Below are 56,819 nucleotides of genomic sequence, written 5' to 3'. Positions count from 1 at the left end.
TATCCCAACAGGGCACGCCATTATCAACGTCGACGATGTCGGCGAAAATGCCATTGTCCTTTTACCGGGCGCCAATGCTGAAATCACCGAAGCGGCCATTGGCGCAGCCCTCAGCGAAGCTTCCCCCGGCGATACGCTTCTGATCCAAAACGAAACCAACAATCAGGCCTACGCCGCCCAAATGGCACGATCTTTGGGGCTGTTTGTTGCCTATGCGGCGGCCCCCTTTGACGCCGAAGCTGTGCAATCTGTTTTGCCCTATCTGGATTTTTTGATCCTGAACACGATTGAGGCCACGCAGTTTGAGCAGGCCACTGGCCAATCCCCAGAAGATCTGGACGAAAAGCAAGTGATTGTGACCCGAGGCAGTCAGGGTTGCACGCTTTATGAAAACAGAACGGAAAACATCCGGCATTTTCCGGCCTTGCCGGTGACGCCGGTTGACACAACGGGTGCTGGCGACACCTTCACCGGATATGTGCTGGCGGCTTTGGATCGCGGAATGCCGATGGCCCAGGCAATCGGGCTGGCCACGCGAGCGGCGGCGCTGATGGTCACGCGGCACGGCACGGCGGATGTCATTCCAGACCTCAAAGAGGTTCAGGACGCCTCTTTCTAAGAAAACGCCACTAATGCGCAAACGGTGCTGCTGAACCCCACAACGATTTGACTTTGGCGTCCCGCTTACAGGCTTTGCGATATCGCTTGTAGGCTTCGGATTGGCGCTTTGGCCCGAACCGCGTGATCACGATCTTGGTGCCCTTGTAATAGTCCTGATGGTAATCTTCGGCCTTATAGAACCGTGAAGACGGCAGGATGGGCGTTACAATCTTGCGCCCCAAATCGGCTTGCGCCTCAGACTTTGCTGTCTCTGCAGAGGCCTTTTGGGCCTTGTTAGAGACGAAAACCGCCGTGCGATAACTATCACCGCGATCACAAAACTGACCGCCAGCATCCGTTGGATCGACCGAGCGGAAGAACATGTGAAGCAATCGATCTGTGCTCACCACATTTGGGTCATAAGTAATCTTTACCGCTTCATAATGCCCGGTCCCGCCCTTGGTGACATCCTTATAGGTCGGGTTCTTGGTGGTTCCACCTGTGTATCCGGAGACGGCTGATTTCACCCCTTTGACGCTTTCAAAGTCGCTCTCGACACACCAAAAGCATCCGCCAGCCACCACAATTGACTCGGTTGCGGCCTGCGCGCGCGATCCATGCGCGAAAAGGCCAAAGGCGATCAGGGCGCCAAGAAGTACAGGTTTTGCTTTGATGAAAGAACGCATGTAAATCCTCCGATGTTGACCCACCCTGTCGCGCCCGTTTCCCAAGCACAATTGCCCGTAATCGAATGTCACAGCTTGGTGAGCATATTTTACCTCTTGGCGAGGACGCATTCGCCAACTAGCGTCCGTTTAATAAGCTGATTTGCCCAAGGGGATGACAATGAAAATCGCAATGTGGAGCGGACCGCGCAACCTGTCGACCGCGATGATGTATGCCTTTGGAAACCGTCCGGATTGCGCTGTGGTGGATGAACCTTTTTATGCGGCATATCTGTCTTTGACTGGCATTGACCACCCGTTGCGCGACGAGATTTTGGCCAGCCAATCACACGATCCTCAGGTTGTCGCGAAGGCATTATCAGGCTCTAATCCAGCCCAAAAGCTGCATTATTACCAGAAACATATGACCCAGCATATGATCGACGGCGTGCCGCGCGACTGGATGAAGGACGTCAAAAATGTCTTCCTGATCCGCCATCCCGCGCGGGTGATTGCCAGCTATGCCGCCAAACGCGAGAACCCAACGCTCGAGGATATCGGCTTTCCACAACAGGCGGAACTGTTCGACCTTGTGAAAAGCTGGGGCCAGACTCCGATCGTGATCGACAGCCACGATATCCGCGATGACCCCGAGGGCATGCTTCGCAAGCTTTGTGGTGCAGTGAATTTGGAATTTACCGACGACATGCTGCACTGGCCCAAAGGCGGCCACAAGGACGACGGCGTCTGGGCGTCCCACTGGTACGGCGCCGTCTGGCGCTCCACCGGATTTGCTGGCGCCGAAGGGCCATTGCCAGAGGTGACGGAAGAACTGGCACCCGTTCTAGAGGCTGCCTTGCCGATTTACGAGCAGATGAAAGCCGAGAAGATTTAGAGTTTGGGTTGGGGCTATCCCAACAACTGCCCCAGCTTCATCGCCACGCCCATATCGCCGGACACCTTAAGCTTGCCGGTCATCACGCCGGTCATCGGGTTCAATTTGCCAGTCAGCAGTTTTACCAGATTGTCCTCGGAAATTTTGATGGTGCAATCGGTGTCCTGGTCCACATCCGTCGCCGTGCCATTGGTCAGGACCACGACACCATCGTCGCCGCAATCGAATTTCAATGACCCGTCAAAGGTTCTGGTCTGAAGTTCTTTTTGCATCCGCTCGACGATCTGCTGAAGCATTTTTCTCTCCCAAAAAATAATGCGCCCCCGATCGGTACGGAGGCGCAATGGTTAAGGCAACGTTGACGTTACAGGAGCAAAATTTTTTGTACAAACCGGTCAAAGGGCCGAAAACTTTTGTACAAAACGGTTATTTGCCCGAATTCGCCACACGTTTGTTGCGCATCGCAATCAGCTTGAGACGCAGTGCATTCAGCTGGATAAATCCGGCGGCATCGGTCTGATCATATGCACCCATGTCATCCTCAAACGTCACGTGCTCTTCAGAATACAACGAGTGATCCGACGAGCGACCAACCGTACGAGCGAGACCTTTGTACAGCTTCATGCGTACTGTGCCGGTGACGTGATCCTGGCTCGCATCGATGGCGGCTTGTAGCATCTCACGTTCGGGGCTGAACCAGTAGCCGTTGTAAATCAGTTCTGCATACTTCGGCATCAGTTCGTCTTTGAGGTGCATCGCACCACGATCCATGGTGATCGATTCGATACCTCGGTGGGCGTCCAACAGGATGGTACCGCCCGGTGTTTCATAAACGCCACGTGACTTCATACCGATATAGCGGCCCTCAACAAGATCCAAGCGGCCAATGCCGTGCTTGCGGCCATATTCATTCAGCTCAGTCAGGACCGTAGCAGGGGACATTGCCACGCCATTGATCGAAACCGCGTCACCCTTTTCAAATCCAATTTCAATAAACTCTGGCGTATCCGGGGCGTCTTCCGGGCTGACGGTGCGTTGGAATACATAGTCAGGTGCGACTTCCGCCGGGTCTTCCAGAATTTTGCCTTCTGACGACGTGTGCAACAAATTGGCATCGACCGAGAACGGCGCCTCGCCGCGTTTGTCCTTGGCAACTGGAATTTGATGCTGTTCGGCAAACTCTAACAAACGTGTGCGTGACCCCAAGTCCCATTCACGCCAGGGCGCAATAACCTTGATATCAGGGTTCAACGCATAGGCCGCCAGCTCAAACCGAATCTGGTCGTTGCCCTTGCCTGTTGCTCCGTGGGAAACCGCGTCTGCATCATGTTCAGCAGCCAGTTCAACCAACCGCTTTGAAATCAGCGGGCGCGCAATCGACGTGCCCAAAAGGTAAAGCCCTTCGTAGACTGCATTGGCGCGGAACATCGGGAACACAAAGTCGCGCACAAATTCTTCGCGCAGGTCTTCGATATGGATGTTTTCTGGCTTGATGCCCAGCATTTCCGCTTTCTTGCGGGCTGGATCAAGCTCTTCGCCCTGACCAAGGTCAGCGGTGAAAGTGACCACTTCGCAACCGTATTCGGTTTGCAACCATTTCAGGATGATCGAAGTATCAAGGCCACCGGAGTAGGCCAGAACAACTTTTTTGGGCGCGGACATGTCGTGTTCCCTTTAAACGTATATCGCAGGCGCGATAGCTGGTTTTGATACGCAGGGCAAGATGCACACTGACGCGGCCCGGAAAAGCTATGGATTCGGGTCGGAAATTTTTTGCGCGCTTAGGACCTAATTGAGTAAATGACCTTACAAAACCAAGTTTTTCTGAAACTCTGTCTTGGACTGATCATAGATGTTCAGGATTTGGCCAATGTCGACTGCGCGCGCTGTGCCTTCCCCTGAGGCTGTTTCGCCAGCCTGACACAAAATGGAAAAGCCCCGAAACCCAAGGTTTAGGGCGCTGCCTTTGAGAAAGTGAAGATCTTCGCCCAGGGTGTCAAAATCCGGTGCATCGCGCAGCTTTCCAATCACTTGTTCCACCTCTTCAAGGAACAAATCCACAACTTCTGCAAAGTCATCGCGTCCGATTTCATCACGAAGCTCATTGACCCTATTCCAGTCGATCATGACGGCTCTCCCTGCTGCGATATCAAAACGAACATCGCAAGCTTGATGGCAAAAAGTTAAGAATCCTTTTGGGAGCTTTTGAGACATGGGACAATTTTTATTGTTTAGCGAATTTTAAGACAGGCGCGGTAGGGCGGAAGTGGTTGTTATTTAGTTTGGTTTGCAAAGGCTTGGTGTGCAAAAAGCGACTTCTGTTAATTCAAGAAAGGTACCGAAGGGTGCTGTGCGGCGGGTGCTGTTGGTTGATGACAGTCGCCTGCAGCGCCGGATTCTAAGCGCCTCTTTGGCGCGCGACGGATACGAAGTTCTGGAAGCAGAGACTGGAGATCAGGCATTGAAGATCTGCCGCGAGTCGCCGCCGGATTTGGTTCTCAGCGACCTGATTATGCCGGGAATGGACGGTCTCGAATTTTGTCAGGCTTTTCGTGCGCTGCCCGGGGATCAATATGGGTATTTCATCCTCCTCACTTCAAAAAGCGAAAAAGAGGAAATGGTACGGGGCCTTGAGGGCGGTGCCGATGACTTCGTATCCAAGCCTGTCAACGCCCACGAATTGCGTGCACGCATCAGTGCCGGAGAACGAATTCTGCGCATGCAGCGCGAACTGACGGATAAAAACCGGATGATCTCGGACACATTGGATGAACTTCAGCGCGTGTATGACTCGCTGGACAGAGATTTGATTGAAGCCAAAAAGCTGCAGCAATCTCTTGTTCGCGAACGGTATCTTGATTTTGGAACTGGCGCCGTGTCGTTGGAATTGCTTTCAAGCGGGCACGTGGGGGGCGATCTGGTTGGGCAGTATCGGGTGAACGATCATTGCGTTGGCCTGTTTTCAATTGATGTTTCGGGTCATGGTATTAGCTCGGCTTTGATGACAGCAAGGCTTGCCGGGTATTTGTCTTCATCATCGGTTGACCAGAACGTGGCCTTGCAAAAGGCAGCAGATGGCAGCCAGACCTATCTGCCTCCCCATGAGGTCATTGCCCGGCTGAACCATATCATCATGGATGAGCTTGAAACCGAGCTTTACTTCACGATGTTCCTCGCTGTGATAGACCTGCGTAGTGGGTCCGTTGAAATGGCTCAGGCCGGACATCCGCATCCGGTCGTGCTGAGGTCGGATGGGACCATTGAGCAAGACGGCCCGGGCGGCCTGCCTGTGGGATTAATCAGCGGCGCAGAATTCACACCATTTGAAACCACACTTGGGCCGGGTGATCGATTGTTGATCTTGTCTGATGGGGTCACCGAGTGTCCGAACGAAACGGGGGAAATGTTGGGCGAAGACGGGTTGGCAGATATGGTGTCTTCACTGGCAAGGCAAAGCGTTGATACCCTTTTGGAAGAGCTGATCTGGCGGCTCGGTGAATTCGCTGGGGGATCAGGGTTTCCCGACGATGTGTCTGGTGTGCTGTTTGAATTTCGTGGCCCGGAAACCTAGGGCAAGACTGAGCTTGCAAAATGCTGATCGCCAGTATTGGCCAGAACTGAGATCGCCTTGGGTGCGGACATCCAGACTGCGGTGTGGCCGGGCTCGGTCGGTGGGCCAAGGCGGGATGCCGGGTGCGCTGCATAAATAGTGCACAGCTTTTCCGCCCAAAGATCATACTCTGGCATAAATACAAACCGGCGAAATGCGCCAAGGCGAACCGGTTGTGCGATCGTCCAGCCGGTTTCTTCATAGACCTCGCGATGCAGTGCCATAAGCGGGGATTCACCGGGATCAATTCCACCACCAGGTAGCTGAAACTCGAAATCCGGCGCAGCCTGAAAGGTAATGAGCATTTGGTCTCCGCGGGTCAGAACGGCATAGGCGCCGGGGCGAAGCTTGTACTTTTTGTCATTGCGAGGTGGCTCTCCAAATCTGCGGATCACGGTATCTCCCCCTTTTTGTTCGGCTTGCTGCCCTTATATAGTCGCGGTATGGCAAGTGAAGGCCTTTAGGAAAACCTCATGACACTTGGTAATAAAATTGCCTGGGACGACACAGTAATGCCGTTTCAGCTCGATAAATCAGACATTCGCGGACGTATTGCGCGACTGGACGGCGTGCTGGATGGCGTGCTGAAACAACACAACTATCCGCCTGCAGTCGAGGCGCTGGTCGCTGAAATGGCGCTTTTGACGGCTTTGATTGGCCAGACGATTAAATTGCGTTGGAAGCTGTCCCTACAGGTTCAGTCGAACGGCCCTGTGCGCATGATTGCCACGGATTACTACGGTCCTACTGAAGAGGGTGAGCCTGCACGCGTTCGTGCCTATGCTAGCTTTGATGAAACTCGCCTGACTGATGGCACACCTTTTGACCAGGTTGGAGGCGGCTATTTGGCGGTTTTGATTGATCAGGGTGACGGTATGAAACCGTATCAGGGCATCACCGCGCTGTCAGGTGGATCGCTCAAAGCCTGCGCTGAGGCGTATTTCGCACAATCCGAACAGCTGGCGACGCGATTTGCCCTGCGATTTGGCAAATCGATGGAGCCCGGCGTGGCGGAGCATTGGCGGGCAGGGGGTATCATGTTGCAACATATGCCCAAGGCATCGCCGCATGTCTCTGAAGAAGGCGGGAGCGGTGGAGACGGCCATCTATTGGCACAGGATGTGTTGAACGAAGAGGAAGGCGAAAACTGGAACCGCGTGAACATTCTGCTGGATACAGTTGAAGAACTTGAAGTGATCGGGCCATCTGTGGCGCCCACGGATCTTTTGGTCCGGCTGTTCCACGAAGAAAGCCCTCGCGTTTTTGAAACTCAGCCCATCTCCTTTGGCTGTACGTGCTCGGAGGACCGTGTGCGAAACAGCCTGTCTATCTATTCGGCCAAAGACATCCAGACGATGACGACACCCGAAGGTCGCGTGACAGCCGATTGTCAGTTTTGCAGTGCGCACTATGATCTGGACCCTGCCACGGTAGGCAAGGACGCCGGGACCGCCAAATGAGGGGTGATCCAATCACCCCCATATTGAACGCGCTGGGCCGTGTCGGCGCGGTGTCGTCTGATTTTGATCTGAACCCGGATGTGGTGCTGCCTGAAAACCGCAAACTCCGTCCCGCAGGTGTGTTGGTGCCGCTTGAACAACGCGCGGGCGGATTGCATGTGATCCTGACCAAGAGGGCATCTCATCTAAAGCACCATCCGGGTCAGATTGCCTTTCCGGGCGGCAAGCAAGATGACGTCGACGCAGATGTCGAGGCCGCCGCATTGCGCGAAGCACATGAGGAAATCGGTCTGCCTCCATCACATGTGGATGTTCTGGGGGCGTTGCCAACGCATGAAACAGTGACGAGCTTTACCGTGACTCCTATTCTTGGCCTGATCACAGACAAGTTTGAGATTGTGCCAGAGCCCGGTGAAGTGGATGAGGTGTTTTCGGTTCCATTGTCTGATGTGACAGACCCTGCGCGGTTCTCAATCCAATCGCGCCGTTGGATGGGACAGAAACGATCCTACTTTACGGTACCTGTTGGACCCTATTACATCTGGGGGGCAACGGCGCGAATTTTGCGCGGGCTGGCCGAAAGGATGAACTCATGACCCGCATTTCTGGCGCCTGGCTGGACAATTCGCACACTCAAGACGTCTGTGCGATGCTGACAGGTGCTGGGTTTCAGGCGTTGTTCGTGGGTGGATGTGTACGTAACGCGCTGTTTGGTGTGGACGTGAACGATATTGATCTTTCGACAGATGCCCTGCCAAACATTGTTATTGAGCTGGCTTCTGCTGCAGGTTTCCACGCCATTCCGACTGGTGTGGAACACGGCACGGTCACTGTGATGGCAGGTGGGATTCCCCACGAGATTACGACCTTCCGCAAGGATATCGAAACAGACGGGCGTCGGGCCGTGGTCGCGTTTTCCACAGATGTAAGCGACGATGCACGCAGGCGCGATTTCACAATGAATGCGCTATACGCGTTGCCGGATGGCACCATTATCGATCCACTGGGCGGGATGGACGATCTTGAACAGCGTCGCGTACGGTTCATCGATGATGCCGAGGCACGCATTCAGGAAGACTATCTACGCATTCTGCGCTACTTTCGATTTCAGGCTTGGTATGGCGATCCAGCGCTGGGCATGGATTCCGAGGCCTTGGCCGCAATTTCTGCAAATTCAGCTGGAATAGAGACGCTTTCCAAAGAGAGACTTGGCGTTGAAATGCTTAAATTGCTTGCCGCAGATGACCCGGCACCAGCCGTTGCGTCCATGCGGCAAAGTGGGGCGCTTGCCCAGGTTGTCATAGGAGCAGACGACCGTGCTTTGGCGCCGCTTGTGCATCTGGAGCAGGCCTTTGGTGCGTCACACGATCCAATCCGTCGTCTGGCGGTCCTTGGTGGACAGAACGTGTCCGACGCTTTGCGGCTTTCCAAAAAGAACACCCGGTTGTTGGCTTTGCTCCGTCAAGGAGTTGAGAGCATTGAGTCCGCCGCGTCGCTGGCATATCGGCAAGGGGCCGATATTGCGCTCTCGATCCTCCTACTGAGGTCCGCGATGTTGGAGATTCCTATGTCCGCCGGGGTGTTCGATGAGATCGAAAAAGGTGAGCTGGCCACATTTCCAGTCAATGCCACCGATCTGATGCCCACCTATATCGGCGCGCATTTGGGGGATGAGTTAAAGCGACTTGAAAGGCTATGGATTCAGTCCGGGTTTTCTTTGACTAAAACGGACCTTTTGGGCAGAGATAGTGACTAATTTGAGCGTGATTGCCCAGGTTGATCCGCTATATCTCTTTGTCTTTTTTGGGCTGTTCACTCCGGGTCCGAATGTCATCCTTTTGACCGCGTCAGGAGCCCGCTATGGGTTTCGCCGCACAGTGCCTCACCTAATGGGCGTGGTGATCGGAGTTGGCATCACCTCTGGATTAACGGCTTTGGGGATTGGGGCCTTATTGCTGAAATGGCCGGTTTTGGAATGGGGCCTTAAACTGGTTTCGGCGGCATGGATGATGTGGATGGCCTTTGGCCTTTGGACATCAAGACCTGACGGCGGTGGAGCGCGGGATCGACCGTTTACTGTGATCGAAGCCGCCTTGTTTCAGTGGGTCAACCCCAAGGTTTGGGCTGTCGCGTTGGCGGCCTCTTCTGCCTATGCATCTGATTTGCCACCTCAGCTTGAGGCTTTGAGGCTCGCTTCTGCCTTTTCGGGGCTCAACTTATTTGTCTGTCTATTCTGGTCAGGCATGGGCGCACTATTGGCATTTCTTTTGACGACGCCGTTTGCCTGGAAGGTGTTTAGCCGCGCGATGGCATTGGCATTGGGCATGTTCTCTTTTCTTGTTCTGATCTGAGGTTGGTTGACAGGCGCTGTCACTCTGGACCACATTGGTCGAACACCACGAACAAGGAGGGTGCAAAATGTATCGAGGGATCTGGCACACCTGAGCCACATCTGACCTCATGTCGGTTTGCCAACTGGTTTTACCGGTCCATTTTGTATTTCCAGTTCTGGATTATCCCCCATGTTTAAGTTTTTTGAAAACCTCGTTGATCCCTATTGCGACTATCCCGAATTGGATACGCCGCCTCGCAAGTTGTGGCCTTTCATGGCTGAGTACGCCCGCCCGTTCAAAAAGATCTTTGCGCTGGCGGCTGTGATGTCGGTCGTTGTGGCGGCAATTGAGATCTTCCTGATCGGCTATATGGGCCGCATTGTAGATTTGCTGGCCGGTGAACCAGCCCAAGTCTGGGCCACCTATGGCACCGAATTGATCCTGATGGCGTTGTTTATTTTGTTTGTGCGTCCCGCGGTTCAGGCTCTGGATGTTTTGCTGCTGAACAATGCGTTGCTGCCAAATTTTGGCACTTTGATCCGGTATCGGGCCCACAAACATGTTCTGCGCCAGTCCGTGGGTTGGTTTGAAAATGACTTTGCCGGGCGCATTGCCAACCGGATTATGCAGACCCCACCCGCAGCGGGCGAGGCGATGTTTCAGGTGTTTGATGCGATGACGTTCTCGATTGCCTACCTTATTGGTGCGGCCTTTCTGTTGTCGGAAAGTGATCCGCGACTTGTGTTGCCCATGCTGGGGTGGGTTGTGCTGTATGGGCTGTTGGTCCGCTGGACGACGCGGCGTGTTGGGCCCGCTTCGCAAAAGGCTTCCGACGCGCGATCGCAGGTGACGGGCCGCGTAGTGGATGCCTATACCAACATCCATTCGGTTAAGCTGTTTGCGCATGATGATCGCGAGATGGACTATGCCAAGGGCTCTATCGAATACTCGCGTCAGACGTTTCAGGAAGAAATGCGCATCTATTCGATTATGGACGTGGTTCTTGTCATGCTGAACGGGGTGTTGATTGTCGCCGTAGTGGGCTGGGCATTTTGGTTGTGGATGCAGGGTATGGCCAGTGTTGGGGTTGTGGCTGCGGCAACTGCGCTGACGTTGCGGCTGAATTCCATGACTGGGTGGATCATGTGGGCGCTGACTTCGTTTTTTCGCCAGCTCGGTGTGGTGGCTGAAGGCATGGAGACGATTGCTCAGCCAATTTCCTTGGTGGATGATCCAATGGCCCCGGAACTTAACCTGACTTCTGGCGCTGTCGAGTTGAAGTCTTTGTCTCACCATTATGGGCGCGGGGCAGGCGGGCTTGATGCCATATCAATAACCATTCAACCGGGTGAGAAAATCGGTTTGGTTGGACGCTCGGGTGCGGGTAAGTCGACATTGGTTAAGTTACTGTTGCGGTTCTATGACCCAGAGGGCGGGCACATTCTGATTGATGGACAGGACATTGTTCGTGTTCGCCAAGACAGCCTGCGTGATAAAATCGGCATGGTTCAGCAGGACAGCTCGCTTTTGCACCGGTCTGTTCGTGAGAATATTCTTTATGGCAAGCCAGACGCCACTGAAGCCGAGATGATTGCCTCTGCGAAAAAGGCCGAGGCGCATGAGTTCATTCTTGATTTGCAGGATTCTGAAGGCCGCTCTGGCTATGATGCGCGGGTTGGTGAGCGCGGCGTAAAACTGTCGGGCGGTCAGCGTCAACGGATCACATTGGCGCGCGTCATTCTCAAAGATGCGCCAATCCTGTTGCTGGACGAGGCCACGAGTGCGCTGGACTCGGAGGTTGAAGCCGTCATTCAGGAAACTCTGTACGGGATGATGAAGGGCAAGACGGTAATTGCGATCGCGCACCGCTTATCGACCATTGCGCAAATGGATCGCATTTTGGTGCTGGATGGTGGCCATGTTGTCGAAGAAGGTACCCACGCTGAGCTTTTGGCGCTGGGCGGGCAATATGCCGGTTTCTGGGAGCGTCAATCTGGTGGTTTCTTGAATGCGGATGAAGCTGCGGAATAGAAGGGCTGTTCCATCGCTCTGCGACGGGTTATTGGCTGCGTATGAGTGAATTTTTGATAGAACGCCTTGGGCATCATGGGGACGGTATTGCAGCTGGCCCTGTGTTTGTGCCTTTGACGCTGCCCGGTGAAACCGTCAGCGGAACCCTGGATGGCAACCGCCTGAATGACATGCGGATTGAACGCCCCAGTGAAAACCGGGTCAAACCGCCTTGTCGGCATTTCAAAACTTGCGGCGGGTGTCAGCTGCAGCACGCTGACGATGCCTTTGTGGCGGATTGGAAGCTGGATGTCGTGCGCACCGCGCTTGCGGCGCAAGGAATTGAGAGCGAGATTCGTCCGATTGTAACGTCGCCTGCGCAATCGCGACGCCGGGCCGTGCTGTCAGTGCGGCGCACAAAAAAGGGCGCTATGGCAGGGTTTCATATGCGTGCCAGTGACGTGATTTGCGAGATTCCGGATTGTCAGCTGTTGCACCCGGACCTGATGCCCGCCCTACAAATCGCCGAGACCCTCGCAATGGTTGGCGGGAGCCGCAAAGGCGAGCTTAGCGTCAACGCAAATTTGTCGCCGGCAGGTTTGGATATTGCGGTCACAGGGGGCAAACCACTGGACGGAGCCTTGCAAAGCCATCTCGCCCAGGAAAGCGAGCGTCTGAAGCTGGCGCGGTTGTCGTGGGACGACGAGGTTGTGTCCACAAGAACTCCACCGTCGCATCGGTTCGGCAAGGCTGATGTTGTGCCACCGCCCGGCGCGTTTTTGCAGGCCACAATCGAAGGCGAATCAGCGCTGTTGCAGGCTGTAGAGGAGGCGGTTGGAGCAGATGGAAAGAAAGGTCTCGATCTGTTTGCCGGATCAGGGACATTCACATTACCGTTGGCCGAACGCTTTGAAATGCATGGCGTGGAATTCGATGCAGCAATGTTGGCAGCGATGGATGCTGGTTGGCGAAAGGCGGAGGGTTTGAAAAAAGTCAGCACTGAGACGCGCGACCTATTTCGCAATCCGTTGATCCCGCAGGACCTGAATTATGATTTTGCGGTGATTGACCCGCCTCGCGCCGGTGCCGAGGCACAGGTGGTCGAACTTGCCGCGTCGTCGATCCCCGTGATTGCCTTTGTGTCCTGTAATCCTGTTACCTTTGCGCGGGACGCAGCGGTATTGTTAGCGTCGGGATACAAGCTGGACTGGGTGCAAACGGTAGATCAATTCCGCTGGTCGTCACATATCGAGGTCGCAGCGCGCTTTTCCGCCACCTGACGCGATCACGATTGCGCGACCGGGCCCTGAGCGCTATCCGATTTGCCAAAGGCGCGGTAACATCGGGCCTAACAGGTACGAGGAAACATCAATGCGGTGGATTGGAATAGCGCTTGTGGCGGTCATGCTGACGGGGTTGGCGGGCTGTTCATCCAAGTTCAAAACCTATGACGGCCCGGAAGTAACCCGCGTTCTGATCTATAAAGAAAACCGCAAGATGTACCTCATGCACAATGAAGAGGTGCTCAAAGCTTACGATGTGGGGCTTGGATTTGCACCAGAGGGTGACAAAACTGTGCGTGGCGACGGGCGGACCCCCGAGGGCGATTATCGTGTCGACCGCCGTAATCCCAATAGCGAGTTTCACCTGTCTATCGGAATTGACTATCCCAATGCCGAGGACCGTGCCTATGCTCGTTCAATCGGCAAAGATCCCGGCGGAGACATCTTTATTCACGGGCGCCCGTGGAAGTACCGCAAGGGCGGCGAAGACTGGACGGCTGGTTGTGTGGCCGTGACGAACAGCGAAATCGAAGATGTGTATTCGATGATTAAGGTGGGGACGCTGGTGTCGATCTATCGGTAATTAGCCTTGGACCTGAGGCCCGGCTGTTGGGCTGCCAGTCACTAGCGTCCACCAGATTTTCCCGCTTTTCTCCTGGAACCAGGCGATACCCATTTCCTGGGCCTCCGGGTCCATCAGAACACGCTTTGTGTCTTCCTGGGCCAGCCATGCTTCCAGTGTTTGCATTTCGGTTTCATAGGTTTCCGAAATGGCCTCTCCCAGAAAACGGCCCTGATAACCTACCCTTTGAACCCGCTGGATAGGTGAAGAGCCATCCGATCCAAAGTGCCATGGGCGGTTTTGAATCGACATGTCGCGCGCATGTGTGGCCGCAGCGGCATTCAGTTGCGCATTCATCTGTAATGGCACTGCCCCCGAAGCCTGTCGCAGCGCATTCACAGAATCAAGAACCCGATACTGGATTTTCGACGTGCTATGCGACGAGATTCGATATTGTTTGCCGCCGGTCGCGCCGCCAGTGCTTGTGGTGTCGCAGCCAGCTACCACCAAAGTGGCTGCCAGAATAAGTGCAAGAAATCGCGCCATCGCCCGTCCAGTCAATTAACCTTGGCGTTCCGTCTACCCCAGAGCTAGTTGCCTTGAAAACCCACATCAGCGTGAGATTGCCAAATGACAAGTGTTTGATTTGCGACTGAGGCATTCTCGCAATAATAGTATTGCCAACACGAATTTGTTCAGACCCTGAGGATAATCATGGCCGATAACCAGAGTAACCGTTTCGGACGTCGCGCCTTTTTGGCGTCGGGTGCTGCCTTTTTAAGCACACCAGCGTTGGCCCAAACCGAATCTACGACCACTGAAGTTGAACGCGACCTTGATGAACGTGTTGTGCGCAACATCTCGAGCTTCCGTGCTCTGGATTGGCGGCCATATTTCTCAAACACCAAGAACGGTGCGATTCTGGTCGATGTGACTTCACGGGCCTTGCATTATTGGTCTGACGATCAGTCCGTATATAAACTGTATCCATCGTCGGTGCCTTTGACCGAAGACCTGACACGGCGTGGCCGCACTAAGATTGTTCGCAAAGTTGAAGGTCCGAGCTGGACACCGACCCCGGCAATGAAAAAACGCAACCCCGAATGGCCGGATCACGTTCCGCCCGGTCCGGAAAATCCGCTTGGGACTCATGCGCTTTATCTAAGCTGGACCTATTACCGCATCCACGGCACACACGACACACGCAAAATTGGCCGCCGATCGTCGAATGGGTGCATCGGTCTTTACAACGAACATATCTCGGAATTGTTCGGGTTGGCCAAAGTGGGCACTCAAGTGTTGCTTATTTGACGACATTTTAGAATTCGCACCTCGGTCGCGACAATCTTGGGTTTGCAATCGGCCCACTTTGTTGTTTAGACAGTACTACGAGGTAAGTCTTGGGAGCTTTTCGTCGTTCTCAACCGCGACGACAGGCTAAATTTCTGGAGGATACTATGAAAAAACTCGTTCTTGCTGCTGCACTGACCGCCGCTGCTTCGACCGCATTTGCTGGTTCGATGGCTGACCCGGTTGTAGAACCTGAAATCGTTGAAACCGCTGCAAGCTCTTCGAGCTCTGCTATTTGGGTTCCACTGCTTCTGCTGGTTATCGTAGCTGCAGCTGCGTCGTAATCTTTTTTGATTACTTGAATAAGAAAAGGCGGAGCCATTGGCTTCGCCTTTTCACTTTCTAAAACACACTGAAAATCGGTCTCGCGGTTATTTTTGTTAACCTAACCCAACCATCCTTTCAGGTTATTTTTGATGATGTTTGACAGCGCTAAGATATGTGCGTCATCATCGTTCAGGCATGGAATGTAAGTGAATTCTTCGCCACCTGCGTCTTCAAAGCTTTCTTTGATTTCTTCGTTTATCTCTTCAAGCGTTTCGATGCAGTCCGCCGAAAAAGCCGGCGCAATCACCGCGATCCGCTTTTTGCCATCTTCGCGCGCCAGTCTAGCAACCTCTTCCACAGTATAAGGCTGCAGCCACTCTTCTGGTCCGAATTGCGATTGAAACGTTGTGATAATTTGGGTGTCATCCCATCCCATCCGCTCTTTCAGCAATCGTGTGTTTTTCTGACAATGGCAATGATAGGGGTCGCCCTCTTCCAGATACCGGACAGGCATTCCATGATACGAAACCACCAGAATTTCAGGTTTGGCTTCCAAGGCGCCATAGGCCTGCTCGATCGACTGGGCAAGCGCCTCGATGTATCCCGCATCGTCGTAGTAGGCAGGTACAGTTCGCACAGCAGGCTGCCATTTTTCCTTCATCATGGCGCGGAAAAACTCGTCGTTGGCGGTGGCTGTCGTGGCTCCGCCGTACTGCGGATAAAGCGGGAAAAATAAAACCCGCTCGCAGCCAGCCGCGACCATGGCCCGAACTTTGGATTCGGTTGAAGGATTCCCGTAACGCATGCAAAAATCCACCATAATCTGATCGCCAAAAGCCTCATTCATAGTGTCGGCTATTTTTGCAGTCTGATTCTTTGTGATGGTCAGTAAGGGGCTTTCGCCAATGTCATGGTTCCAAATCGATTCGTAGGCTTTACCAGAGCTGAAAGGGCGCTTGGACAAGATGATACCCTGCAAAATGGGCTGCCATTTCCACGACGGGTAATCGATTACCCGTTTGTCGGACAAAAACTGGCTTAGATAGCGTCGCATCGGCCAATAAGTGTAGGCGTCTGGTGTGCCAAGATTGGCCAGCAAAACCCCGGTTTTTCCACGTGCCACCTTGGGGTGGTTTGCGGGTTGGTGATCAGAGTGGGTGGCGTTGGCGTCCGGCATCGGCTTCCTCACAATACGAATGGTTGTCCGTGACCTAGCGCACGGGGTATTCCTGTCAATCCTTGAGCGGCGTTTCGTCAGCGCCTAAGGCATCTGCCAGACGCGTCGTGGCCGATCCTGGGCGAAGTGGTTGCGGTTGGCTCGAATCGGGGGCCCAGCCACTGAGAAAGATCAGCTCAAAAGTCGCTGGGATTCTGCCATCTTCCATAAAGGCATCGATGTAGACATCGACAGCGCGCATCAATAACTGACGGCCGGTTGGGCGGCGCAATCGTCCGGCAAGTGCGTTTGCTTCGCCCATGGAGCGCAAGTCGCGCATCAAGTGCCAAGGGGTTTCATAAGTCACTTTTAGGGGCGCGGCGTCAGCCACTGGGAGCGCCAGACCTGCCCGTTGCAGAATCGCGCCCAGATCGCGGATTTCACCCATTGGAGCAACGCGGGGCGACAGCCCACCCGTAATCTTGGCTTCGGCTTCGGCCAATGACGCCCGCAATTCATGTAGGGTTTGCCCACCAAAGCTGACGCTTAGAAAGAAGCCGTCGGCTTTCAATGCGCGGCGACATTGGATGATTTGCCCGACCGGATCATTGGCCCAATGCAGGCACATTGCGTGCACGACAAGATCATATGTGCCCTGCGCAAGTTCCAGAACGTCCTCGTCGGAAATAATGTCAGCCTGAGGAGCAAGCCGCCTCCAAAGATCAGGAAAGGCGCTGACGATCGCAACTTTTGTAAACGCCTTGTTAACCAAAGTTAGGCGATCCTGAACTTCTTCAAGAGCGGCCTCTTGAAGGAACATGCCTTTGTCATGATCTGCACGGGTGCGATTGCGTATCAGGGCCCTGCGGTCAGTCATTTGAGGGGTGTTTTTCATGCGGTGGACCATAGGGTGGTGAAAGAGAAGATTCAAACGGCCATACGGCTTGTTTTTCCGGCACGCTGCATCAGCTGTGGGGATCTGGTCGAAAGCGATTTTGGCCTGTGTGGTCCGTGTTGGCGAGACACCCCAATGATCGGCGGCTTGGTGTGTGATTCCTGCGGTGTTCCTCTGCCTGGGCCATACGACGGACAGGCTGTTGAGTGTGATGATTGCATGCAAACGCCGCGTCCATGGGGGCAGGGTCGGGCGGCGTTGATTTACAAAGACAATGCACGCCGTTTGGTGCTTGGCCTAAAACACGGGGATCGGCAGGATTTGGTTTCGCCTGCAGCGAAGTGGTTAGCGTTGGCGGCAAAACCTTTGCTGCGGCCCAACATGATCGTAGCACCCATTCCCCTGCACCGGTTGCGGCTTTTACGGCGGCGATACAATCAGGCGGCGCTTTTGGCACAGGCTCTGGCGCGGCATTTGAATCTGGATTTTTGTCCTGACCTTTTGGTGCGCCCACATCAACGCGGAAGCATGGATGGGCTGACGCAAGAAGAAAGGTTCGAAAAAATGGAAAATGCTATTCGGCCCCATACGTCACGCATGCACAAGATGGCTGCGAGGCCGGTTCTTTTGGTGGATGATGTGATGACGTCGGGTGCGACTTTTGCGGCAGCGACCGAAGCCTGTTTCAAGGCGCGCGCCAGAGAAGTGAACGTTCTGGCACTGGCGCGCGTTGCAAAGGATGCCTAAATCCCCCACAAACAGACTGAACTTTTTGGGGAACGCGCCATGCAACCGGTCGAAATTTACTCCAGCCCGCTTTGTGGCTTTTGTCACGCCGCCAAACGGCTTTTGAATCAAAAGGGTGTTGAGTTTACAGAAATCAACGTTCTGACCAACCCGGGCCGCAAACCCGAGATGATCGAGCGCGCCAATGGTGGGCGTACAGTGCCTCAGATTTTCATCGGCGAAACCCATGTGGGTGGATGTGATGAGCTTTATGCCCTGGAGCGCGCGGGCAAGCTTGACCCTTTGCTAGAGGCCTGAAGGATGCTTGCAGCTCTGTTGCAAATCACGTCTTCGGATGATCCGGTTGAGAATCTTGCAACCGTACAAGTGATGGTGCGCGAAGCGGCAGCAAATGGTGCAGAGTTTGTTTTGACCCCAGAGGTGACAAACTGCGTATCAACCAGCCGCAGCCATCAAAATGCAGTGCTGAATCTGGAAGAAAACGATCCAACGCTACAAGCGTTACAGGCAGAAGCCAAAGCGCTGGGCATTTGGCTGCTGATCGGCTCCTTGGCGCTGAAAACTGGTGACGAAGATGAGCGGTTTGCCAACCGATCCTTTTTGATCGACCCAAGTGGTGAGGTCATCGCGCGATACGATAAGATTCACATGTTTGACGTGCAGGTCACACCGGAAGAGACCTATCGGGAATCTGATGGATACCGGCCTGGACGCCGGGCTGTGGTGGCCGAAACGCCGTTTGGCACATTGGGTATGACAATTTGCTATGACGTGCGGTTTCCGCACCTTTACCGGGCTCTGGGTCACGCGGGCGCAGATATTCTGACCATCCCAGCCGCATTTTCGCCCGTAACTGGTGATGCCCATTGGGAAGTTTTGTTACGATCGCGGGCCATTGAAACAGGCTGTTATGTTTTGGCGCCGGCCCAGACCGGTTCACACCAGACAACCCGTGGGAAATCACGTCGAACCCATGGTCACACGATGGTAATTGCCCCTTGGGGCGAGGTTTTGGCAGATGCCGGAACAGCCTGCGGCATCACATATGTTGATCTTGACCTTGATGAAGTGGCAAAAGCACGGGGTAAGGTGTCATCCTTGACCCATGATCGAAAGTTTGACGGACCCTGATGAGCGACAATAATGCATTGGCGATTTCCCTGTTTGGGGAGATTCTTATGGCCGACCAACTGGCCCGCGCCCGGCTGACCAAAGCTCTGCCCAAGGGTATGGAGTTGTCGCATTTTTCCGTGTTGAACCACCTTGCGCCTGCCGGAGCGGAACGCAGCCCTGCACAATTGGCCAAGACGTTTCATGTGACACGTGGCGCCATGACCAACACGCTGCACAAACTGGAATCGGCCGGATACATTCACATTCGCCCCGATTGGGACGACGCCCGTCGCAAGATAGTCGGGATCAGCCCGGCAGGACGATCTGCCCGGGATCAGGCGCTGCAATCCATCGCGCCAATGATCACCGAAGTCGTCGAAGATCTGGGCGAAGCGCGTGTGCGTGCAGCGCTGCCGATTTTGCGCGAGCTCAGAGTAAAGCTGGATGAAGCCTAGGCGGGCTTAGTGCTGGCGGTGACATAGTTCACACTCAGGTCCCGATCCGAGAGGGACCATTGCCAGGTGATTGGGTTGAACACGAACCCTTTACGGTCGACAGGCGTGACACCGGATTGCTCCAGCAAAGCGAAAAGCTCGTCCGGGGTAATGAATTTGTGCCATTCATGCGTGCCTTTGGGCAACCATCTCATCACGTACTCAGCGCCGACAATGGCGGCAGCAAAGCTTTTGGGATTGCGATTGATCGTTGAGCAAAGATGAAGACCGCCGGGCTTTAGCAATTCGCGGCATACCGTAAGAAAGGACAGAGGGTCGGCTACGTGTTCGACCACTTCCATATTCAAAACGATATCGAACTGCTCACCGGCTTCGGCCATCGCTTCGGCAGTGGTGTGGCGATAGTCGATATCGAGGCCCGATTGATCCGCGTGAACTTGCGCCACAGGAATGTTCCCGGCAGCAGCGTCTGCGCCGATCACCGTTGCGCCAAGCCTGGCCATGGGTTCGCTGAGCAATCCGCCACCACAACCGATATCCAGCAGACGCAGGCCTTGAAAAGGGCGTGGTGTGCTGAGGTCACGGCTAAATTCCGCTGCAATCTGAGAGGTGATGTAGTCCAGCCGGCACGGGTTAAGCATATGAAGTGGCTTGAATTTCCCCTTGGGATCCCACCATTCGGCGGCCATGGCCTCAAATTTTGCGACTTCAGAAGGGTCGACAGTGCTGTGAGGGGCTTGCATTGTGTTCTCCATATGCTCAATTGGGCCGCCTGAACTTATATAGGTCGGACATGGACAAAAACTCGGGCCAAAAGCGCGCAGTGCAATATCTTTACCCTCCGGTCGAGCCATTTGACCAGAGGATGTTGGACGTGGGCGATGGTCATCGCGCTTATGTTGAGCAATCCGGGCGGCCCGACGGTTTGCCTGTTGTTGTCGTGCACGGCGGGCCCGGCGGTGGATGCAGCCCTGCGATGCGCCGTTACTTTGACCCACGTATATATCGGGTGATTTTGTTTGATCAGCGTGGTTGCGGACGATCGACGCCGCATGCGTCAGTGGAGGCGAATACCACCTGGCATCTTGTCGCCGATATGGAGATGATTCGAGAGGTGCTGGATATTGATGAGTGGATTGTGTTTGGCGGCAGCTGGGGTGCGACGCTGTCCCTGATCTATGCGCAGGCCCACCCAACCCGTGTTGCGTTTCTGGTTCTTCGCGGCGTTTTCTTGATGATGCAACGCGAATTGAAGTGGTTTTATGGCGGCGGTGCCGGGCAATTCTGGCCAGAACAATGGGACCGCTTTGCCGGCCTTGTTCCTCATGATGAGCGCCACGATCTGATCGCAGCATATCATAAGCGATTATTCTCTGGTGATCGTGCGACAGAGGTTCGATTTGCACGGGCCTGGGCTGCTTGGGAAAACGCTTTGGCGTCGATCAGCTCAACCGGCGCAGCCGGAGATCCGCCCGCTGAGTATGCACGGGCATTTTCGAGGTTGGAAAACCACTATTTCAGCCATGCGGGATTTCTGGAGTTCGATGGTCAGATTCTGGACCGGGTCGATCGTCTTGCAGATATTCCAGGCGTAATCGTACAGGGTCGCTATGACATGATTTGCCCACCACGTTCAGCATACGACTTGTCTGAAAAGTGGGAAAAAGGGCGAATGCAGATCGTTCAAAACGCCGGACACGCACTGTCAGAGCCCGGAATTAGCGCGGAACTTGTACGAATTATGGACCAACTTGCCGAGAAATAGTTCCAGTTCTAGATGCGGGATAGGGTCAAATTCTTGGGATATCCCTTAAAAACAAACCAAAATTAACCGAAAACGAAATGACGGTATAAGTTTTGCATTTATAGGGTTTACAGACTTACTTGGCCCGCTAACTTGAAAACAATCAAAAAATATACATCAGGTGAGGGCACTTGGCCTCAATATTCAGAATTATTGCGCAGCGTCTGGCGCTAGGTGTCTTGACGCTGCTCGTCGTCTCAATTGTGATTTTCACTGCAGTCAACATGCTGCCAGGGGATTTCGCGGAACTGATTTTGGGACAGGGTGCAACTCCGGAAGCCGTGGAGGCCATCCGAAAAGATCTTGGACTTAATGAGCCTCCTATTCAGCGATACTTGCAATGGCTGGCGGCCGCGCTTCAAGGTGATCTTGGTAATAGTTTCGCGCAGGCAAACTTTGCGAGCTTTGCTGGGACAGATACGGGCTCAGGACTTGAGTCGGTTGCGACCCAGATTGCTCCGCGCTTTAAGAACACTGTCTTCCTAGCAGGCGTGACGGCCATGATCGCGGTTCCGATCGCCATCACTTTGGGTATTCTGGCCGCGCTTTACAGAAACTCAGTTTTCGACCGGGCCGCAAACATTTTGACCTTGTCGTCAATCTCGTCGCCTGAGTTCTTCATGGCCTACGTGCTGATCCTGTTCCTTGCGGTGCTCAACCCAATCCTGCCTTCGTTGTCTAACATTTATGATGGCATGGATCTGAGTGAGCGGTTTACGAAATCCCTGCTGCCCGCCTTGACTCTCACGCTGGTCGTGACCGCGCATATGATGCGCATGACACGTGCAGCGATCATAAACTTGCTGGCCTCTCCATATATCGAGATGGCGCGGCTTAAGGGGCTTTCGCCAATGCGAGTGATTGTGAAGCATGCGCTTCCAAATGCTCTTGCGCCGATCATCAACGTGATTGCTCTGAACCTGGCCTACCTGGTGACAGGTGTGGTGGTGGTCGAGGTGGTGTTCGTCTATCCGGGCATCGGCCAGTTGTTCGTGGACAGTGTAAAAATTCGCGACATCCCGGTGGTTCAGGCCTGCTGCCTGATTTTCGCAGCAGCCTACATTTTGCTGAACCTGACGGCTGACGTCCTGTCCATTATTTCCAACCCACGTCTGAGGCATCCTAAATGAATATTTGGCTGCAACTAATTCTCGTCATCGCTGCCATTGCTGCAGGTGGTTGGGTTTTCCGTTTTGCTGGTCAGCAACTGACCAAAAACGCTCCGTTTTACCGTGATATGTCTTACGGTGTTGCCTTTGGGTATGTTCTGGGTGCGGCGCTGCTGCTTTGGATTGCTTCAATCTATTACACCGCACGCACAGCTGAGCCCGCAATCGCGAACAAGTACTTCTTCTTACGGGTTGCCATCGAAGCCTTCGTGGGTTTTGGCATCATTGCCTACTATTTTCGCCTGGCGGGAGTCTACATTGGCTCCGAAGGCAGTCGAAAACTATTCCGCGCGATGCCTCTCACGGCGGCCTTTGGTATCGTGACAATCGTCTTCTATGCATTTTTGGCCGTTTTTGCCGGACAGATCGCATCAACCACGATTATTGTCTTGGCTGCACTGGGCGTACCTTTGTGTATCTATGCGCAGGTTAATTTCCGCGCGGACGCAGCGAAATCCATCATTGCGATCGTTGGAGCGACTTTGCTCGTTTTCACAGTCATGTTTTTTGTCGGTCCTTTGGCGCCATATGGGCAGGAAGAGATTTTCTCGGCGGCCAATGTTGTACCCGGCGGTGATCCCGCCATGGGCGGTAATCCGGACTTTCCGCTTGGCACAGATCAGATTGGCCGGGATATCTTGAGCCGATTGATTTACGGCGCCCAAAACACAGTTGGTATCGCCTTTGCCACAACGATGCTGGCATTCCTGATTGGTGCGACGCTGGGCTTTTTGGCGGCCACAATCGGTGGCTGGCTGGACCAAGGCATTTCACGTGCGGTTGACGTTTTGATGGCAATACCGTCACTGATTTTTGCCTTGTTGCTGATGACAATCGCCAGTGCGTGGGCAGGATCAGAAAAAGGTCTGCTGACAGTTTATATGGTGGTCATCATTGCGGTGATCGATTCGACCCGTGTGTTCCGTCTGGCACGTGCTGTGGGTCTTAACATCGTTGTGATGGACTATATCGAAGCCGCAAAACTACGTGGCGAAGGTATGGGGTATCTGATCTTCCGTGAAATCCTTCCAAATGCGACGGCGCCTTTGCTGGCCGAATTCGGGTTGCGGTTCTGCTTTGTGTTCCTGACGATTGCCTCGCTCAGCTTCCTGGGTGTCGGTATTCAGCCACCGCTCGCGGATTGGGGAACAATGGTGAAAGACCTGTCACAGTTCATCAACTTTGCAGCCTTTGCACCACAAGTTGCTGCAGCACCCTTGCTTGCCGCGAGTGCGATTGCTTTACTGACCGTGGCTGTAAACTTTGTCGTGGACTGGATGCTTCACAAGTCCTCTGGCCTAAAAGAATAAGGAGACGCAAATGTCAGATAGTGACCTGCTTCTGAAAGTACGCGACCTCCAGATCGAAGGCCGCAGTGACGAAACCTGGAACCCGATTATCAACGGCGCTAGCTTTGATCTGAAAAAGGGGGAAGTTCTGGGCCTGATAGGAGAATCCGGTGCCGGCAAGTCGACAATGGGTCTGGCTGCGATGGGATTTACCCGCGATGGATGTCGGATTTCTGCCGGTACTGTTGAGTTTGACGGTGTCGACCTAGTGAATGCTTCGGCAGCTGTTAAACGGGGTTTGCTGGGTAAGCGAATTGCCTATGTGGCTCAGTCTGCTGCAGCAAGTTTCAATCCGGCGCACCGTCTGATTGACCAGCACTCCGAAGCGCCTACCCAACACAATGTTATGTCCAAAGCAGAGAGCGAGGCCGACGGTCGCGAGCTCTATGAAAAGCTTCGCTTACCAAACCCAGACGAAATTGGTTTTCGTTATCCACACCAGGTTTCCGGTGGTCAGTTACAGCGTGCAATGACGGCTATGGCGATGGCCTGCCGTCCGGACCTGATCATCTTTGATGAGCCGACAACGGCGTTGGATGTGACCACTCAGATTGAAGTTCTGGCTTCGATTCGCGAGATTGTGGAAGAGTTCGACACCGCTGCGATCTACATTACGCATGACCTCGCTGTGGTTGCGCAAATGGCCGACAAGATCAAAGTCATGCTAAAGGGCGATGAGGTCGAAGAGGCCGACACGCGCACCATGCTGTCGGATCCCCAGGAAGAATATACCAAGTCTTTGTGGGCTGTTCGAAGCTTTCAACGCCCGCAAAAGCCTGCGGTTCAAACCAGCGCAACGCCGATTATTTCGGTGCAGAACGTGACTGCAGCCTATGGTAAAATTCCGGTCTTGCATGATGTCAGTTTTGACATGCATGAAGGTCGCACAGTGGCTGTTGTGGGCGAATCCGGCTCGGGAAAATCAACAGTTGCGCGTTGCATTACGGGGTTGTTGCCGCCAAAGTCGGGACATATTGAGTATAATGGTGAAGCCTTGCCATTGGACTATCGCAAGCGAAGCAAGATGCAGCTACGTCAGACCCAGATGATTTATCAGATGGCCGACACGGCTCTGAATCCACGCAAAACCATTGGTGAGCTTATTGGCCGTCCGGTGCAGTTCTATATGGGTCTTACCGGCAAAGCCAAACGTCGTCGCGTGGACCATCTTCTGGAAGAAATCGAACTTGAACCGGATACTTACTACAGCCGCCTGCCTTCCGAACTTTCTGGTGGTCAGAAACAGCGAATCGGCATTGCGCGTGCCTTGGCGGCTGAACCAAAGTTCATCATCTGTGACGAAGTTACATCAGCGCTGGACCAACTGGTCGCAGAAGGCATTCTGAGACTGTTGGCCAAGCTTCAGGACGAGCTGGGCTTGTCCTATATGTTTATTACGCATGACCTCGCGACAGTGAAATCTATCGCAGACGAGGTTGTGGTGATGAAAGAAGGTAAAGTGATCGAGCAGGGCCCGAAGGACGAAATGTTCACTCCGCCCCACCATGCTTACACGGACCTTCTTCTTAGTTCGGTGCCTGAAATGGATCCGGACTGGCTTACAAATCTTCTCAATGAACGCGGAGTTGATAACATCGGTGACGCTGCAATTGGTAAGATGTGAAACGAATCGCTTTTAGAAAATATAGCGACAAAGGTCCCGGCTATTGCCGGACTACTAAAACTGGGAGAAAAAGTATGACGAATATCAGTAGACGTGGTTTACTAAAAACTGGCGCAGCTGCCGGTGTTTTGGCGGCAACAGGTATGCCTCTGCGCGCGGCACCAAAACGTGGCGGTACGCTACGTCTAGGTATTGCTGGCGCGAACAGCTCGGATAGCTGGGACAGCCGGACACACTCGGACACTTACATGATCCTGACATCGCATGGTGCGGTTTTTGATACGCTGACTCAAGTTGCAGCGAATGGTGAACTAATTGGTGAGCTGGCCGAAAGCTGGGAAGCCAGCGCGGATGCGAAAACATGGACTTTCAACCTGCGCAAAGGTGTGACTTTCCACAATGGCAAAGCCTTTGGTGCGGACGACGTGATTGAGTCCTTGCAAATGCACACTGCTGAAGGCGCAAAATCGGCAGCAAAGCCGATTGTTGAGCCGATCACTGAGATGAAGAAAATGGGTGAGCACCAGGTTCAAATGACTTTGGCCAACGGCAACGCTGACTTCCCATTCCTGATGTCGGACTATCACCTTTGTATTTACCCTGCTGGTCAGGTGGAAGAAGCTATTGCCAAAGGTATCGGTACTGGCCTTTACAAGGTTGACTCATTCGACCCTGGTGTGCGCACAACCCTGTCGCGCGTAGATAGCCATTACAAAGACGGCAAAGAAGGTTGGTTTGATGCGGTTGAAGTAATCGCGATCAACGACAGTTCTGCCCGCATGAACGCACTGATGACCGGCCAGATCGACGCCCTGAACCGGGTTGATTATAAGACTGAGCCACTCATGCGCGCCAATCCAATGGTCGAAATCTTTGAGGTGACTGGCAACCAGCAGTACACCTTCCCGATGCTGACAAATCTCGCACCGCACGATGACATCAATGTCCGTAAGGCGCTGAAGCACGGTGTGAATCGTCAGGAAATGGTCGATAAGATCCTTCAGGGTCACGGCGCGGTTTCTTATGACAACCCGATTGGACCTGCGAACCAGTACTTCGACAAAAACCTGACTCCGATCGATTATGATCCAGACAAGTCCAAGCACTATTTGAAGAAAGCTGGCATGGACAGCCTGACACTCGACTTGTCGGCATCGAACGCGGGCTTCCCGGGCGCGGTGGATGCGGCTCAGCTGTATCAAGCATCTGCAAAAGCCGGCGGTATCAACATCAATGTGGTCCAAGAGCCTGATGATGGCTATTGGTCCAACGTTTGGCTGAAGAAGCCATGGTGTGCCTGCTACTGGTCCGGTCGTGCGACTGAGGATTGGATGTTCTCAGTGAACTACGAACTGGGCGCGCCTTGGAACGACACCCATTGGGACAACGCTCGCTTCCAAGAACTGCTGGTTGTTGCTCGTGCCGAGCTGGACACCAACAAGCGCCGAGCGATGTATCACGAGATGCAGTCGCTGGTTTCGCAAGAAGGTGGCACAGTCATTCCGATGTATGCGAACTCGGTTGACGCGAATAGCACTAAGCTGGCCAACTCGGGCAACATCGGCAACGTGTTCCAGTTGGATAACGCGCGCTTTATCGAGCGTTGGTGGTTCGCCTAAGGGCCAACCAACACGATAGATAGTCTGAAACGCCCTGCATTTTGCGGGGCGTTTTACTATTTTGCTTTTCGGTTGTCCAACCCCCTACATGGGGAGGCCTGCTTCGAACAAAGTGTCTAAACAAGGGTTGGAAACTGCCAATATACTCCCATATGTCAATCACTTAAGCAGGAGAGATGGCATGGGCGCGAAAGCTGGATTTTGGAACTTTTTGGCAAAACGCTATGCCCGGATGTCCATTAGCGACATGGACTCATACGAATTCAAACTCGAAAAAACCCGCGAATATTTCAATAGCGAGTCAGAGGTGTTCGAATTTGGATGTGGAACAGGCTCAACAGCTATTTTGCATTCGCCTTTTGTCCAAAGCATTCTGGCAGTTGATTTTTCCCCGAAGATGATCGAGATCGCCCACAGCAAGCTTTCAGAGCATCAGGTGTCCAATGTTACTTTTGAACAAACGGATATCGATAGCTTGCCCGATGGTCATGGCCCTTTTGATGTTGTGATGGGGATGAGCATTCTGCATCTTTTAGATGACAAGGACGCCGTTTTGGCACGGGTGACTGACCTCCTCAAACCCGGAGGGGTATTTATCTCAAGTACGGCCTGCATTGGCGGTGCCGGTGGTTTGTTGCGCGGCTCTTTGAAAACTGGTGGCGCACTTCGGTTGCTGCCCCACATAGATTTCTTCACATTGGACGAGTTATTGCAAAGCATGCGTGATGCCGGTTTGGAAGTTGAGTATCAGTGGCAGCCAAATGACAAAGCCGCAGCCTTCATTGTCGCCAGAAAGCCTGTCTGAGGTTAGTTTTCCTTTAGACCTTGCAGACTCAGGGCATCGGGCGTATATGGCTTTCAACAGCGGTGCGCTGGGGTCCAAACCCAACGCTCCATCGAAGTATTCGACGGGCCGCGCGCCCGTTTTTTTGTGCCCGGAGGCACGCACTATGAGTGACATGATTGCCAAAGCTGCGATGGACCGCAAACTGGCCGACATCATCACCCCTGTCATTGAGGACATGGGGTTTGAACTCGTGCGTTTGCGCTTGATGGGCGGTAATACCAAGACGTTGCAGATCATGGCGGAACGTCCCGATGGCGGCATCGAAGTCGATGAATGCGCGCAGATTTCAAATGCGGTCAGTGCGGTTCTGGATGTCGAAGATCCGTTGGCCGATTCATATACTCTGGAAGTTGGCAGCCCGGGCATTGACCGCCCGCTGACCCGGCTCAAGGACTTTGTGACCTTTGAAGGTTATGACGCGAAACTGGAGACCTCCGATCTGATCGACGGGCGCAAACGCTTTCGCGGCGTGTTGGCCGGGGTCGAAGGCGAAGACGTTCTGATCAACATCGACGAAGGCACAGTGGGTCTTCAGTTTGAATGGCTGGCAGATGCCAAGTTGATGCTGACCGATGATCTGATCAAGGAAATGCTGCGCCAGCGCAAATCTGCGGGCACACTTAACGAAGACGATTTTGACGAGATCGAGACCGAAGGGTCCGAGGAGGACAAGTAAATGGCAATTACCTCTGCAAACCAGCTTGAGCTGCTTCAAACAGCCGAGGCCGTGGCCCGCGAGAAGATGATCGACCCTGTGCTGGTTGTCGAAGCGATGGAAGAATCGCTCGCCCGTGCAGCCAAGTCGCGCTACGGCAGCGAAATGGACATCCGCGTTCACATCGACCGCAAAACCGGCAAAGCCACCTTTACCCGTGTGCGTACCGTGGTCGAAGAAGAAGAGCTGGAAAACTACCAAGCCGAGTTTACCGTCGAGCAAGCCAAGCAATATATGGAAGCTCCGGAAGTTGGCGCGCAGTACATTGAAGAAATCCCACCAGTGGAAATGGGCCGTATTGCTGCTCAGTCCGCCAAACAGGTGATTTTGCAGAAGGTTCGTGAAGCCGAGCGTGATCGTCAGTTCGAAGAATTCAAAGACCGCGCAGGCACCATCATCAACGGTGTTGTCAAACGCGAAGAATACGGCAACGTTATTGTTGATGTGGGCCGTGGCGAAGCCATCCTGCGTCGCAACGAAAAAATCGGTCGCGAAAGCTATCGCCCGAATGATCGCGTGCGTTGCTACATCAAAGATGTGCGTCGCGAGACTCGTGGCCCACAAATCTTCCTGTCACGTACGGCGCCTGAATTCATGGCCGAGCTGTTCAAAATGGAAGTTCCGGAAATTTATGACGGCATCATCGACATCAAGGCCGTGGCTCGTGACCCCGGTTCGCGCGCTAAGATCGCTGTGATCTCGTATGATGGATCGATTGATCCCGTGGGTGCCTGCGTTGGTATGCGCGGTAGCCGTGTTCAGGCTGTGGTTAACGAACTGCAGGGCGAAAAGATCGACATCATTCCATGGAATGAAGATCAACCAACCTTCCTCGTGAACGCGCTGCAACCAGCCGAAGTGACCAAAGTGGTTCTGGACGAAGAAGCTGGCAAGATCGAAGTGGTTGTGCCGGACGAGCAGCTATCGTTGGCAATTGGCCGCCGTGGTCAGAATGTGCGCCTTGCGTCACAGCTGACCGCACTGGACATCGACATCATGACCGAAGCCGAAGAATCGGAACGTCGCCAGAAAGAATTCGAAGAGCGCACCGGTCTGTTCATGGAAAACCTCGATCTCGACGAGTTTTTCGCTCAGCTTCTGGTGTCCGAAGGCTTTACCAACCTCGAAGAGGTGGCCTATGTCGAGTTGGATGAGCTGCTGGTTATTGATGGTGTCGACGAAGATACTGCCAAGGAACTGCAAGCCCGTGCCCGCGATGTGATTGAAGCCAAGAACAAAGCGGCGATGGATGCTGCTCGCGAATTGGGCGTTCAGGACAGCTTGGTTGCATTTGAAGGCCTGACAGCCCAGATGATTGAAGCACTTGCCAAAGATGGCGTGCTGAGCCTCGAAGATTTCGCCACCTGTGCCGATTGGGAATTGGCTGGCGGCTGGACCACTGTTGAAGGTGAACGCGTCAAAGATGACGGTATCCTAGAGCCATTTGGCATGACGCTGGAAGAAGCACAGGACATGGTGATGACTGCACGTATCCTTTTGGGTTGGGTAGATCCTGACGATCTTGTGACGGATGCCGAAGAAGCTGACGCGGCAGACGCCGAAGAGGAGGCCGAGGCCTGATCGCAGGCCTCGGGGTCTGACGATGGGGCGCGGTGGGCGAACCAATGACCGAGAGAACGGTCCTGAACGCAAGTGCATTGCCACGGGTGAAGTGCGGCCAAAGCACGAGCTGATCCGCATGGTTGTGGGCCCAGACGATCAGATTTTTCCTGATATTCTGGGCAAATTGCCGGGACGTGGCATATGGGTGTCTGCGGATCGCCAAGCGGTGCAGAAGGCAGCGACCAAAGGGTTGTTTGCCCGGGCGGCAAAGCAACCCGTCAAGGTGCCGGACGACTTGATTGAAGAAGTCGATCGCCAGCTCGCACGGCGGGTTGTGGATTTGATAAGCTTGGCCCGCAAATCTGGCGAGGCCGTGACAGGGTATGAAAAAGTCAAAGATTGGCTTTCGAAAGAGTATGCAGAAGTCCTGATCCAGGCTTCAGATGGTTCGGGACGCGGCAAAGCGAAACTAAGCACGCCGCATTTTGGTCATTACATCGGTTGGTTGACAGCCGAGGAATTGGGTTTGGCTTTTGGGCGACAAACTGTGATACATGGGGCGCTTGCGTCTGGCGGACTCACGCAACGTGTTGTAGAGGAAGCCCAACGGTTAAAAGGCGTACGCGAAATTGGGGCGGCAGGGGCCGCTCAGAAGGGTAAGACAGCTAGATGAGCGATAACGACGGTAAAAAGACTTTGGGCCTGCGCGGAGCAGGTGGTCGTCCGGGCAATGTGAAGCAAAGCTTTAGCCATGGGCGGACCAAGAACGTCGTGGTGGAGACCAAACGCAAACGCGTTGTGGTTCCCAAGCCGGGCGCAGCCAAGCCAACTGGGGGCGCTTCTGCTAAGGCAGGGGGCGATCCTTCACGCCGTCCGGCTGGCATTTCGGATGCGGAACTTGAACGCAGGATGAGGGCTCTGAAAGCAGCCAAAGCCCGCGAAGTGGAAGAAGCCGCTGAGCGTGCCGCTGCTGAGAAAGCCCGCGAAGAAGAACGCAATCGTCGCCGTGCCGAGCAAGAAGCCAAAGAGCAAGAGCAGCGCGAGGCCGAAGAAAAGGCCCGTGCCAAAGCTGACGAAGAAGATCGCAAGAAGCGCGAGACAGAAGAGGCGGCCAAACGCGCCGCTGCTGACGCTGCCGCTGCGGTCGCCGCTCCTAAAACCGAGGCGCCTGCACGTGCACAGGCGAACAAACCGGCTCCTGCAGCAACGCCTCGCAAGAACGAGCGTGATCAACGTCAGAACCGCAGCAAAGCGCGTGATGACGGCCGCCGTTCGGGCAAGCTAACTCTGAACCAAGCCCTTTCAGGCGACGGGCGCCGTCAAAAGTCGATGGCTGCGATGAAGCGGAAACAGGAACGTGCCCGGCAAAAGGCCATGGGTGGTTCTGTTGAGCGCGAAAAGGTCATCCGTGACGTTCAGTTGCCGGAAACAATCGTTGTGTCAGAGCTGGCCAACCGTATGGCAGAACGTGTGGCCGATGTTGTCAAATCGCTCATGAATATGGGTATGATGGTGACACAAAACCAAGCACTCGATGCAGATACCGCCGAGTTGATCATTGAAGAGTTTGGTCACAAAGTTGTACGGGTCTCGGACGCTGATGTTGAAGATGTGATCGCCGATAACGACGAAGATGATGGTGATCTGGTATCACGACCTCCGGTCATTACAATCATGGGTCACGTAGACCACGGTAAGACGTCGCTTTTGGATGCCATTCGTGACGCCAAAGTCGTCTCCGGTGAAGCTGGCGGTATCACGCAGCATATCGGGGCCTATCAGGTCACCACCGATGATGGTGTGACGCTCAGCTTCCTGGACACTCCGGGCCACGCGGCCTTTACCTCGATGCGCTCGCGTGGTGCACAGGTGACGGATATTGTGGTTCTGGTAGTTGCTGCTGACGACTCGGTCATGCCTCAGACAATTGAAGCGATCAATCACGCCAAGGCCGCTAAAGTGCCGATGATCGTGGCGATCAACAAAATCGACCGGCCTGCAGCTGATCCGAACAAAGTGCGCGCGGAACTTCTGCAACACGAAGTCATCGTTGAGGCGATGTCGGGTGAAGTGCAGGACGTCGAAGTGTCGGCCATCACCGGTCAGGGACTTGATGAACTGTTGGAAGCCATCGCGCTTCAGTCGGAAATCTTGGAACTGAAAGCTAACCCCGAACGCGCGGCCCAAGGTGCCGTGATTGAGGCTCAGCTTGACGTCGGACGTGGTCCTGTTGCCACCGTTCTGATTCAGAAAGGAACGCTGAAACAAGGCGATATCTTTGTTGTCGGTGAGCAGTACGGTAAGGTTCGTGCGCTGATTAACGACAAGGGTGAACGCGTCAACGAAGCCGGACCATCGGTTCCTGTTGAGGTTCTTGGTCTGAACGGCACACCCGAAGCGGGTGACGTTCTGAACGTGACCGAAACCGAGGCACAGGCACGTGAAATTGCTGAGTATCGCGAGCAAGCGGCCAAAGACAAACGCGCTGCTGCAGGTGCTGCGACCACCCTTGAGCAATTGATGCAAAAGGCCAAGGACGATAAGAACGTCGCTGAAATGCCAATCCTGGTAAAAGCTGACGTGCAGGGTTCTGCCGAAGCCATCGTTCAGGCGATGGAAAAGATCGGCAACGACGAAGTGCGTGTACGGGTTCTGCATTCGGGTGTCGGCGCGATCAGCGAAAGCGACATCGGGCTGGCCGAAGCATCCGGCGCACCTGTCATGGGCTTTAACGTGCGTGCCAATGCGTCGGCGCGTAGCACCGCTAACCAAAAGGGCGTTGAGATCCGGTATTACTCGGTCATTTACGATCTTGTGGATGATGTGAAGGCCGCCGCATCGGGACTGTTGTCTGCAGAAATTCGCGAGAACTTTATCGGTTATGCCGAGATCAAAGAGGTCTTTAAGGTATCGAACGTCGGTAAGGTTGCTGGCTGTATCGTCACCGAAGGTGTTGCCCGTCGTTCGGCTGGCGTGCGCTTGCTGCGTGACAACGTAGTAATTCACGAAGGTACGCTGAAAACACTCAAGCGCTTTAAGGACGAAGTTCCTGAGGTTCAGTCGGGCCAGGAATGCGGTATGGCGTTTGAGAACTATGATGACGTCCGCCCGAAAGATGTCATCGAGATCTTTGAGCGTGAAGAAGTGACCCGTACACTCGCGTAGTTAAACGTAAGTCACTGAAATAGAAGCGGGGCTGTCGATATTATCGGCAGCCCCGCTTTCGTGAGTGGTCGTTTCTGTCAGCTTGAAGGCGTAACCGGATTTCCAGAAAATGTGGAATTTCCAACTCTTACTGTAATGCGCCCGTCAGGCAAAGTGCGCACAAATGTTCCTTGTATGAAAACGCATGTGCCCACAGTTATTGTCCTCAACATATCCAAATCTCCCCATTGATCTGACGTGGTTGATAATGACGTATGAATGTTCGCAACGGGCTAACTTCCCGTCACGTAGGTTCACGTTAACGTAACGCATTCCATTTTTCTATGTTTTTTGGACACCGAACAACTACACCTAGTGTTCAGCAATCTGATTTCAACAAGTTACAAGAGCCAATCTCGTAAAATTGGGATCAACGGAATATCTGCAGGGGGCATTGGGTAATCGCGCAGATCCCTGGCACGCACCCATTTCAATGCCTGGCCTTCATTCGACGTTGGTGTGCCTTCCCATTTGCGACAGGCAAACAATGGCATCAAAAGATGAAAGTCATCGTAGGTATGCGAGGCAAAGGTCAACGGCGCAAGGCAGCTGGACCATGTATTGATGCCCAATTCTTCCTTTAGCTCGCGGATGAGTGCCTGTTCAGGTGTTTCACCTGGTTCGATTTTGCCGCCGGGGAATTCCCATAGGCCTGCCAGTGACTTACCTTCGGGGCGTTGTGCCAAAAGCACACGACCATCGACATCTATCAAGGCAACTGCGGAGACGAGCAAAACCTTCATCAGGAACGATAGTCTGCGTTGATGGTGATGTACCCATGGGTTAGATCGCACGTCCAGACTGTGGCTTTGCCGGTTCTCAAACCCAGATCAACGTTGATGGTCAGATCTTGATTCTTCATATGGGCAGCTCCGTCTTCTTCGCGATAATTCGGAGAAACCCACCCGTTTTCGGCCACCAGAACATCTCCAAAACGGATCGACAAAAGATCACGGTCAGCCTTAGCGCCCGATTTTCCGATCGCCATCACAACGCGACCCCAGTTCGGGTCTTCGCCCGCAACCGCCGTCTTAACCAACGGAGAGTTTGCGATTGAAAGCGCGTGCGTTTTTGCATCTGCGTCGTTCATGGCTCCGGTGACACATATCTCAACGAATTTAGTTGCGCCTTCGCCATCGCGAACCACTTGATGGGCCAAATCCAGCATGACTTTGTGCAGCGCATCCCGAAACGGGCCCTGTCCACTGTGGATGACAGCGCCGCTTGCGCCAGTGGCAGCCAGCAAAAGCGTGTCTGAAGTCGAGGTGTCGCTGTCTACTGTGATGTTGTTGAACGTGACATCTGTAAGCTCGGAGAGCATGGATTGCAGCAAGTCGCGCTCGACTTTGGCGTCTGTGAAAACATAAACCAACATCGTCGCCATATCTGGCGCGATCATGCCAGAACCTTTGGCGATACCTGCGATTTTCACCGGAGTCCCATCGATTAGAACCTCAGTGGCGGCCGCCTTGGCAAATGTATCGGTTGTGCGGATGGCTTCAGCGGCGTCCACAAGAGATCCCGCCGAAAGCTTGCTGCGCAACTCGTTTATCTTGGACGTAATGCGGTCATATGGCAGCGGTTCACCAATGACCCCGGTTGAAGATGAGAACACCCGTGTTTCGGGCAAACTCAGACAATCGGCCACCGCATGTGTGACTGCCTTGGTCGCTTTCACACCATTTCGCCCGGTAAAAGCGTTTGAGTTGCCTGCATTCACGATGATCGCGGCGCCTGCATCACTGTCGGTCAGAATTTTGTCCTGACAGTCGAGAACAGGGGCCGATCGAGTGGCCGATCGCGTAAAGACGCCTGCGATGGTTGAGCCGGGTGCCAGTCGCGCCAGCATGACGTCTTTGCGTCCCTGATACTTTACCCCGGCTTCGACGGCGGAAAACTCGGCGCCCCCTATTTCGGGAAGGTCGGGAAAGGACTTGGGCGCCAAAGGCGATACTTGCGTGATTTCAGCCATCGTTATTCTCCGACAGGGGCATCCAATAGGTCAGTTTGCTTCAGAACGGCAGGGTTCATCGCCTCTGCGGCACTGCGGTCAATTTTGGCGTTTTCTGTCAGTCTTGCAATCTCGGCGTCAACCAGCGATTGCTGCAGAGCATCCAGCAGTTCTTTACGCACCTCTTCCAGCCGGGGCGCCGCTTGGACTCGGGTTTCATTCAGCTTGATAATGTGCCAGCCAAAATTGGTTGGAGTGGGTTCCGAAATGTCTCCAGCTTTCATACCGACAACCGCCTGTTCAAAGGCCGGAACCATGGCCCCCGGGCCAAACCAACCCAGCGAACCACCCGAAGGCCCAGATGGACCGGTTGATTTCTCTTTGGCGGTTTCTGCAAAATTCGCTCCTGCCAAAAGTGTTTCTCGTACCGCTTCGGCTTCTTCTTGGGAGTCGACCAGAATATGCGCGGCGTTATATTCCATCGGGCCGGAATAATCGGCGCCGTATTTGGCGTCATAGGCCTTTTGGATATCTTCGTCGGTCATGCCTTTTTCGATGATCCGGGTAATGGCCTCTCCTGCGGACATTAGACGGCGCTGGTTCTCTATAGAAAGCTCGATACGGTGGGTCAGGTCCCCGTTCAGAGACTGCGACAACACCGCTTGCTGTATGATTTGATCCAGAATTCCGTTGAACAACAGATCGTCAGGCAGGGATCTGTATTGGTCTGTCAGGGCCTCGCGGACCATCATCATATGGCCAAGGGTAATCTCTTCTCCGTTGACCGTGGCAACCACGGAATCCAGATTGATCGTCTCTTCGGCCATGACCGGACTACAGAGCAACATGGCAACAGTAAATGAGCGGAGAATCCTGAGGTGTTTCGACATCGAATGGTCCTTGGCTGGTGCCGCGCGGGTTGGCGGCGTTGACACTGTTACATAGGGCCCTTACATCGCTTGCAGCGCAGGTGGAATGGCCGTTTCCCTGTTTGTATGAGCAGGGCGCGGAACGAGCAAGCAGATGCCTCGCACGATTGTGTCAATGAAGGACAATATTACATGCTGGGTATCGGAAAACTTGCCAAGAAAGTGTTCGGAACGCCGAATGACCGGACGATCAAGGCAACCCGCCCACTCGTTGAAAAAATCAACGCGCTCGAGCCTGATTTCCAGAAGCTTTCTGACGACGAAATTAAAGCCAAGACAGTGGAATTGTCTGAGCGTGCCAAAGGCGGCGAAAGTCTCGATGATCTGTTGCCCGAAGCCTTTGCCAATTGCCGCGAAGCTGCCCTTCGGGCGCTGGGACTGCGAGCCTTTGATACTCAGCTGATGGGCGGTATTTTTCTGCATCAGGGCAATATCTCGGAAATGAAAACTGGTGAAGGTAAAACACTTGTGGCGACCTTTCCGGCCTATTTGAATGCTTTGACTGGAAAAGGCGTGCACATAGTTACGGTGAACGACTATCTGGCGCGTCGTGACGCGGAATGGATGGGCAAAGTCTATGGTGCGCTAGGCATGACAACCGGGGTGATCTACCCACAGCAGCCAGACCAGGAAAAGCGTCAGGCCTATGCCAGCGATGTGACCTATGCAACCAACAACGAACTGGGTTTTGATTATCTACGTGACAACATGAAGGGTGACCTTCGCGAGATGTCGCAGCGCGCGCATAACTTTGCGATTGTTGATGAAGTGGATTCGATTCTGATTGACGAGGCGCGTACGCCTTTGATCATTTCGGGTCCCTCTCAGGACCGCTCCGACATGTATCTGTCAATTGATGTTCTGATCCCCGATCTGCTGGAAGACCATTACACCATCGACGAAAAAACCCGTCAGGTGACCTTTACCGATGACGGTAACGATTTTCTTGAGGCGCAGCTTTTGGCTCGCGGCATTTTGCCCGAAGGCCAGTCGCTGTACGACCCTGAAAGCACGACGATTGTTCACCACGTCAATCAGGGTTTGCGTGCCCACAAGCTGTTCACAAAAGACAAAGACTATATCGTGCGCGATGGCTCGATCGTGTTGATTGATGAATTTACCGGCCGTATGATGTCAGGTCGCCGCCTGTCCGAAGGCCTGCATCAGGCCATCGAGGCCAAAGAAGGCTGTGAAATTCAACCAGAGAACGTCACACTGGCTCAGGTCACCTTCCAGAACTATTTCCGTCTGTATAACAAACTCTCGGGCATGACGGGTACGGCGGCGACCGAAGCTGAGGAATTTGCCGAAATCTACGGCCTTGGTGTTGTCGAAGTGCCAACCAATCGTCCGATTGATCGTAAAGATGATGACGATGCCGTTTATCGCACCGGGGCCGAGAAGTTTGAGGCGGTGGTTGAAACCATCAAAGAAGCCAATGCCAAAGGCCAGCCCATTCTGGTGGGGACCACGTCAATCGAAAAGTCCGAGTTTCTGAGCGAAATGCTGACCAAGGCGGATGTCAAACACAATGTTCTGAACGCGCGTCAACACGAACAGGAAGCACAAATTGTGGCCGATGCCGGAAAATTGGCTGCGGTGACGATTGCGACCAACATGGCGGGTCGCGGAACGGATATTAAATTGGGCGGCAACGTCGAGTTCAAAATTCTCGAAGCCATTGCGGCGGATCCCGATGGCGACCACGCTGCAATTCGCGCTCAGATGGAAGAAGCTCACAAGGCTGATGAAGAGGCCGTGATCAAGGCCGGTGGTCTTTTCGTTCTGGCCACTGAACGTCATGAAAGCCGACGTATCGACAACCAGCTTCGCGGTCGTTCGGGCCGTCAGGGTGATCCGGGCCGTTCGTCATTCTTCCTAAGCCTTGAAGATGATTTGATGCGTATCTTTGGTTCCGAGCGCCTGGACAAAGTGCTGTCGAGCCTTGGCATGAAAGAGGGCGAAGCTATTGTGCATCCTTGGGTGAACAAATCACTGGAGCGGGCGCAGGCCAAAGTCGAAGGTCGGAACTTTGATATTCGCAAACAGCTTTTGAAATTCGACGATGTGATGAACGATCAGCGTAAGGTGATCTTTAACCAGCGTCGCGAGATCATGGAAGCAGAAGACCTGTCATCCATTGCGCAGGACATGCGTCACGAAGTGATCGGCGATCTGGTGGACGAATACATGCCACCCAAGACCTATGCCGATCAGTGGGACACAGAGGGCCTTTATGCCGCTGCAATCGAACGTTTAGGTGTGGATGCGCCTGTTATCGACTGGGCCAAAGAAGAAGGCGTGGACGACGAGGAAATCATTGAGCGCCTGGAAAAAGCTGCAGATGAGATGATGGCGCAAAAGGCCACGAGCTTTGGTCCGGATGCAATGCGGATGATCGAAAAGCAGGTGCTTTTGCAGACCATCGATACCAAGTGGCGCGAGCACCTTTTGACGCTTGAGCATTTGCGCTCGGTGGTTGGGTTCCGTGGCTATGCGCAGCGCGATCCGCTGAATGAGTATAAAAACGAGTCATTCCAGTTGTTCGAAAGCATGCTGGATGGGCTGCGTGAAGATGTGACCAAGACACTGGCCAACATCCGCCCGATGACCGAAGAAGAGCAGCGTCAGGTTGCGGTGGAAATGTCCGAGCAACAAGAACAGTTGGAGCAGGCTTCGGCGGATCAGACACCTAAGGCGCTTGCAGGCGAAGCCCGCGAAGGCTTTGATGAAAATGACCGTGAAACCTGGGGAAATCCTGGCCGAAACGAGGCCTGCCCTTGTGGATCCGGGAAGAAGTTCAAGCACTGCCACGGACGCCTGAACTAAGATAAATCGTCAGACAATCTCCAAAAGGGCGCCATATGAGCGCCCTTTTTTGATGACATCTATTCTCGCGGGGCAGAGTGAGTTTGGAGTCATAGATGTCGGAAGAAAACATTAACGTATATCGTCGGTACGCACTTGCCGGAGCGACTTTTTCGGTGGCTATCTCCATTGGTTTTCTCATGCAGACCAGTGAACCAAGTTATGCCGCCCACCGGTTACCGAAAGCAAAAACTCCGGTGGCGACCAGTGATGCGACGCAAGCCAGCCTGTCGGGAACGACTGAAATCCAACCCGATCAAAACTACGTTCCCTCTGCTATCCCGGTGCCTCCACAAGACGCAGTTGCACACCAGGCGTTGCCTGCGCAGCCTGTTGTTCTTTTGGTGTCACGAGATAAGCCGGTTGGTGTTTTGCCTCAGGAGGAAAGCACACCGTTTTTGAATTGCAAGCCGTCCCTCACAGCCGAGTCTGGGGCCGCAGCAATGGTGAATTTAACATTGTTGGCACCCTGCCTTTCCGGTGATCGGGTGACAATTCACCATAGTGGCCTGAAGTTCACCGAAATTGTTGGGGTTGATGGAGATCTGAACGTCGCGGTTCCTGCCCTATCTGAAAAGGCTGTATTTGTCGTGGCCTTTACGAACGGTGATGGTGCAGTGGCGCAGACGACAGTGGATTCTCTGACATTTTATGATCGCGTGGCGGTGCAATGGAAGGGGCAGACAGGACTTGAGCTTCATGCCCGTGAATATGGTGCAGCCTACGGAACGACAGGTCATGTCTGGCGTGGTGGACCGCGTGATGTTTCTGCGGTCGCAGGTGGTGAGGGCGGGTTCCTGGCACAATTGGGAAATCCCGAAACCGCCGACGCACTGATTGCCGAAGTTTATACATTTCCATCCGGAACTGCACAAAACGAAGGTACAGTGATGCTTAGCCTTGAAGCTGAGGTCACCGCATCAAATTGCAACAACCACGTAAGCGCTCAGACTATCGAAGTTCAGCCTGATGGCGACCTGCGAACGCATGAAATGGAGCTAAGTTTGCCAGATTGCGAGGCGACAGGTGAATTTCTAGTGTTGAAAAACTTGCTCGAAGACCTGACAATCGCTTCCAACTAGAAGTGATTGCAGGATTTGATTGATGCGACACCTTTGTGCGGCGTTTAGCGCCGCACTTTTCCTTTTTCTCGGGCTTTCTACGGCAAGTGCACAAGATGTTACGCTAACGTCTCAGGACGGTTCGGTAGAAATTTCAGGCACGCTTCTAGGATTTGACGGCGAGTTTTATCGTGTGCAAACCGTTTATGGAGAGCTGACGGTCGATGGCACCGGGGTGAACTGCGAAGGGCCAGCCTGCCCGAGTCTCGTAAATTTTGTTGCCGAAGTGTCTATCTCAGGTGCGGCGACAATGGGCGATGTGTTGATGCCCGCGCTGATTGAGGCCTTTGCTTTGCGCAACGGATATAAAGTGGCTCGTTTGACTTCGGATTTGTCGCAGTTTGAATACCAGCTTTTCAATCCGGACAATGACGCGCTTTTGGCACGGTTTCAGTTTCACGCCACAAATTCAGATGAAGGTTTTGCTGATCTTTTGGCAGATGAAGCGGACATTGCCATGTCTTTGCGCGAAATTCGCGAACCCGAAGCGCGTCTTGGGTATGATGCTGGTCTCGGCGATATGACGGGCAGTAACCGTAGTCGGGTACTGGCTTTGGACGGCATGGTGGCTGTGGTGTCCCCCGGCAACCCGGTCAGAGCGTTGTCACCCCTGCAACTGGCGCAAGTGTTTGCCGGCCAAATCGATAACTGGGCCAAGTTAGGTGGGCCCAATGCACCGATTGCGTTGAATTTGATGGTTGCGAGCTCGGGAATGGCGCAGGCTGTTGAGGATCAACTGATGAAGCCGGTGGGCCGTGTGGCGGCAGACAGTGTGTTGCGCCATGATCGCAACATCTCGTTGGTGTCCTCTGTGATGCGCGATCCTTTTGCGATTGGTATTGCGAGCTATGCCGAAACCGGAAACACGCAACCCTTAGCGTTGACAGGAGACTGTGGGTTTTCGATGGCTGCGTCCAGACGCACGATCAAAACCGAAGACTATCCTCTGACTGCGCCCATGTTCTTGTATTTCCCAGCGCGTCGCCTGCCCAAGATTGCACGAGAATTTCTGGCCTATACGCGCAGCCCGTCAGCCCAGATCGTTATTCGCCGGGCTGGGTTTGTGGATCAGTCTCCGGAAGAAGTGGCGATTAACCTTCAGGGTGCCCGGTTTGCCAATGCGATTGCAGCATCGGGCGCAGATGTCCCGCTTGAGGAGCTACAGCGGATGGTGGCCCGGCTTGCCACAATGAAACGTCTGACAACGTCGTTTCGGTTTCAGGCGGGCTCAACACGGTTGGATGCACAGTCACGGTCAAACGTCCAACAGCTGGCCCGATCGCTTGAGGCCGGAAGCTATGACGCCCGCAAGCTGGTATTTGTTGGCTTTAGCGATGGCGATGGACCTGCCAGCGGCAACCGCAAGATTGCTTTGAAACGGGCAGAGACAGTGCGTCAAGCGGTGAAGGATGCGGCAGAAACCGCAAATTTTGACCACCTGTCCCTTGAGGTCGAAGCCTTTGGCGAAGCCATGCCCATGGCTTGCGACGATAGCGCTTGGGGCCGTCAGGTAAATCGACGTGTCGAGGTTTGGGTGCGCTAGAGATAACCTTCGGATCGAAAGCTAAGCTCGCGGGACTTTCCAATCACCAAATGATCGTGCAGCGTTATGCTCAAAGCCTCAGCTGCTTGTTGAATATGCTGAGTCATGGTGATGTCAGAATCGGATGGCGTAGGGTCGCCCGAAGGGTGGTTGTGAACCAGTATCAGGGCGCTGGCGTTGATCTCTAACGCGCGCTTCACAACCTCACGGGGATAAACGGGAACATGGTCAACTGTTCCCTGAGCCTGCTCTTCGTCTGCGATCAGTACGTTTTTTCGATCAAGGTAAAGCACGCGAAACTGTTCGGTCTCACGGTGCGCCATTGTTGTGTGGCAGTAGTCGATCAATGCGTCCCACCCGGACAGCACCTGGCGCTGCAGAACGCGCGACCGAGCGAGCCGCTGCGCCGCTGCCTCAACAATCTTAAGCTCTGTAGTAACAGCTTGTCCCACACCTTTGACTTCACCCAAACGGGCCACGGAGGCGGAAAGTACGCGATTAAAATCTCCAAAAGTCTCAAGCAGAAGGTGGGCTAGAGGTTTTACGTCCTGACGTGGTACCGCCCGAAACAAAACAAGCTCTAACATTTCATAGTCCGGGAGCGCGTCTGCGCCACCTTCAATAAACCGTTCTCGAAGACGTTTGCGGTGATTTGAAATGTATGAGGGAAGTTTTCCCTTGGATAATGGTAAGGGCAGAGCTTCATCCGACTCAAAAAGCGGTAAAGGCATTTCAGAAAAGGCAGGCGTGTCAGACATGCCCAAATCGTGACTGAACAAGGTGAATGAAGCGTTAAGCTCGGTCACCCGACCGGCCTGAGGTTGATGGAAATGCCACTTGAGTGCACGATACATTGGTGGGAGGATTGGTCAATTGAGTTCGATTTTGCCCAAAATCGGCAAAGTCCGCAAAATAGTAGGGACATTATGAAGAATTTCTTCCTTTCACTTCTCACCATTGGTCTTCTGGCCTTTCCGGCACATGCCCAAACTCTGGACCGGATCAAAGAAACGGGGCAACTCAAGCTTGGGTATCGGATTGATGCAGCACCACTGTCTTATCAAAGAGTCGGAGGTGAGCCCGCTGGGTATTCCCCGCTTATTTGTGTTCAGTTGGGTCAGGCCATCGCCAACCATTTAAAGATGAAGGATCTAGAGGCCATTTTTGTTCCGGTGGATGCCTCGGATCGCTTTGACAAGGTTGCAAGTGGCGAGATTGATCTATTGTGCGGCGCGGCCACCATTACTCTCAGCCGACGCGAGTTGGTTGATTTCTCGATACCGACGTTTGTGGATGGAACGTCGCTTATCGTTCACAATGACTCACCGGATAGCTTTCAGGAACTTGCGGGCAAAAAGTTAGGTGTGCGCAAGGATACAACGACCGAGCAAGCCTTAAACAACTCAGTTAAGGCGGCCGGTATGGACGCCAAGGTCTATACTTTCAGCTCGCACAGATTGGGCATGGCGGCTCTCGAAAGCAACGAGATAGATGCCTATTTTGCAGATCAATCCATTCTCTCCGGGCTGCGTATGGCAAGTGCAAAAGCGAATGAACTAAAGATGCTTTCTGAAATACTAACCCTTGAAAAACAGGGTCTGGCGCTTGCGCGAGGAGATTCCGAGTTCCGGCTTCTTGTGGATAGAACTATTTCAGAAATGTATGCGAGAGGTGAAATGGTTCGCATTTTGGAGGGTGAAATCCCTGGGGCTCGGCCCGGAATCGCCCTCAAAGCGATGTATTTGATCGCTCCAACGACCGAGTAATAATCTTCACGTACAAAATGTAAAAGGGCGGGCTATACCCCGCCCTTGTTGTCTTAGCCCTTCATGGAATCCCAGAAGCTTTTGACCGATTTGAAAAAGCTGCTGCTTTCGGGATTGTTTTCCTCGGACAGTTCTTCGAACTCACGCAAAATCTCTTTTTGACGGCTGGTCAGATTGACCGGAGTCTCGATTGCCATTTCGATAAACATGTCACCGGCTCCACCGCCGCGCAACGCAGGCATACCTTTGCTTCGAAGCCGCATCTGGCGCCCTGATTGCGATCCACCGGGGATTTTCACCCGACTGCGGCCGCCATCGATTGTGGGAACTTCAATATCGCCACCCAGCGCAGCTGTGGTCATGGATACCGGTACACGGCAGAACAGATTGGTGCCTTCGCGCTCAAACAGTTCATGTTGGGCCACTTCGATAAAGATATAGAGATCACCCGCTGGTCCGCCCCGCATACCGGCTTCACCCTCGCCAGCAAGACGAATGCGCGTACCGGTTTCTACGCCCGCAGGAATGTTCACCGACAAAGCGCGGTCTTTTTCAACGCGGCCCTGGCCGGCACATTGTTTACAAGGATTCTTGATGATCTGCCCCAGACCCGAACAGGTCGGGCAGGTGCGCTCAACGGTGAAAAACCCTTGCTGAGCGCGAACTTTGCCCATTCCGGAACAGGTTGGACAGGTAGCCGGTTCTGCACCGCCTTCAGCACCTGTGCCATTGCAGGGTTCACACTGTACCGACGTTGGCACGTTGATTGTTTTCTGCATTCCAGCAAAAGCATCTTCCAATGTGACGTGCAGGTTGTAGCGTAGATCCGAGCCACGCGCTGCGCGCTGGCGTCCACCACGCCCACCGCCGCCGCCGCCCATAAAATCACCGAAGAGATCGTCAAACACATCCGAAAATGCGCTGGAAAAGTCGCCTTGACCACCACCAAAACCTCCGCCGGGATGGCCGCCACCCATACCACCTTCAAAGGCAGCGTGGCCGTAACGATCATAGGCAGCTTTCTTGTCGCCGTCCTTCAGTATTTCATAGGCTTCGTTCGCTTCTTTGAACTGGGCCTCGGATTCCGGATTGTCAGCGTTGCGGTCGGGATGGAGTTCTTTGGCCTTTTTGCGATAGCCTTTTTTGATCTCGTCCGCAGAAGCCCCTTTGCTGACGCCAAGCACCTCGTAGAAGTCACGTTTTGCCATGGGTTACTCCTTTGGCCGGAAAGATGTGGGGCCGGTCCGGCAACCGGACCGGCCCCAATTCATTTCCGAATGCGCGCTTAGCGCTTGTCGTCATCCAAATCTTCAAAGTCGGCGTCGACGATATCGTCGTCTCCGGCTTCATCTGCCGCCATAGGCTCGTCTCCGGCCTCTTCCTGGCTGGCTTTGTAAATAGCCTCACCAAGTTTCATGGCGGCTTCGGTCACGTTTTGGATGCCCGATTTGATCTTATCCGCCGCGGTGTCTTCCTTCTCAAGGTCGTCGCGCAAGGCCGCAATGGCCAATTCAATCGCTTCAACCGTGGTTGGATCAACCTTGTCCGAATGCTCTTCCACCGATTTTTCGGTCGAGTGGATCAGCGATTCAGCTTGGTTGCGGGCTTCGATCAGCTCGCGACGTTCTTTATCGGCTTCAGCGTTCTCTTCGGCGTCTTTGACCATCTTATCGATGTCGTCATCCGACAAACCACCCGACGCTTGAATGGTGATCTTTTGCTCTTTGCCAGTGCCTTTGTCCGACGCGCCGACCGATACAATACCGTTGGCATCGATATCAAAAGTCACTTCGATCTGCGGCATGCCGCGCGGTGCTGGCGGGATGCTTTCAAGGTTGAACTGGCCGAGGATTTTGTTGTCGGCTGCCATTTCACGTTCGCCCTGGAACACGCGGATTGTGACGGCGTTCTGATTGTCTTCGGCGGTTGAGAAGATTTGGCTCTTCTTGGTTGGGATCGTTGTGTTGCGATCGATCAAGCGCGTGAACACGCCACCCAAGGTTTCAATACCCAACGACAGCGGAGTGACATCCAGAAGAACAACGTCTTTGACGTCGCCTTGCAGAACGCCAGCCTGAATTGCGGCACCCATGGCAACCACTTCGTCAGGGTTCACACCCTGATGAGGTTCTTTGCCGAAGAATTTGGTCACTTCATCTTTGACACGCGGCATACGGGTCATCCCGCCTACCAGAACGATCTCGTCGATTTCGTTGGCAGACATGCCAGCGTCTTTCAACGCAGCCTGACAAGGCTTCAGCGAGGCTTTGATCAGGTCACCCACTAGCGATTCCAGCTTGGCGCGAGTCAGTTTGATGACCATGTGCAGCGGCGTGCCAGAGTTCGGGTCCATGGAGATGAACGGCTGGTTGATTTCGGTTTGCGACGACGAAGACAGTTCGATCTTGGCTTTCTCTGCTGCTTCTTTCAGACGCTGCAGGGCCATCTTGTCTTTGGTCAGGTCGACGTTGTGCTCTTTTTTGAACTGCTCGGCCAGATAGTTGACGATGCGCATGTCAAAGTCTTCGCCACCAAGAAACGTGTCGCCGTTGGTCGATTTTACTTCGAACAGACCATCGTCGATCTCAAGGATGGTTACGTCGAAGGTACCGCCACCAAGGTCATAAACCGCGATAGTGTGGGTTTCTTCCTTGTCCAGACCATAGGCCAGAGCGGCGGCGGTTGGTTCGTTGATGATACGCAGCACTTCGAGGCCAGCAATTTTGCCGGCGTCTTTTGTGGCCTGACGCTGAGCGTCGTTAAAGTAGGCAGGAACCGTGATAACGGCCTGCGTGACTTCTTCGCCAAGATAGCTCTCGGCGGTTTCTTTCATTTTACCAAGAATGAAAGCCGAGATTTGCGAGGGGCTGTATTTTTCTGTTTTGGCTTCAACCCAAGCATCGCCATTGCCGCCATTGATGACGTTGAACGGCATGTTCTTGAGGTCTTTGGCCAGATCCGCGTCATCAAAGCGACGACCAATCAGGCGCTTTACACCAAAGACAGTGTTTTCCGGGTTGGTGACGGCCTGACGTTTCGCTGGCTGGCCTACAAGGCGCTCGTCATCTGTGAAAGCAACGATCGACGGCGTGGTGCGTGCACCTTCCGCGTTTTCGATCACTTTGGGTTGCGAACCATCCATGATGGCAACACACGAGTTTGTTGTACCGAGGTCGATACCAATTACTTTGCTCATTTTCGATCCCTTCTTAATTAAGGCGATTTATCCAGGGCGGACCCGTTTTGGCATCCAAGCCCCGATCCAGTTTGTAACGGGCACAGCCCATTACGCTTCGCAGGGTATATAGGGAGGCAAAAAAGGCCCTGCAAGCATCAGATTTCCCTTGAATGGTAAGAATCCGATGTTTTTTGCTAAGTGTGATTAATAGGGAGACATTTGTGCATGGTATCGCCGCTGACAATTAAAGGATTTCAGGTTTATCGCGGAATGCTTGATCTGGCATCGCAGATCGCTTTGATTGCCGATCTGAGGACGATTGCCCGGATCGCGCCATTTTCTGACCCTGTTACGCCCGGTGGCAGGCCGATGTCCGTTCAAATGACCTCAGCGGGTCAGATGGGCTGGGTAACGGACCAAAAAGGATACAGATATCAGGATCACCACCCAAGCGGGTCGAAGTGGCCGGAAATTCCCGCATCTGTTGAGTCCATCTGGAAAGAGGTCTCTGGGGTAAAACGGAAGCCGGATTGTTGTTTGGTGAACTTCTACGGGGAAGGTGCGCGGATGGGTCTGCACCAAGATAAGGATGAAGGTAGTTTTGACTGGCCTGTCGTGTCTGTTTCGCTTGGCGACGAGGGCCTGTTCCGAATGGGAAATATCTCCCGAGGCGGTAAGACCGAGTCACTTTGGTTGCAATCAGGTGATGTTGTTGTGATGGGTGGCGACGCCCGGCTTGCCCATCATGGGGTAGATCGCATTCGATTTCGGTCATCGCGACTGTTGCCAAAAGGCGGAAGGATCAACCTGACCTTGCGTGTGGTGGATTAGGGGCGAATAGAGCAGCAGCCCTCGTAGCCTTCAGGCGCACCATCTCCATGCAAAAACAAATCAATTGCCAGTCCAAAGCTCATATCTGACATACCGTCATGGCAGTCAGTTCGGCGAATAACGGCCGAGAAACCATTGGGGCCGTCAGTGTTCCTGCCACCAAGCCCGATCACGTTGTTCATGCGCGCGATTTGACCGCCATGCCAGTCGATGCTGTAGACTCGCGGTGTTTCTTCGACCATTGCCTGAAAAGACGCAACGCCTTGAGAGGGCGCGTTCATGGTCATGTCCCAGAAGGGTTCAGTGCCTCCGCATCTCAACTGTGCAGAAGACAAAAACCAATCGGCATCCGGCACAGGTGACAAATACCGCATGGACACCCAGCCAGAGATTTCGCCTGAGTTTATTTGCCCCCATTTACGGTCTTCAGACAGGCCAATCACTTCAACGTTGCGCTCGTTAAATGCAATCGTTCCCCAAATCTCTGAATTTGGGCTGGGATCTTCCCGCACGTTCAACACATCATCAGATGCCACATCTGTTACGTCAAAAAGCAATGGAAACTCACTGGCCAAAAGGATCGCAGGACTGAAGATCCAAAAAATCAGAAACAGAAGGTTTTTCATCGTCTTGCATCCCAGCTGATTGAAGCGTGTTTGCGTGTGTAAAACTCACCCATGAGGCCGATCATCAGTAGTATGAGTCCGAGATACAAAGGATACTCCACGCTCGAATTCCGAGGGGCGTAGTTGATGAACGCGAAACCCCGGGATTGATCAATACAGTGGAACAGCGGGTTCCAGTCAAACATGTTCAGCATGAAAGTCGGCAATGTGTTGGCCACGAACATCTTGCCGGATGCAATCATGTTGGCGCGCTGGTAGATTGTTGTGGCGATGCCAACAAAGGTCGGAAACCACGGCTTGAGCGCTAAAAGAACCACCCCGATTGCGATGCCTGTAAACCATGACAACAGCAGCATTGAGAATGCGCCTATGGGGTTATCAATCTCGAAAGGCGTAAAGGCGACGTGATAAATGAACAGAATTGAGAACAGCGAAAGTACCTGAATGTAGAGTGTACTGAGCGCGGCAGCAGCAATCGAAACAATCGTATTCATTGGCGCGTGCTTCATCATTGGAGATGACGGGCCCTCTGCCCCCGCAACCGCGCCAACTGTTTTTGTATGCGTCAGGAAAAGAAAGATCCCAGACATAATGTACAGCAGGAAATCACCCCGTAGTGCCGCACCGCGCAGCCCCAAAACCGAAAACATTACGTAGAATGCCAAAACAAAAATGGCGGCTTGCAGCATGTTCATGACAATCGACATCACGGCATTCCCGTGTGTTTTACGGACATTTCGCACAGCAGAATGGTAGATCAGTTCAAGAAGACTGACCGCGCTGGACATTCCATTTTGGGGAACCGGTTGTTGAAACATGGCCTCAGGGTCTGTTGATTGGATCTTGTTATGGCATGGATTTCTTGCCGTTCCGTTACGTGCAGAGCATAAGGGGCCGAACCATCAATTTCAACAACCTGCATTTGGAGGAAACTTTTGGATCATAATCTGCTTATTCCTATCATGCGCCGACTTGCAATCGAAGCAGGCGCAAAGATCATGGAAATCTACAATTCCGACGATTTCGACGTCAAGGTAAAGTCCGACGACAGCCCAGTAACGGCAGCCGACGAAGCGGCAGATGCGATCATTTCTGCAGGCCTGGTTGATGTGTTTCCAGATGTCATGCTGGTGACGGAAGAGCAGGCTGACAGCCATGCCAAAAAGGGCGATACATTCCTGATCGTGGACCCGTTGGATGGTACCAAAGAGTTTATCCACCGTCGCGGCGATTTCACGGTAAACATTGCCTATGTTGAAAACGGAGTACCTCAGCGCGGGGTCGTTTATGCACCTGCCAAAGAGCGGATGTTTTTTACGCAGGCGGATGGTCAGGCGGTCGAAGAGACTGGTGATTTTGCGTTGGACACGATTGGGAAAACCACTCCGATCAATGTAGCAGACAGTAACAACGCGGGCCTATTCATTGTCGCGTCAAAGTCTCACCGTGATCAGGCGACGGATGACTATATCAACAAGTACAACGTCAAAGACATGAAAAGTGCTGGGTCGTCTCTCAAGTTTTGCCTTATCGCGACAGGCGAAGCCGACATTTATCCGCGAGTAGGACGCACAATGGAATGGGACACAGCCGCTGGACACGCGGTTTTGCTCGGAGCCGGTGGAAATGTTGTACGCTTTGACGATCATTCTCCTCTCACTTACGGTAAGGAGGATTTCGCCAATCCATTCTTCATCGCCTATGCACCAAATGTAGAGTTGAAAGAGGCCTGATGTCTGTTCTGATCGCTATCCCGGCGCGTTATGCGTCGACTCGTTATCCCGGCAAACCGCTGGCAACGCTGACAGGGGCGACGGGTGAGTCCAAAAGCCTGATCCAGCGCTCATGGGAAGCGGCTTGCGAAGTGAAGGGCGTTGATCGGGTCGTGGTGGCCACGGACGACGACCGCATTCGCGCGGCGTCCGAAGCCTTTGGGGCCGAGGTTGTGATGACGTCTGAGACCTGTGCCAACGGAACCGAACGCTGTGCTGAAGCTTATGACAATCTGGGTGGCGGTTTTGATGTGGTTGTCAATCTTCAGGGGGACGCGCCGCTAACGCCGGCATGGTTCATCGAAGAACTGGTTGCAGGCTTGCGCCGCGATCCTGTGGCCGAGGTCGCAACACCTGTATTGCGGTGTGACGGACGTGCATTGAACGGATTTCTGGAAGACCGCAAAGCAGACCGTGTTGGTGGTACGACAGCAGTGTTCACCAAAGAACATCACGCGATGTATTTCTCAAAAGAAGTGGTGCCGTTTACAACGGAATCCTATGCAGATGATGCTGAAACGCCGGTGTTTCATCACGTTGGCGTTTATGCGTATCGCCCCTCAGCGCTGGGCGCTTACCCACGTTGGCAACCGGGCCCGCTTGAAAACCTGGAAGGGTTGGAGCAACTTCGGTTTATGGAGCACGGCCATAAAGTTTTGTGCGTTGAAGTCGAAGCGCGCGGGCGTCAATTTTGGGAGTTGAACAACCCCGAAGACGTGCCTCGGATCGAAGCGATGATGGCGGAAATGGGCACGCCATGACATTACCTCCGGTCAGCGTAGTTGTGGTCAGCCGGGGACGCCCCAAGGCTCTGCTGCGCTGCCTGACCGGAGTGTCACAGCTGTACTATCCTTGCTTTGAAATCTGCGTAGTGACCGATCCCGGCGGGGTCGCGGCGGTTCAAGAAAGCCCGTGGGCGCAATCGGTCAAATTAATCCCGTTTGACGAAGCCAACATTTCCGCAGCGCGCAATCTTGGGGTGGCGCAGGCCGCAGGTGAAGTTGTGGCTTTTATTGATGACGATGCAGTACCAGAACCAACCTGGCTAACCCATCTCTGTGCGCCTTTTGCCGAAGACCCAGATGTGGCTGCAGCGGGTGGTTTTGTGCGGGGTCGAAATGGTATTTCTTTCCAGTGGAAGGCGCAGACCGTTGATGTCACGGGTGAAACTCATGAATTGATTGTTGATGAGGTACGCGCAACTATTCTGCATCCCAATGAAGGCCGTGCGATAAAGACAGAGGGCACCAATATGGCGGTACGGCGCGATCTTTTGTCTGAACTGGGCGGTTTTGATCCGGCCTATCACTATTACTATGACGAAACCGACCTGAACTTTCGACTTGCTGCAAAAGGGTGTGCGACGGCCATTGTGCCTTTGGCCGAAGTTCACCATGGATACTTGCCGAATGCGACCCGACGGGCAAATCGGGTGCCGGGTGACTTATTTCAGATTGGCGCCAGCACCGCGGTTTTCCTTCGCAAGCACTGTCCGGCGAGCCAACATTCGGATGTCTGGCGGAAATTTTGTGAAAATCAAAAGCGGCGCGCTTTGCGGTTTTTGCAAAGTGGAGATCTGGAGCCTCGGGACGTTCGCTGCCTGATGACTGGGCTGCGCAAAGGACATGCCGAAGGGTTGAAACGCCCGCTGGGTGCGCTTTGCAAAATTCCGAGAGCGTCAGAAGGGTTTCGTAAGTTTCCGAAGAGCACAGCAAGATCGCCCGTTGTTGTCGCAGGCAGACGGCCCAACGCACGACGATTGCGTCAGCGTGCTCGGGATGAGGTTGGACAAGGTCGAAACGTGTCTTTGTTTTTGTTTTCTTTAACCGGGCTTTATCACCGTGTGCGATTTCACGAAGACGGCTATTGGGAGCATTGCGGCGGCTTGTTTGGTCGTTCAATACGGTCGCAACCGTTATTTCGTATCACGTCCTTTGGCCGTCGGTTAAAGGACGAGAAATTGCGCATTGCTGAGCAGCGCCGATTAGTTGATGAATAGCGTATTTGGTACCACGGAGATTGAGTGATGAGCGTTGAAACCCGTACGGCATTGGTGACCGGCTCTGCCGGATTTATCGGCTTTCATGTTGCGAAGCTTCTTTTACAGGACGGCTGGACAGTTGTCGGGTTGGACGCGATGACGGACTATTATGACGTATCATTGAAAGAAAAACGTCATGAAATGCTAGCGGAGTTCGGACGGTTTGTGCCTGTGATTGGTCGGTTAGAAGATTCCGGTCTATTGATGTCCTTGTTTGAAAGACATCAGCCGCAGGTTGTAATCCATTTGGCGGCGCAGGCGGGTGTGCGGTACTCGATAGATGAGCCTCGGTCCTATGTTGAGTCCAATCTGGTCGGAACTTTTGAGTTATTGGAAGCTGCGCGAGCCTTTCCGCCTGCGCATATGCTGCTGGCCTCAACTTCGTCCGCTTATGGTGCAAACACCGAAATGCCATATGCCGAGACTCACAAAGCCGACAGTCAAATGTCGTTCTATGCAGCGACGAAAAAGGCCACCGAGTCCATGGCCCACTCGTATGCGCATTTGTATCACCTACCAGTAACAATGTTCCGATTTTTTACCGTGTATGGCCCTTGGGGGCGTCCTGACATGGCGCTGTTCAAGTTCACAAAAGCCATTTTGGAAGGAACGCCAATTGATATTTACAACCACGGCGATATGAGCCGTGACTTTACCTATATTGATGATCTGGTTGCGAGTATTGTAGCGCTCGTTGGTGTTGCGCCCGCAGTGGACGGTGAGCCTGTAAGTGATGCCGACAGTCTGAGCGCCGTTGCGCCCTGGCGAGTGGTTAATATTGGCAACGGCCAACCAGTACAGCTGATGGCTTTTGTCGAAGCCATCGAAGACGCCATCGGGCAGGAAGCTGTCAAGAATTTCATGCCCATGCAGCCCGGTGACGTACCGGCAACCTGGGCTTCTGCAAGATTGCTGGACGAGCTGTCAGGAAAGCGTTCCAAGACTGAGCTTCGCGAAGGTGTTGCAAATTTTGTCGACTGGTTTCGATCTTACTACGCCGTATAGGTCAGGCGATATCTCGGCCTTCGGCGTCAGGAGTGTACTCTTCAACCCACTTGCCCAAGGTGTCTTTGGCGGCCGCAGGTGCCCGTCAGACTGGCGGCACGGCGTTTGGTTGCAGCGTGGTCGATCCCGAGCGTTATGGCGTGGTAGATTTGGCCACCGACGGCACGGCCCGGGGCATTGAGGAAAAGCCGAACAAGGCGCCGTCGCCTCACGCGGTGACCGGGCTATACTTTTCCAGATCCTGTCCAATGATTGGGAAGTGGCTCACATTATTTGGTAATTTAGATTTAAGTTCGGTCGAGCGAATGACAGCTTGGCAGATTTCATTTTTGCGAACATTTTGGATAATTGGATTGCAAAGAGGCCTTAGTGCCAGCTTGTTCAGGAATGATACGTAAAAACTTTACCCGCCTCTTCCCGGCGATTATGAAGTGCAGAGAGCATTTTTGGAAATTGAACATGTTAAATATTGAAGCAACATCTCTTTTTGATGTGAAAATCCTACGCCCTGCTCGGTTTGGTGACAATCGCGGATTTTTTTCCGAAAGCTGGAACCGCAACCGCATGTTTGAGGCGGGCCTGGATATTGATTTTGTTCAGGACAATCACTCCATGAGCCTTGATGTCGGCACCGTTCGAGGGCTGCATTTTCAATCCCCGCCCCATGCCCAGGGAAAATTGGTGCGATGCGGGCGGGGCTGTTTGTTTGATGTGGCGGTGGATGTGCGCAAAGGCTCCCCCACCTACGGCAAATGGGTCGGCGAAGAACTGAGTTATGAGAATGGAAAACAATTGTGGATCCCGGCTGGTTTTTTACATGGGTTTGTGACCCGCGCGCCCGAGACCGAGGTCATTTATAAATGCACCGATCACTATGCGCCGGACTGCGATGGCGCGGTGCATTGGGACAGTTGCGGCGTCGACTGGGGCTTTGACGGAACGCCGGTCTTGAGCAGCAAAGACGAGGCAGCACCAAAGCTGGCCGATTTCGACAGCCCGTTTGTGTACGAAGGACAGACCGCATGAAACTTCTTGTCACTGGGGGGGCTGGGTTCATTGGCTCGGCTGTGGTGCGTCTTGCGGTGGCGCGAGGCTATCAGGTGGTGAATGTGGATGCGCTGACCTATGCGGCTTGTCTCGACAATGTAGCAGAGGTGGCCGACAGTCCGGAATATGCTTTTGAACATGTCGACATTCGCGATCGCGCAGCGCTGGACCGGGTCTTTGCCACGCATCAGCCCGATGCGGTGATGCATCTGGCGGCAGAGAGCCATGTGGACCGGTCAATTGATGGGCCTGACGACTTCATCGAGACTAATATCACCGGCACTTACAACATGCTGGAAGCGGCCCGTACATATTGGGTGGCGCAAGGTAAACCGGAGACGTTTCGCTTTCACCATATCTCGACGGATGAGGTGTTTGGTTCGCTGCCTGCGAACCCGGACGTAAAGTTCACCGAAGACACGGCTTATGATCCGCGTAGTCCCTATTCTGCCTCAAAGGCCTCAAGCGACCATCTGGTGCGGGCCTGGGCCGAGACCTATGGCTTGCCGGTGGTGCTGACCAATTGTTCCAACAATTACGGCCCCTATCATTTTCCAGAAAAGCTGGTGCCGGTGGTCATTTTGAATGCGCTGGCGGGCAAGGACCTACCGATCTATGGCGATGGTGCCAATATACGCGACTGGCTTTATGTCGAAGATCATGCCGATGCGCTTTTGTTGGTGGTGGCTAAAGGCGCGGTTGGACGCAGCTATAATATTGGCGGCGAGAACGAGCGCACGAACCTTGAGCTGGTGAGAACGCTCTGTGCCATTCTGGACCAGAAACGCCCCAAGACAGCGGGCTCATATGCTGATCAGATCACCTTTGTCGCAGACCGCCCCGGGCATGATGCGCGCTATGCGATCGATCCCAACCGCATTCGTACCGAACTAGGCTGGCGGCCCAGTGTGACGGTGGAAGAGGGGCTGGAGAAAACCGTAGAATGGTATCTAGACAATGAGGTCTGGTGGTGGGCCCTGCAGAACCGGCAGGGTGTTGGTGAGCGGTTGGGGGTGAAGGCATGAGTATTCTTGTCTTTGGCACATCCGGACAGGTCGCCCGCGAATTACAGCGCCAAAGCGATCAGGTGATCGCATTGGGGCGTGATCAGGTGGATCTTTCTAACCCCCAAGCCTGTGCTGCCCGCATTGCTGATACGGATGCGATAGCTGTCCTGAATGCTGCTGCCTATACGGCGGTCGACAAAGCCGAAGAGGAAGAATCGCTGGCCACCGCCATCAATGGAGCGGCCCCCGCGGCCATGGCGCTTGCCTGTGCCGCCCGCGGTCTGCCATTTGTGCACATCTCGACCGACTACGTATTTAACGGGGCGGGGGAGATGCCTTTTACCCCCGACCATCCCACCAGTCCCCTAGGAGCCTATGGGCGCTCGAAACTGGCGGGGGAAGAGGCCGTACGAGCAGCTTGTGGCGTGCATGCCATTCTGCGTACGTCCTGGGTGGTGTCGGCACACGGCAATAATTTTGTGAAAACCATGTTGCGTCTTGGGGCCGAGCGTGACCGGCTGACCATTGTTGCTGATCAGATTGGCGGGCCTACTTGTGCGGCGGCGATTTCTGCCACCTGTCTGGCAGTTGCGCGGCAGCTGATCGAAGACCCGTCAAAGTCCGGAACCTATCATCTGTCGGGGGGGCCGGACGTGAGTTGGGCAGATTTTGCCCGTGAGATATTTGCCCAAAGCGGAACGGCTTGCGAGGTGGTTGATATTCCAACCTCGGACTATCCCACGCCTGCAGTGCGTCCGCTGAATTCCCGTATGGATAACGCCACAACAGAGACTGTTTTTGGTCTTCCGCGCCCGGACTGGCGCGCTGGTCTGAAAGATATTTTAAACGATCTTGGAGCATTGAAAGTATGACACAGCGCAAAGGCATAATCCTGGCCGGCGGCTCGGGCACGCGGCTGTATCCGATCACCATCGGGATCTCAAAGCAGCTGTTGCCGATCTATGACAAACCGATGATCTATTATCCGATCTCGGTGCTGATGCTGGGCGGCATCCGCGAAGTGGCGATCATCACCACACCGCAGGATCAGGCGCAGTTCCAGCGCACTCTGGGTGATGGCAGCCAGTGGGGCATGGAGTTTTCCTATATCGTGCAGCCCAGCCCCGACGGTCTGGCACAGGCTTATATTCTGGCTGAAGATTTTCTCGATGGTGCTCCCTCGGCGCTGGTGCTGGGCGACAATATTTTCTTTGGCCATGGGCTGCCCGAGCTTTTGACGCATGCCGATCAGGCGAATATGGGCGGCACGGTGTTTGGTTATCGCGTGGCCGATCCCGAACGCTATGGGGTGGTAGATTTTGACGCTGACGGTCAGGCGATATCGATCATTGAAAAGCCTGAAGTGCCGCCGTCAAACTTTGCGGTGACCGGGCTGTATTTTCTGGATGAGGATGCGCCTGCGCGGGCCAAAGAGCTCAAGCCTTCGGCGCGTGGAGAGTTGGAAATCACCACACTTCTTGAGATGTACCTGCATGATGGCAACCTGTCAGTAGAACGTATGGGACGGGGTTATGCTTGGCTGGACACCGGCACCCACGCTAGCCTTTTGGACGCCGGCAATTTTGTGCGCACACTGGAGCAACGCCAGGGCCTACAAACCGGCAGCCCCGACGAGATCGCCTTTGACCAGGGCTGGATCACTCGGACGCAGTTGGAGGAGCGTGCTAAATTGTTCAGTAAGAACGAATACGGGCGGTACTTAGCATCTCTTTAGGAATAGATTTAGGGGCTGTTGACGTTCGGGATTCCCATTTTGTCTGACTTCTGATTCAAGGTTGCAAACAAAGGAGAGTAATCTTGACCCGAAGAGTTTTGACC

General features: G+C 53.8%; 56 protein-coding genes and 1 pseudogene (1 of these 57 running past the window's edge). 40 read left to right on the top strand and 17 right to left on the bottom strand.

The genetic code is table 11. The annotated features are described in order from the left end of the window. Positions 1-619, top strand: partial view of a ribokinase gene (locus BUC32_RS12860; RefSeq protein WP_073253418.1) — the 3' portion only. 257 nt of this gene lie to the left of the window's left edge; the window shows 619 of its 876 coding nt (coding positions 258-876); the start codon falls outside the window, past its left edge; the stop codon is at positions 617-619. A 10-nt stretch (positions 620-629) separates the two neighbouring features. On the opposite strand, the gene msrA is transcribed toward BUC32_RS12860, so the two are convergent. Next, the gene (gene msrA, locus BUC32_RS12855) at positions 630-1,286 is read right to left on the bottom strand and encodes a peptide-methionine (S)-S-oxide reductase MsrA (RefSeq protein WP_073253416.1); all 657 of its coding nucleotides are present in this window, start codon (positions 1,284-1,286) and stop codon (positions 630-632) included. A gap of 160 nt (positions 1,287-1,446) precedes the next feature. On the opposite strand from msrA, the gene BUC32_RS12850 reads away from it, so the two are divergent. Then, positions 1,447-2,160, top strand: coding sequence for a sulfotransferase-like domain-containing protein (locus BUC32_RS12850; RefSeq protein ID WP_073253413.1), 714 nt, complete (start codon positions 1,447-1,449; stop codon positions 2,158-2,160). Positions 2,161-2,174: 14 nt separating this feature from the next. On the opposite strand, the gene BUC32_RS12845 is transcribed toward BUC32_RS12850, so the two are convergent. The 3 genes from BUC32_RS12845 to BUC32_RS12835 all read right to left on the bottom strand — a co-directional run bounded on the left by BUC32_RS12845 (position 2,175) and on the right by BUC32_RS12835 (position 4,287). After that, a complete protein-coding gene (locus BUC32_RS12845) occupies positions 2,175-2,456 on the bottom strand; it encodes an SCP2 sterol-binding domain-containing protein (protein ID WP_073253410.1) in 282 nt (93 codons plus the stop codon). Positions 2,457-2,586: 130 nt separating this feature from the next. Then, positions 2,587-3,822: an argininosuccinate synthase gene (locus BUC32_RS12840; RefSeq protein ID WP_073253407.1), complete on the bottom strand. Its 1,236-nt coding sequence runs from the start codon at positions 3,820-3,822 to the stop codon at positions 2,587-2,589. Between the two features lie 144 nt (positions 3,823-3,966). After that, on the bottom strand, positions 3,967-4,287 hold the full coding sequence (locus BUC32_RS12835; protein WP_073253404.1) for an Hpt domain-containing protein: 321 nt from the start codon (positions 4,285-4,287) through the stop codon (positions 3,967-3,969). A gap of 223 nt (positions 4,288-4,510) precedes the next feature. Here BUC32_RS12835 and BUC32_RS12830 point away from each other — a divergent pair, with 223 nt between their 5' ends. Further along, a complete protein-coding gene (locus BUC32_RS12830) occupies positions 4,511-5,731 on the top strand; it encodes a PP2C family protein-serine/threonine phosphatase (protein WP_073253402.1) in 1,221 nt (406 codons plus the stop codon). Here the strand turns inward: BUC32_RS12830 and BUC32_RS12825 are convergent. Beyond that, a complete protein-coding gene (locus BUC32_RS12825; protein WP_073253399.1) occupies positions 5,728-6,165 on the bottom strand; it encodes an NUDIX hydrolase in 438 nt (145 codons plus the stop codon). The two genes, BUC32_RS12830 and BUC32_RS12825, sit on opposite strands and share 4 nt — an antisense overlap. A 78-nt stretch (positions 6,166-6,243) precedes the next feature. On the opposite strand from BUC32_RS12825, the gene hslO reads away from it, so the two are divergent. From hslO to BUC32_RS12790, 7 genes are all read left to right on the top strand, one after another. Further along, positions 6,244-7,230 carry an Hsp33 family molecular chaperone HslO gene (gene hslO, locus BUC32_RS12820; RefSeq protein WP_073253396.1) on the top strand — a complete coding sequence of 329 codons (987 nt, stop codon included), beginning with the start codon at positions 6,244-6,246 and terminating at the stop codon, positions 7,228-7,230. Then, positions 7,227-7,826 (top strand): CoA pyrophosphatase, encoded by a 600-nt coding sequence (locus BUC32_RS12815; RefSeq protein ID WP_073253393.1) that lies wholly within the window; start codon positions 7,227-7,229, stop codon positions 7,824-7,826. Before hslO ends, BUC32_RS12815 begins: the two co-directional genes overlap by 4 nt. Beyond that, entirely contained in the window at positions 7,823-8,986 is a 1,164-nt protein-coding gene (locus tag BUC32_RS12810; protein WP_073253391.1) for a CCA tRNA nucleotidyltransferase, read from the top strand. The genes BUC32_RS12815 and BUC32_RS12810 overlap by 4 nt, the downstream gene beginning before the upstream one ends. Beyond that, entirely contained in the window at positions 8,979-9,581 is a 603-nt protein-coding gene (locus BUC32_RS12805; protein ID WP_322788020.1) for a LysE family translocator, read from the top strand. The genes BUC32_RS12810 and BUC32_RS12805 overlap by 8 nt, the downstream gene beginning before the upstream one ends. Before the next feature lie 171 nt (positions 9,582-9,752). Then, positions 9,753-11,594, top strand: coding sequence for an ABC transporter ATP-binding protein (locus BUC32_RS12800; protein WP_073253385.1), 1,842 nt, complete (start codon positions 9,753-9,755; stop codon positions 11,592-11,594). A gap of 41 nt (positions 11,595-11,635) precedes the next feature. After that, entirely contained in the window at positions 11,636-12,853 is a 1,218-nt protein-coding gene (locus BUC32_RS12795) for a class I SAM-dependent RNA methyltransferase (protein ID WP_073253383.1), read from the top strand. Between the two features lie 91 nt (positions 12,854-12,944). Then, positions 12,945-13,439 carry a L,D-transpeptidase family protein gene (locus tag BUC32_RS12790; protein WP_073253380.1) on the top strand — a complete coding sequence of 165 codons (495 nt, stop codon included), beginning with the start codon at positions 12,945-12,947 and terminating at the stop codon, positions 13,437-13,439. On the opposite strand, the gene dalA is transcribed toward BUC32_RS12790, so the two are convergent. Continuing rightward, on the bottom strand, positions 13,440-13,964 hold the full coding sequence (gene dalA, locus BUC32_RS12785) for a divisome-associated lipoprotein DalA (protein ID WP_073253378.1): 525 nt from the start codon (positions 13,962-13,964) through the stop codon (positions 13,440-13,442). A 168-nt stretch (positions 13,965-14,132) separates the two neighbouring features. Between dalA and BUC32_RS12780 the strand changes: the two genes are divergently transcribed. Further along, complete coding sequence (locus BUC32_RS12780) at positions 14,133-14,729, top strand: L,D-transpeptidase (RefSeq protein WP_073253375.1); 597 nt, start codon at positions 14,133-14,135, stop codon at positions 14,727-14,729. Positions 14,730-14,875: 146 nt separating this feature from the next. Further along, complete coding sequence (locus BUC32_RS20665) at positions 14,876-15,052, top strand: hypothetical protein (RefSeq protein ID WP_175556936.1); 177 nt, start codon at positions 14,876-14,878, stop codon at positions 15,050-15,052. Positions 15,053-15,153: 101 nt separating this feature from the next. On the opposite strand, the gene hemH is transcribed toward BUC32_RS20665, so the two are convergent. Next, entirely contained in the window at positions 15,154-16,212 is a 1,059-nt protein-coding gene (gene hemH / locus BUC32_RS12775) for a ferrochelatase (RefSeq protein WP_073253372.1), read from the bottom strand. 55 nt (positions 16,213-16,267) lie between these two features. Then, the gene (locus tag BUC32_RS12770) at positions 16,268-17,086 is read right to left on the bottom strand and encodes a methyltransferase domain-containing protein (protein WP_073253605.1); all 819 of its coding nucleotides are present in this window, start codon (positions 17,084-17,086) and stop codon (positions 16,268-16,270) included. Positions 17,087-17,101: 15 nt separating this feature from the next. Here BUC32_RS12770 and BUC32_RS12765 point away from each other — a divergent pair, with 15 nt between their 5' ends. From BUC32_RS12765 to BUC32_RS12750, 4 genes are read left to right on the top strand one after another with little or no spacing between them, the layout of a single operon-like run. Next, a complete protein-coding gene (locus tag BUC32_RS12765; RefSeq protein ID WP_407695249.1) occupies positions 17,102-17,833 on the top strand; it encodes a double zinc ribbon domain-containing protein in 732 nt (243 codons plus the stop codon). 39 nt (positions 17,834-17,872) lie between these two features. Further along, entirely contained in the window at positions 17,873-18,130 is a 258-nt protein-coding gene (gene grxC / locus BUC32_RS12760; RefSeq protein WP_073253369.1) for a glutaredoxin 3, read from the top strand. Positions 18,131-18,133: 3 nt separating this feature from the next. After that, positions 18,134-18,964 (top strand): carbon-nitrogen hydrolase family protein, encoded by an 831-nt coding sequence (locus tag BUC32_RS12755; protein ID WP_073253366.1) that lies wholly within the window; start codon positions 18,134-18,136, stop codon positions 18,962-18,964. After that, positions 18,964-19,401, top strand: coding sequence for a MarR family winged helix-turn-helix transcriptional regulator (locus BUC32_RS12750; RefSeq protein WP_073253363.1), 438 nt, complete (start codon positions 18,964-18,966; stop codon positions 19,399-19,401). The genes BUC32_RS12755 and BUC32_RS12750 overlap by 1 nt, the downstream gene beginning before the upstream one ends. Here the strand turns inward: BUC32_RS12750 and ubiG are convergent. After that, positions 19,398-20,144: a bifunctional 2-polyprenyl-6-hydroxyphenol methylase/3-demethylubiquinol 3-O-methyltransferase UbiG gene (gene ubiG, locus BUC32_RS12745; RefSeq protein WP_073253600.1), complete on the bottom strand. Its 747-nt coding sequence runs from the start codon at positions 20,142-20,144 to the stop codon at positions 19,398-19,400. The genes BUC32_RS12750 and ubiG overlap by 4 nt on opposite strands. A 50-nt stretch (positions 20,145-20,194) precedes the next feature. Here ubiG and pip point away from each other — a divergent pair, with 50 nt between their 5' ends. The 10 genes from pip to infB all read left to right on the top strand — a co-directional run bounded on the left by pip (position 20,195) and on the right by infB (position 33,256). Continuing rightward, positions 20,195-21,166: a prolyl aminopeptidase gene (gene pip, locus BUC32_RS12740; protein ID WP_073253360.1), complete on the top strand. Its 972-nt coding sequence runs from the start codon at positions 20,195-20,197 to the stop codon at positions 21,164-21,166. 170 nt (positions 21,167-21,336) lie between these two features. Further along, positions 21,337-22,335, top strand: a complete 999-nt coding sequence (locus BUC32_RS12735) for an ABC transporter permease (RefSeq protein WP_073253357.1) — start codon at positions 21,337-21,339, stop codon at positions 22,333-22,335. After that, positions 22,332-23,684: an ABC transporter permease gene (locus BUC32_RS12730; protein ID WP_139280725.1), complete on the top strand. Its 1,353-nt coding sequence runs from the start codon at positions 22,332-22,334 to the stop codon at positions 23,682-23,684. The genes BUC32_RS12735 and BUC32_RS12730 overlap by 4 nt, the downstream gene beginning before the upstream one ends. Positions 23,685-23,694: 10 nt before the next feature. After that, positions 23,695-25,347: an ABC transporter ATP-binding protein gene (locus BUC32_RS12725; RefSeq protein ID WP_073253354.1), complete on the top strand. Its 1,653-nt coding sequence runs from the start codon at positions 23,695-23,697 to the stop codon at positions 25,345-25,347. A 74-nt stretch (positions 25,348-25,421) separates the two neighbouring features. Then, a complete protein-coding gene (locus tag BUC32_RS12720; protein WP_073253351.1) occupies positions 25,422-26,966 on the top strand; it encodes an ABC transporter substrate-binding protein in 1,545 nt (514 codons plus the stop codon). Positions 26,967-27,093: 127 nt separating this feature from the next. Then, a complete protein-coding gene (locus tag BUC32_RS12715) occupies positions 27,094-27,771 on the top strand; it encodes a class I SAM-dependent methyltransferase (RefSeq protein WP_175556935.1) in 678 nt (225 codons plus the stop codon). Between the two features lie 145 nt (positions 27,772-27,916). Then, entirely contained in the window at positions 27,917-28,489 is a 573-nt protein-coding gene (rimP, locus tag BUC32_RS12710) for a ribosome maturation factor RimP (protein WP_073253598.1), read from the top strand. Further along, positions 28,490-30,109, top strand: a complete 1,620-nt coding sequence (gene nusA / locus BUC32_RS12705; RefSeq protein WP_073253346.1) for a transcription termination factor NusA — start codon at positions 28,490-28,492, stop codon at positions 30,107-30,109. Positions 30,110-30,131: 22 nt separating this feature from the next. Continuing rightward, on the top strand, positions 30,132-30,764 hold the full coding sequence (locus BUC32_RS12700) for an RNA-binding protein (protein WP_073253343.1): 633 nt from the start codon (positions 30,132-30,134) through the stop codon (positions 30,762-30,764). Next, positions 30,761-33,256, top strand: a complete 2,496-nt coding sequence (gene infB / locus BUC32_RS12695; RefSeq protein ID WP_073253340.1) for a translation initiation factor IF-2 — start codon at positions 30,761-30,763, stop codon at positions 33,254-33,256. The genes BUC32_RS12700 and infB overlap by 4 nt, the downstream gene beginning before the upstream one ends. 380 nt (positions 33,257-33,636) lie before the next feature. Here the strand turns inward: infB and mutT are convergent, their stop codons facing one another. From mutT to BUC32_RS12680, 3 genes are read right to left on the bottom strand one after another with little or no spacing between them, the layout of a single operon-like run. Beyond that, positions 33,637-34,038, bottom strand: coding sequence for an 8-oxo-dGTP diphosphatase MutT (gene mutT, locus BUC32_RS12690; RefSeq protein ID WP_073253338.1), 402 nt, complete (start codon positions 34,036-34,038; stop codon positions 33,637-33,639). Beyond that, entirely contained in the window at positions 34,038-35,267 is a 1,230-nt protein-coding gene (gene argJ / locus BUC32_RS12685) for a bifunctional glutamate N-acetyltransferase/amino-acid acetyltransferase ArgJ (protein ID WP_073253335.1), read from the bottom strand. The genes mutT and argJ overlap by 1 nt, the downstream gene beginning before the upstream one ends. Positions 35,268-35,269: 2 nt before the next feature. Further along, a complete protein-coding gene (locus BUC32_RS12680; protein WP_073253333.1) occupies positions 35,270-36,136 on the bottom strand; it encodes a peptidylprolyl isomerase in 867 nt (288 codons plus the stop codon). A 171-nt stretch (positions 36,137-36,307) separates the two neighbouring features. Here BUC32_RS12680 and secA point away from each other — a divergent pair, with 171 nt between their 5' ends. The 3 genes from secA to BUC32_RS12665 all read left to right on the top strand — a co-directional run bounded on the left by secA (position 36,308) and on the right by BUC32_RS12665 (position 41,707). Further along, the gene (gene secA, locus BUC32_RS12675; protein WP_073253331.1) at positions 36,308-39,004 is read left to right on the top strand and encodes a preprotein translocase subunit SecA; all 2,697 of its coding nucleotides are present in this window, start codon (positions 36,308-36,310) and stop codon (positions 39,002-39,004) included. Between the two features lie 95 nt (positions 39,005-39,099). Continuing rightward, complete coding sequence (locus tag BUC32_RS12670) at positions 39,100-40,125, top strand: hypothetical protein (RefSeq protein WP_073253328.1); 1,026 nt, start codon at positions 39,100-39,102, stop codon at positions 40,123-40,125. Positions 40,126-40,147: 22 nt separating this feature from the next. After that, positions 40,148-41,707, top strand: coding sequence for a substrate-binding domain-containing protein (locus BUC32_RS12665; protein ID WP_073253325.1), 1,560 nt, complete (start codon positions 40,148-40,150; stop codon positions 41,705-41,707). Here BUC32_RS12665 and radC read toward each other — a convergent pair. After that, positions 41,704-42,465 (bottom strand): RadC family protein, encoded by a 762-nt coding sequence (radC, locus tag BUC32_RS12660; RefSeq protein ID WP_073253595.1) that lies wholly within the window; start codon positions 42,463-42,465, stop codon positions 41,704-41,706. The two genes, BUC32_RS12665 and radC, sit on opposite strands and share 4 nt — an antisense overlap. Before the next feature lie 66 nt (positions 42,466-42,531). Here radC and BUC32_RS12655 point away from each other — a divergent pair, with 66 nt between their 5' ends. After that, positions 42,532-43,473 carry an amino acid ABC transporter substrate-binding protein gene (locus BUC32_RS12655; RefSeq protein ID WP_245815181.1) on the top strand — a complete coding sequence of 314 codons (942 nt, stop codon included), beginning with the start codon at positions 42,532-42,534 and terminating at the stop codon, positions 43,471-43,473. Between the two features lie 53 nt (positions 43,474-43,526). Here BUC32_RS12655 and dnaJ read toward each other — a convergent pair whose 3' ends face one another. Together dnaJ and dnaK are read right to left on the bottom strand one after the other, a co-directional pair. Continuing rightward, a complete protein-coding gene (dnaJ, locus tag BUC32_RS12650) occupies positions 43,527-44,681 on the bottom strand; it encodes a molecular chaperone DnaJ (protein ID WP_073253319.1) in 1,155 nt (384 codons plus the stop codon). Between the two features lie 77 nt (positions 44,682-44,758). Continuing rightward, complete coding sequence (gene dnaK / locus BUC32_RS12645) at positions 44,759-46,669, bottom strand: molecular chaperone DnaK (RefSeq protein WP_073253316.1); 1,911 nt, start codon at positions 46,667-46,669, stop codon at positions 44,759-44,761. 207 nt (positions 46,670-46,876) lie between these two features. On the opposite strand from dnaK, the gene BUC32_RS12640 reads away from it, so the two are divergent. Further along, positions 46,877-47,482 carry an alpha-ketoglutarate-dependent dioxygenase AlkB family protein gene (locus BUC32_RS12640; protein ID WP_073253313.1) on the top strand — a complete coding sequence of 202 codons (606 nt, stop codon included), beginning with the start codon at positions 46,877-46,879 and terminating at the stop codon, positions 47,480-47,482. On the opposite strand, the gene BUC32_RS12635 is transcribed toward BUC32_RS12640, so the two are convergent. Together BUC32_RS12635 and BUC32_RS12630 are read right to left on the bottom strand one after the other, a co-directional pair. After that, positions 47,479-48,108: an SH3 domain-containing protein gene (locus tag BUC32_RS12635; protein ID WP_073253309.1), complete on the bottom strand. Its 630-nt coding sequence runs from the start codon at positions 48,106-48,108 to the stop codon at positions 47,479-47,481. The genes BUC32_RS12640 and BUC32_RS12635 overlap by 4 nt on opposite strands. Further along, positions 48,105-48,926, bottom strand: a complete 822-nt coding sequence (locus BUC32_RS12630; protein ID WP_073253306.1) for an ABC transporter permease — start codon at positions 48,924-48,926, stop codon at positions 48,105-48,107. The genes BUC32_RS12635 and BUC32_RS12630 overlap by 4 nt, the downstream gene beginning before the upstream one ends. A gap of 144 nt (positions 48,927-49,070) precedes the next feature. On the opposite strand from BUC32_RS12630, the gene cysQ reads away from it, so the two are divergent. From cysQ to rfbA, 9 genes and pseudogenes are all read left to right on the top strand, one after another. Next, positions 49,071-49,841 (top strand): 3'(2'),5'-bisphosphate nucleotidase CysQ, encoded by a 771-nt coding sequence (gene cysQ, locus BUC32_RS12625; RefSeq protein WP_407695250.1) that lies wholly within the window; start codon positions 49,071-49,073, stop codon positions 49,839-49,841. Beyond that, complete coding sequence (locus tag BUC32_RS12620) at positions 49,841-50,641, top strand: 3-deoxy-manno-octulosonate cytidylyltransferase (RefSeq protein ID WP_073253301.1); 801 nt, start codon at positions 49,841-49,843, stop codon at positions 50,639-50,641. The genes cysQ and BUC32_RS12620 overlap by 1 nt, the downstream gene beginning before the upstream one ends. Continuing rightward, the gene (locus BUC32_RS12615; RefSeq protein WP_073253299.1) at positions 50,638-51,879 is read left to right on the top strand and encodes a glycosyltransferase family 2 protein; all 1,242 of its coding nucleotides are present in this window, start codon (positions 50,638-50,640) and stop codon (positions 51,877-51,879) included. The genes BUC32_RS12620 and BUC32_RS12615 overlap by 4 nt, the downstream gene beginning before the upstream one ends. Positions 51,880-51,906: 27 nt before the next feature. Beyond that, the gene (locus tag BUC32_RS12610) at positions 51,907-52,926 is read left to right on the top strand and encodes an NAD-dependent epimerase/dehydratase family protein (RefSeq protein WP_073253297.1); all 1,020 of its coding nucleotides are present in this window, start codon (positions 51,907-51,909) and stop codon (positions 52,924-52,926) included. A 50-nt stretch (positions 52,927-52,976) separates the two neighbouring features. Next, a pseudogene (locus BUC32_RS20960) lies at positions 52,977-53,159 on the top strand (sugar phosphate nucleotidyltransferase); the annotation flags it as partial. A 226-nt stretch (positions 53,160-53,385) separates the two neighbouring features. Next, positions 53,386-53,952, top strand: a complete 567-nt coding sequence (gene rfbC / locus BUC32_RS12600; protein ID WP_073253292.1) for a dTDP-4-dehydrorhamnose 3,5-epimerase — start codon at positions 53,386-53,388, stop codon at positions 53,950-53,952. Continuing rightward, positions 53,949-54,998, top strand: coding sequence for a dTDP-glucose 4,6-dehydratase (rfbB, locus tag BUC32_RS12595; RefSeq protein ID WP_073253289.1), 1,050 nt, complete (start codon positions 53,949-53,951; stop codon positions 54,996-54,998). Before rfbC ends, rfbB begins: the two co-directional genes overlap by 4 nt. Further along, positions 54,995-55,852 (top strand): dTDP-4-dehydrorhamnose reductase, encoded by an 858-nt coding sequence (gene rfbD, locus BUC32_RS12590; RefSeq protein WP_073253287.1) that lies wholly within the window; start codon positions 54,995-54,997, stop codon positions 55,850-55,852. Before rfbB ends, rfbD begins: the two co-directional genes overlap by 4 nt. After that, the gene (gene rfbA, locus BUC32_RS12585; RefSeq protein ID WP_073253285.1) at positions 55,849-56,715 is read left to right on the top strand and encodes a glucose-1-phosphate thymidylyltransferase RfbA; all 867 of its coding nucleotides are present in this window, start codon (positions 55,849-55,851) and stop codon (positions 56,713-56,715) included. Before rfbD ends, rfbA begins: the two co-directional genes overlap by 4 nt. Positions 56,716-56,819: the final 104 nt, after the last annotated feature.

This window comes from Shimia gijangensis (assembly GCF_900142085.1).
GTDB classification, from domain to species: domain Bacteria; phylum Pseudomonadota; class Alphaproteobacteria; order Rhodobacterales; family Rhodobacteraceae; genus Shimia; species Shimia gijangensis.
This window is presented reverse-complemented; position numbering and strand designations above follow the sequence as displayed.

What these genes read in the sequence shown, in the direction of transcription:
- msrA (WP_073253416.1), bottom strand. Translation starts at nt 1,286, where the DNA reads ATGCGTTCTTTCATCAAAGCAAAACCTGTACTTCTTGGCGCCCTGATC.
- BUC32_RS12850 (WP_073253413.1), top strand. Translation starts at nt 1,447, where the DNA reads ATGAAAATCGCAATGTGGAGCGGACCGCGCAACCTGTCGACCGCGATG.
- BUC32_RS12845 (WP_073253410.1), bottom strand. Translation starts at nt 2,456, where the DNA reads ATGCTTCAGCAGATCGTCGAGCGGATGCAAAAAGAACTTCAGACCAGA.
- BUC32_RS12840 (WP_073253407.1), bottom strand. Translation starts at nt 3,822, where the DNA reads ATGTCCGCGCCCAAAAAAGTTGTTCTGGCCTACTCCGGTGGCCTTGAT.
- BUC32_RS12835 (WP_073253404.1), bottom strand. Translation starts at nt 4,287, where the DNA reads ATGATCGACTGGAATAGGGTCAATGAGCTTCGTGATGAAATCGGACGC.
- hslO (WP_073253396.1), top strand. Translation starts at nt 6,244, where the DNA reads ATGACACTTGGTAATAAAATTGCCTGGGACGACACAGTAATGCCGTTT.
- BUC32_RS12815 (WP_073253393.1), top strand. Translation starts at nt 7,227, where the DNA reads ATGAGGGGTGATCCAATCACCCCCATATTGAACGCGCTGGGCCGTGTC.
- BUC32_RS12810 (WP_073253391.1), top strand. Translation starts at nt 7,823, where the DNA reads ATGACCCGCATTTCTGGCGCCTGGCTGGACAATTCGCACACTCAAGAC.
- BUC32_RS12800 (WP_073253385.1), top strand. Translation starts at nt 9,753, where the DNA reads ATGTTTAAGTTTTTTGAAAACCTCGTTGATCCCTATTGCGACTATCCC.
- BUC32_RS12795 (WP_073253383.1), top strand. Translation starts at nt 11,636, where the DNA reads ATGAGTGAATTTTTGATAGAACGCCTTGGGCATCATGGGGACGGTATT.
- BUC32_RS12790 (WP_073253380.1), top strand. Translation starts at nt 12,945, where the DNA reads ATGCGGTGGATTGGAATAGCGCTTGTGGCGGTCATGCTGACGGGGTTG.
- dalA (WP_073253378.1), bottom strand. Translation starts at nt 13,964, where the DNA reads ATGGCGCGATTTCTTGCACTTATTCTGGCAGCCACTTTGGTGGTAGCT.
- BUC32_RS12780 (WP_073253375.1), top strand. Translation starts at nt 14,133, where the DNA reads ATGGCCGATAACCAGAGTAACCGTTTCGGACGTCGCGCCTTTTTGGCG.
- BUC32_RS20665 (WP_175556936.1), top strand. Translation starts at nt 14,876, where the DNA reads ATGAAAAAACTCGTTCTTGCTGCTGCACTGACCGCCGCTGCTTCGACC.
- hemH (WP_073253372.1), bottom strand. Translation starts at nt 16,212, where the DNA reads ATGCCGGACGCCAACGCCACCCACTCTGATCACCAACCCGCAAACCAC.
- BUC32_RS12770 (WP_073253605.1), bottom strand. Translation starts at nt 17,086, where the DNA reads ATGAAAAACACCCCTCAAATGACTGACCGCAGGGCCCTGATACGCAAT.
- grxC (WP_073253369.1), top strand. Translation starts at nt 17,873, where the DNA reads ATGCAACCGGTCGAAATTTACTCCAGCCCGCTTTGTGGCTTTTGTCAC.
- BUC32_RS12755 (WP_073253366.1), top strand. Translation starts at nt 18,134, where the DNA reads ATGCTTGCAGCTCTGTTGCAAATCACGTCTTCGGATGATCCGGTTGAG.
- BUC32_RS12750 (WP_073253363.1), top strand. Translation starts at nt 18,964, where the DNA reads ATGAGCGACAATAATGCATTGGCGATTTCCCTGTTTGGGGAGATTCTT.
- ubiG (WP_073253600.1), bottom strand. Translation starts at nt 20,144, where the DNA reads ATGCAAGCCCCTCACAGCACTGTCGACCCTTCTGAAGTCGCAAAATTT.
- pip (WP_073253360.1), top strand. Translation starts at nt 20,195, where the DNA reads ATGGACAAAAACTCGGGCCAAAAGCGCGCAGTGCAATATCTTTACCCT.
- BUC32_RS12730 (WP_139280725.1), top strand. Translation starts at nt 22,332, where the DNA reads ATGAATATTTGGCTGCAACTAATTCTCGTCATCGCTGCCATTGCTGCA.
- BUC32_RS12725 (WP_073253354.1), top strand. Translation starts at nt 23,695, where the DNA reads ATGTCAGATAGTGACCTGCTTCTGAAAGTACGCGACCTCCAGATCGAA.
- BUC32_RS12720 (WP_073253351.1), top strand. Translation starts at nt 25,422, where the DNA reads ATGACGAATATCAGTAGACGTGGTTTACTAAAAACTGGCGCAGCTGCC.
- rimP (WP_073253598.1), top strand. Translation starts at nt 27,917, where the DNA reads ATGAGTGACATGATTGCCAAAGCTGCGATGGACCGCAAACTGGCCGAC.
- nusA (WP_073253346.1), top strand. Translation starts at nt 28,490, where the DNA reads ATGGCAATTACCTCTGCAAACCAGCTTGAGCTGCTTCAAACAGCCGAG.
- BUC32_RS12700 (WP_073253343.1), top strand. Translation starts at nt 30,132, where the DNA reads ATGGGGCGCGGTGGGCGAACCAATGACCGAGAGAACGGTCCTGAACGC.
- infB (WP_073253340.1), top strand. Translation starts at nt 30,761, where the DNA reads ATGAGCGATAACGACGGTAAAAAGACTTTGGGCCTGCGCGGAGCAGGT.
- mutT (WP_073253338.1), bottom strand. Translation starts at nt 34,038, where the DNA reads ATGAAGGTTTTGCTCGTCTCCGCAGTTGCCTTGATAGATGTCGATGGT.
- argJ (WP_073253335.1), bottom strand. Translation starts at nt 35,267, where the DNA reads ATGGCTGAAATCACGCAAGTATCGCCTTTGGCGCCCAAGTCCTTTCCC.
- BUC32_RS12680 (WP_073253333.1), bottom strand. Translation starts at nt 36,136, where the DNA reads ATGTCGAAACACCTCAGGATTCTCCGCTCATTTACTGTTGCCATGTTG.
- secA (WP_073253331.1), top strand. Translation starts at nt 36,308, where the DNA reads ATGCTGGGTATCGGAAAACTTGCCAAGAAAGTGTTCGGAACGCCGAAT.
- BUC32_RS12670 (WP_073253328.1), top strand. Translation starts at nt 39,100, where the DNA reads ATGTCGGAAGAAAACATTAACGTATATCGTCGGTACGCACTTGCCGGA.
- BUC32_RS12665 (WP_073253325.1), top strand. Translation starts at nt 40,148, where the DNA reads ATGCGACACCTTTGTGCGGCGTTTAGCGCCGCACTTTTCCTTTTTCTC.
- radC (WP_073253595.1), bottom strand. Translation starts at nt 42,465, where the DNA reads ATGTCTGACACGCCTGCCTTTTCTGAAATGCCTTTACCGCTTTTTGAG.
- BUC32_RS12655 (WP_245815181.1), top strand. Translation starts at nt 42,532, where the DNA reads ATGGAAATGCCACTTGAGTGCACGATACATTGGTGGGAGGATTGGTCA.
- dnaJ (WP_073253319.1), bottom strand. Translation starts at nt 44,681, where the DNA reads ATGGCAAAACGTGACTTCTACGAGGTGCTTGGCGTCAGCAAAGGGGCT.
- dnaK (WP_073253316.1), bottom strand. Translation starts at nt 46,669, where the DNA reads ATGAGCAAAGTAATTGGTATCGACCTCGGTACAACAAACTCGTGTGTT.
- BUC32_RS12640 (WP_073253313.1), top strand. Translation starts at nt 46,877, where the DNA reads ATGGTATCGCCGCTGACAATTAAAGGATTTCAGGTTTATCGCGGAATG.
- BUC32_RS12635 (WP_073253309.1), bottom strand. Translation starts at nt 48,108, where the DNA reads ATGAAAAACCTTCTGTTTCTGATTTTTTGGATCTTCAGTCCTGCGATC.
- BUC32_RS12630 (WP_073253306.1), bottom strand. Translation starts at nt 48,926, where the DNA reads ATGTTTCAACAACCGGTTCCCCAAAATGGAATGTCCAGCGCGGTCAGT.
- cysQ (WP_407695250.1), top strand. Translation starts at nt 49,071, where the DNA reads ATGCGCCGACTTGCAATCGAAGCAGGCGCAAAGATCATGGAAATCTAC.
- BUC32_RS12620 (WP_073253301.1), top strand. Translation starts at nt 49,841, where the DNA reads ATGTCTGTTCTGATCGCTATCCCGGCGCGTTATGCGTCGACTCGTTAT.
- BUC32_RS12615 (WP_073253299.1), top strand. Translation starts at nt 50,638, where the DNA reads ATGACATTACCTCCGGTCAGCGTAGTTGTGGTCAGCCGGGGACGCCCC.
- BUC32_RS12610 (WP_073253297.1), top strand. Translation starts at nt 51,907, where the DNA reads ATGAGCGTTGAAACCCGTACGGCATTGGTGACCGGCTCTGCCGGATTT.
- rfbC (WP_073253292.1), top strand. Translation starts at nt 53,386, where the DNA reads ATGTTAAATATTGAAGCAACATCTCTTTTTGATGTGAAAATCCTACGC.
- rfbB (WP_073253289.1), top strand. Translation starts at nt 53,949, where the DNA reads ATGAAACTTCTTGTCACTGGGGGGGCTGGGTTCATTGGCTCGGCTGTG.
- rfbD (WP_073253287.1), top strand. Translation starts at nt 54,995, where the DNA reads ATGAGTATTCTTGTCTTTGGCACATCCGGACAGGTCGCCCGCGAATTA.
- rfbA (WP_073253285.1), top strand. Translation starts at nt 55,849, where the DNA reads ATGACACAGCGCAAAGGCATAATCCTGGCCGGCGGCTCGGGCACGCGG.